Origin of the sequence: Thermus oshimai DSM 12092 (assembly GCF_000373145.1) — a bacterium.
Lineage (GTDB): Bacteria > Deinococcota > Deinococci > Deinococcales > Thermaceae > Thermus > Thermus oshimai.
Genome location: NZ_KB890602.1, coordinates 49333 through 104713 on the forward strand (window position 1 = coordinate 49333; position 55381 = coordinate 104713).

The 55381-nt window shown below is 69.7% G+C and carries 56 protein-coding genes (2 of these 56 running past the window's edge); 36 read left to right on the forward strand and 20 right to left on the reverse strand.

Annotation, left to right across the window (positions count from 1 at the left end; all coding sequences use genetic code 11):
• Positions 1–137 carry the 5' end (the start) of a hypothetical protein gene (locus B043_RS0100370; RefSeq protein WP_018460515.1) on the reverse strand. 1567 nt of this gene lie to the left of the window's left edge, so the window shows 137 of its 1704 coding nt (coding positions 1–137); the start codon lies at positions 135–137; its stop codon lies beyond the left edge, outside the window.
• Between the two features lie 23 nt (positions 138–160).
• Here B043_RS0100370 and B043_RS0100375 point away from each other — a divergent pair, with 23 nt between their 5' ends.
• Genes B043_RS0100375 through B043_RS0100420 form a run of 10 tightly spaced genes read left to right on the forward strand, consistent with a single transcriptional unit; the run spans position 161 to position 11799 of the window.
• Positions 161–916, forward strand: coding sequence for a PP2C family protein-serine/threonine phosphatase (locus tag B043_RS0100375; RefSeq protein ID WP_018460516.1), 756 nt, complete (start codon positions 161–163; stop codon positions 914–916).
• On the forward strand, positions 916–2883 hold the full coding sequence (locus B043_RS0100380) for a protein kinase domain-containing protein (RefSeq protein WP_018460517.1): 1968 nt from the start codon (positions 916–918) through the stop codon (positions 2881–2883). Before B043_RS0100375 ends, B043_RS0100380 begins: the two co-directional genes overlap by 1 nt.
• Positions 2880–3530, forward strand: a complete 651-nt coding sequence (locus tag B043_RS0100385; RefSeq protein WP_026234052.1) for a response regulator transcription factor — start codon at positions 2880–2882, stop codon at positions 3528–3530. Before B043_RS0100380 ends, B043_RS0100385 begins: the two co-directional genes overlap by 4 nt.
• Positions 3499–4803 carry a sensor histidine kinase gene (locus tag B043_RS0100390; protein ID WP_018460519.1) on the forward strand — a complete coding sequence of 435 codons (1305 nt, stop codon included), beginning with the start codon at positions 3499–3501 and terminating at the stop codon, positions 4801–4803. Before B043_RS0100385 ends, B043_RS0100390 begins: the two co-directional genes overlap by 32 nt.
• A 23-nt stretch (positions 4804–4826) precedes the next feature.
• A complete protein-coding gene (locus B043_RS0100395) occupies positions 4827–5399 on the forward strand; it encodes a hypothetical protein (protein ID WP_018460520.1) in 573 nt (190 codons plus the stop codon).
• Positions 5400–5423: 24 nt separating this feature from the next.
• Positions 5424–5831 carry a hypothetical protein gene (locus tag B043_RS0100400; RefSeq protein ID WP_018460521.1) on the forward strand — a complete coding sequence of 136 codons (408 nt, stop codon included), beginning with the start codon at positions 5424–5426 and terminating at the stop codon, positions 5829–5831.
• Positions 5832–5843: 12 nt separating this feature from the next.
• A complete protein-coding gene (locus B043_RS0100405; protein WP_018460522.1) occupies positions 5844–8060 on the forward strand; it encodes a PD-(D/E)XK nuclease family protein in 2217 nt (738 codons plus the stop codon).
• Entirely contained in the window at positions 8057–10621 is a 2565-nt protein-coding gene (locus tag B043_RS0100410) for a UvrD-helicase domain-containing protein (protein ID WP_018460523.1), read from the forward strand. Before B043_RS0100405 ends, B043_RS0100410 begins: the two co-directional genes overlap by 4 nt.
• On the forward strand, positions 10621–11178 hold the full coding sequence (locus B043_RS0100415; RefSeq protein WP_018460524.1) for a 5-formyltetrahydrofolate cyclo-ligase: 558 nt from the start codon (positions 10621–10623) through the stop codon (positions 11176–11178). The genes B043_RS0100410 and B043_RS0100415 overlap by 1 nt, the downstream gene beginning before the upstream one ends.
• Positions 11179–11187: 9 nt before the next feature.
• On the forward strand, positions 11188–11799 hold the full coding sequence (locus B043_RS0100420) for an HAD family hydrolase (protein ID WP_018460525.1): 612 nt from the start codon (positions 11188–11190) through the stop codon (positions 11797–11799).
• Here B043_RS0100420 and B043_RS0100425 read toward each other — a convergent pair.
• Positions 11796–12323, reverse strand: coding sequence for a type I phosphoribosyltransferase (locus B043_RS0100425; protein WP_016328631.1), 528 nt, complete (start codon positions 12321–12323; stop codon positions 11796–11798). The two genes, B043_RS0100420 and B043_RS0100425, sit on opposite strands and share 4 nt — an antisense overlap.
• Before the next feature lie 10 nt (positions 12324–12333).
• The gene (locus B043_RS0100430) at positions 12334–12870 is read right to left on the reverse strand and encodes a phosphoribosyltransferase family protein (RefSeq protein WP_026234053.1); all 537 of its coding nucleotides are present in this window, start codon (positions 12868–12870) and stop codon (positions 12334–12336) included.
• A 23-nt stretch (positions 12871–12893) separates the two neighbouring features.
• Here B043_RS0100430 and B043_RS0100435 point away from each other — a divergent pair, with 23 nt between their 5' ends.
• Both B043_RS0100435 and B043_RS0100440 read left to right on the forward strand, forming a co-directional pair.
• The gene (locus B043_RS0100435; RefSeq protein ID WP_016328633.1) at positions 12894–13322 is read left to right on the forward strand and encodes a bifunctional nuclease family protein; all 429 of its coding nucleotides are present in this window, start codon (positions 12894–12896) and stop codon (positions 13320–13322) included.
• Between the two features lie 3 nt (positions 13323–13325).
• Complete coding sequence (locus B043_RS0100440; RefSeq protein ID WP_018460526.1) at positions 13326–14084, forward strand: metallophosphoesterase family protein; 759 nt, start codon at positions 13326–13328, stop codon at positions 14082–14084.
• Here B043_RS0100440 and B043_RS0100445 read toward each other — a convergent pair.
• A complete protein-coding gene (locus B043_RS0100445) occupies positions 14065–14388 on the reverse strand; it encodes a histidine triad nucleotide-binding protein (protein WP_016328635.1) in 324 nt (107 codons plus the stop codon). The two genes, B043_RS0100440 and B043_RS0100445, sit on opposite strands and share 20 nt — an antisense overlap.
• Positions 14389–14407: 19 nt before the next feature.
• Positions 14408–15712: a MiaB/RimO family radical SAM methylthiotransferase gene (locus B043_RS0100450; protein ID WP_018460527.1), complete on the reverse strand. Its 1305-nt coding sequence runs from the start codon at positions 15710–15712 to the stop codon at positions 14408–14410.
• A 159-nt stretch (positions 15713–15871) separates the two neighbouring features.
• Between B043_RS0100450 and B043_RS0100455 the strand changes: the two genes are divergently transcribed.
• From B043_RS0100455 to B043_RS0100465, 3 genes are read left to right on the forward strand one after another with little or no spacing between them, the layout of a single operon-like run.
• The gene (locus B043_RS0100455) at positions 15872–18790 is read left to right on the forward strand and encodes an adenosylcobalamin-dependent ribonucleoside-diphosphate reductase (RefSeq protein WP_018460528.1); all 2919 of its coding nucleotides are present in this window, start codon (positions 15872–15874) and stop codon (positions 18788–18790) included.
• Between the two features lie 49 nt (positions 18791–18839).
• Positions 18840–19442 carry a phosphoribosylanthranilate isomerase gene (locus tag B043_RS0100460; RefSeq protein WP_016328638.1) on the forward strand — a complete coding sequence of 201 codons (603 nt, stop codon included), beginning with the start codon at positions 18840–18842 and terminating at the stop codon, positions 19440–19442.
• Entirely contained in the window at positions 19439–20236 is a 798-nt protein-coding gene (locus B043_RS0100465) for an inositol monophosphatase family protein (protein WP_018460529.1), read from the forward strand. The genes B043_RS0100460 and B043_RS0100465 overlap by 4 nt, the downstream gene beginning before the upstream one ends.
• Here B043_RS0100465 and B043_RS0100470 read toward each other — a convergent pair.
• A complete protein-coding gene (locus B043_RS0100470) occupies positions 20213–20605 on the reverse strand; it encodes a M67 family metallopeptidase (protein ID WP_016328640.1) in 393 nt (130 codons plus the stop codon). The two genes, B043_RS0100465 and B043_RS0100470, sit on opposite strands and share 24 nt — an antisense overlap.
• A 47-nt stretch (positions 20606–20652) precedes the next feature.
• On the opposite strand from B043_RS0100470, the gene B043_RS0100475 reads away from it, so the two are divergent.
• The 6 genes from B043_RS0100475 to B043_RS0100500 are packed head-to-tail and all read left to right on the forward strand — an operon-like array spanning position 20653 to position 28674.
• Entirely contained in the window at positions 20653–22626 is a 1974-nt protein-coding gene (locus B043_RS0100475) for an elongation factor G (RefSeq protein WP_018460530.1), read from the forward strand.
• The gene (locus B043_RS0100480) at positions 22627–23511 is read left to right on the forward strand and encodes an AAA family ATPase (RefSeq protein WP_018460531.1); all 885 of its coding nucleotides are present in this window, start codon (positions 22627–22629) and stop codon (positions 23509–23511) included. It abuts the gene before it with no gap.
• On the forward strand, positions 23508–25901 hold the full coding sequence (ppsA, locus tag B043_RS0100485) for a phosphoenolpyruvate synthase (RefSeq protein ID WP_018460532.1): 2394 nt from the start codon (positions 23508–23510) through the stop codon (positions 25899–25901). Before B043_RS0100480 ends, ppsA begins: the two co-directional genes overlap by 4 nt.
• A 3-nt stretch (positions 25902–25904) precedes the next feature.
• Positions 25905–26522 (forward strand): PAQR family membrane homeostasis protein TrhA, encoded by a 618-nt coding sequence (gene trhA, locus B043_RS0100490; protein ID WP_018460533.1) that lies wholly within the window; start codon positions 25905–25907, stop codon positions 26520–26522.
• Positions 26523–26565: 43 nt separating this feature from the next.
• Positions 26566–27240 (forward strand): response regulator transcription factor, encoded by a 675-nt coding sequence (locus tag B043_RS0100495; protein ID WP_016328645.1) that lies wholly within the window; start codon positions 26566–26568, stop codon positions 27238–27240.
• A gap of 6 nt (positions 27241–27246) precedes the next feature.
• Positions 27247–28674 carry a sensor histidine kinase gene (locus B043_RS0100500; RefSeq protein ID WP_018460534.1) on the forward strand — a complete coding sequence of 476 codons (1428 nt, stop codon included), beginning with the start codon at positions 27247–27249 and terminating at the stop codon, positions 28672–28674.
• Here the strand turns inward: B043_RS0100500 and B043_RS0100505 are convergent.
• The 9 genes from B043_RS0100505 to B043_RS0100545 all read right to left on the reverse strand — a co-directional run bounded on the left by B043_RS0100505 (position 28634) and on the right by B043_RS0100545 (position 33587).
• Complete coding sequence (locus tag B043_RS0100505; RefSeq protein ID WP_018460535.1) at positions 28634–28987, reverse strand: DUF2089 domain-containing protein; 354 nt, start codon at positions 28985–28987, stop codon at positions 28634–28636. The genes B043_RS0100500 and B043_RS0100505 overlap by 41 nt on opposite strands.
• A gap of 4 nt (positions 28988–28991) precedes the next feature.
• Complete coding sequence (locus B043_RS0100510; protein ID WP_018460536.1) at positions 28992–29258, reverse strand: hypothetical protein; 267 nt, start codon at positions 29256–29258, stop codon at positions 28992–28994.
• A gap of 5 nt (positions 29259–29263) precedes the next feature.
• Entirely contained in the window at positions 29264–29626 is a 363-nt protein-coding gene (locus tag B043_RS0100515) for an SHOCT-like domain-containing protein (protein ID WP_016328649.1), read from the reverse strand.
• A 2-nt stretch (positions 29627–29628) separates the two neighbouring features.
• Positions 29629–29859, reverse strand: coding sequence for a hypothetical protein (locus B043_RS0100520; protein ID WP_018460538.1), 231 nt, complete (start codon positions 29857–29859; stop codon positions 29629–29631).
• A 65-nt stretch (positions 29860–29924) separates the two neighbouring features.
• Positions 29925–30677, reverse strand: coding sequence for a cytochrome c biogenesis protein CcsA (gene ccsA / locus B043_RS0100525; protein ID WP_018460539.1), 753 nt, complete (start codon positions 30675–30677; stop codon positions 29925–29927).
• Positions 30674–31840 (reverse strand): glutamyl-tRNA reductase, encoded by a 1167-nt coding sequence (gene hemA, locus B043_RS0100530; RefSeq protein ID WP_018460540.1) that lies wholly within the window; start codon positions 31838–31840, stop codon positions 30674–30676. The genes ccsA and hemA overlap by 4 nt, the downstream gene beginning before the upstream one ends.
• Positions 31841–31913: 73 nt before the next feature.
• Positions 31914–32591: a uroporphyrinogen-III synthase gene (locus B043_RS0100535; protein WP_018460541.1), complete on the reverse strand. Its 678-nt coding sequence runs from the start codon at positions 32589–32591 to the stop codon at positions 31914–31916.
• Complete coding sequence (locus B043_RS0100540) at positions 32563–32928, reverse strand: carboxymuconolactone decarboxylase family protein (protein WP_016328654.1); 366 nt, start codon at positions 32926–32928, stop codon at positions 32563–32565. Before B043_RS0100540 ends, B043_RS0100535 begins: the two co-directional genes overlap by 29 nt.
• The gene (locus B043_RS0100545) at positions 32925–33587 is read right to left on the reverse strand and encodes an HAD-IA family hydrolase (protein ID WP_018460542.1); all 663 of its coding nucleotides are present in this window, start codon (positions 33585–33587) and stop codon (positions 32925–32927) included. Before B043_RS0100545 ends, B043_RS0100540 begins: the two co-directional genes overlap by 4 nt.
• Before the next feature lie 89 nt (positions 33588–33676).
• Here B043_RS0100545 and B043_RS0100550 point away from each other — a divergent pair, with 89 nt between their 5' ends.
• The 3 genes from B043_RS0100550 to B043_RS0100560 are packed head-to-tail and all read left to right on the forward strand — an operon-like array spanning position 33677 to position 35914.
• Positions 33677–34237 (forward strand): YceI family protein, encoded by a 561-nt coding sequence (locus B043_RS0100550; RefSeq protein ID WP_018460543.1) that lies wholly within the window; start codon positions 33677–33679, stop codon positions 34235–34237.
• Positions 34234–34818: a dioxygenase family protein gene (locus B043_RS0100555; protein ID WP_018460544.1), complete on the forward strand. Its 585-nt coding sequence runs from the start codon at positions 34234–34236 to the stop codon at positions 34816–34818. The genes B043_RS0100550 and B043_RS0100555 overlap by 4 nt, the downstream gene beginning before the upstream one ends.
• A gap of 58 nt (positions 34819–34876) precedes the next feature.
• Positions 34877–35914: a GGDEF domain-containing protein gene (locus B043_RS0100560; protein ID WP_018460545.1), complete on the forward strand. Its 1038-nt coding sequence runs from the start codon at positions 34877–34879 to the stop codon at positions 35912–35914.
• Positions 35915–35960: 46 nt separating this feature from the next.
• Here B043_RS0100560 and metK read toward each other — a convergent pair whose 3' ends face one another.
• Entirely contained in the window at positions 35961–37139 is a 1179-nt protein-coding gene (metK, locus tag B043_RS0100565) for a methionine adenosyltransferase (RefSeq protein ID WP_038036726.1), read from the reverse strand.
• Positions 37140–37214: 75 nt separating this feature from the next.
• Between metK and murI the strand changes: the two genes are divergently transcribed.
• The 12 genes from murI to B043_RS0100625 all read left to right on the forward strand — a co-directional run bounded on the left by murI (position 37215) and on the right by B043_RS0100625 (position 50339).
• Positions 37215–37988: a glutamate racemase gene (gene murI / locus B043_RS0100570; protein ID WP_016328660.1), complete on the forward strand. Its 774-nt coding sequence runs from the start codon at positions 37215–37217 to the stop codon at positions 37986–37988.
• Between the two features lie 6 nt (positions 37989–37994).
• Entirely contained in the window at positions 37995–38636 is a 642-nt protein-coding gene (locus B043_RS0100575) for an LOG family protein (RefSeq protein ID WP_018460546.1), read from the forward strand.
• 39 nt (positions 38637–38675) lie between these two features.
• Entirely contained in the window at positions 38676–40061 is a 1386-nt protein-coding gene (locus tag B043_RS0100580) for a PucR family transcriptional regulator (protein ID WP_018460547.1), read from the forward strand.
• A gap of 71 nt (positions 40062–40132) precedes the next feature.
• The gene (gabT, locus tag B043_RS0100585) at positions 40133–41422 is read left to right on the forward strand and encodes a 4-aminobutyrate--2-oxoglutarate transaminase (RefSeq protein WP_026234054.1); all 1290 of its coding nucleotides are present in this window, start codon (positions 40133–40135) and stop codon (positions 41420–41422) included.
• Between the two features lie 32 nt (positions 41423–41454).
• Positions 41455–42483, forward strand: a complete 1029-nt coding sequence (locus B043_RS0100590) for an ABC transporter ATP-binding protein (protein ID WP_018460549.1) — start codon at positions 41455–41457, stop codon at positions 42481–42483.
• Entirely contained in the window at positions 42476–43381 is a 906-nt protein-coding gene (locus B043_RS0100595) for an ABC transporter permease (protein WP_018460550.1), read from the forward strand. The genes B043_RS0100590 and B043_RS0100595 overlap by 8 nt, the downstream gene beginning before the upstream one ends.
• 59 nt (positions 43382–43440) lie before the next feature.
• Positions 43441–44169: an ABC transporter permease gene (locus tag B043_RS0100600; protein WP_211207609.1), complete on the forward strand. Its 729-nt coding sequence runs from the start codon at positions 43441–43443 to the stop codon at positions 44167–44169.
• Positions 44166–45188, forward strand: coding sequence for a polyamine ABC transporter substrate-binding protein (locus B043_RS0100605; RefSeq protein ID WP_018460552.1), 1023 nt, complete (start codon positions 44166–44168; stop codon positions 45186–45188). Before B043_RS0100600 ends, B043_RS0100605 begins: the two co-directional genes overlap by 4 nt.
• A 5-nt stretch (positions 45189–45193) precedes the next feature.
• On the forward strand, positions 45194–46537 hold the full coding sequence (locus tag B043_RS0100610) for an aspartate aminotransferase family protein (RefSeq protein ID WP_018460553.1): 1344 nt from the start codon (positions 45194–45196) through the stop codon (positions 46535–46537).
• Positions 46521–47189, forward strand: a complete 669-nt coding sequence (locus tag B043_RS0100615; RefSeq protein WP_018460554.1) for a GNAT family N-acetyltransferase — start codon at positions 46521–46523, stop codon at positions 47187–47189. Before B043_RS0100610 ends, B043_RS0100615 begins: the two co-directional genes overlap by 17 nt.
• On the forward strand, positions 47186–48652 hold the full coding sequence (locus tag B043_RS0100620; RefSeq protein ID WP_018460555.1) for an amidohydrolase: 1467 nt from the start codon (positions 47186–47188) through the stop codon (positions 48650–48652). Before B043_RS0100615 ends, B043_RS0100620 begins: the two co-directional genes overlap by 4 nt.
• Complete coding sequence (locus B043_RS0100625) at positions 48630–50339, forward strand: aldehyde ferredoxin oxidoreductase C-terminal domain-containing protein (RefSeq protein WP_018460556.1); 1710 nt, start codon at positions 48630–48632, stop codon at positions 50337–50339. Before B043_RS0100620 ends, B043_RS0100625 begins: the two co-directional genes overlap by 23 nt.
• Here the strand turns inward: B043_RS0100625 and B043_RS0100630 are convergent.
• From B043_RS0100630 to B043_RS0100645, 4 genes are all read right to left on the reverse strand, one after another.
• Entirely contained in the window at positions 50336–52567 is a 2232-nt protein-coding gene (locus tag B043_RS0100630; RefSeq protein ID WP_026234055.1) for an endonuclease MutS2, read from the reverse strand. The genes B043_RS0100625 and B043_RS0100630 overlap by 4 nt on opposite strands.
• Before the next feature lie 83 nt (positions 52568–52650).
• A complete protein-coding gene (gene speA / locus B043_RS0100635; protein ID WP_016328664.1) occupies positions 52651–54543 on the reverse strand; it encodes a biosynthetic arginine decarboxylase in 1893 nt (630 codons plus the stop codon).
• Entirely contained in the window at positions 54540–55091 is a 552-nt protein-coding gene (locus B043_RS0100640; RefSeq protein WP_018460558.1) for a DUF72 domain-containing protein, read from the reverse strand. Before B043_RS0100640 ends, speA begins: the two co-directional genes overlap by 4 nt.
• Positions 55091–55381, reverse strand: partial view of an alpha/beta hydrolase gene (locus tag B043_RS0100645; protein WP_018460559.1) — the final stretch only. Its footprint extends 420 nt past the window's final position; 291 of the gene's 711 nt are visible here — the last part of the coding sequence; its start codon lies beyond the right edge, outside the window; its stop codon occupies positions 55091–55093. The genes B043_RS0100640 and B043_RS0100645 overlap by 1 nt, the downstream gene beginning before the upstream one ends.

The window sequence follows — 55381 nt, forward strand, 5'->3', positions numbered from 1 at the left end:
GGCCCTGGAAGGCGGGCCTGGGCCAGGAAGGCGCGGAGCTTCAACAAGGCCCCCTTCCCCCCCTTGGGGGTGCGGCCTGAGAGGAGGTCCTCCACCCGGTACTCGTAGAGGTCCACCAGGTCGGCGAGGTGCTCCACCCTTTCATCCTATAATGGGCCTGATGCGCCTTGCGCCCCGCCTGGTCCTGGCCGCGGTGTCCCACGTGGGCCGTCGGCAGAACAACGAGGACTTCCACCGCATCCTGCGCTACGAGGTGCCCCCGGGGAACCTCCTCCTCCTGGCGGTGGCCGACGGGATGGGGGGCCTCGAGGCCGGGGAGTGGGCCAGCAAGGTGGCCATAGAGGCCCTAAGCGAGGCGGTGAAGGCCTACGCGGAGCACCTGAAAAGCGGCCGGCCTGCGGTGGGCCTGGACCGGGTGATGGAGAAGGCCTTCCTCCTGGCCCAGCGCCGGGTGGAGAAGGAGGCCGCGGCCAAGGGGCGGGGGGGGATGGGCACCACCCTCACCGCCTTCCTCTACGCGGACTGGCTGAAGGAAGGGGTGGTGGGCCACATCGGGGATTCCCGGGCCTACCTCTTCACCCCAAAGGGGCTGAAGCGCCTCACGGAGGACCACTCCTGGGTGGCGGAGCGGCTTAAGGAAGGGGTCCTGACCCCCACGGAGGCGGAGCGCCACCCCTACCGCCACGTCCTCACCCGGGCCCTGGGGCTTCCCGAGGCCCGGTTTGACCTCATCCCCGTGCGCCTCATGCCGGGGGAGGGGGTGGTGCTGGCCACGGACGGCCTTTACGGTCTGGTGCCCGAGGCGGAGTGGCGGCTGGGCCGGGACCTGCAGGCGGGCCTCGAGGCCCTCCTCTCGGAGGCCCTGCGCCGCGGCGGCGACGACAACATCACCGCCGTGGCCCTGAGGGTGGAGTGATGCACCTCCTTTTGGCCTTTCTCCTCGTCCTCCTCACCGCCGCCTTGGCGGTGCGCCTCCCCCCCTTCCCCCTCTTCCTCCTCCTCTCCCTCCTTTCCGGGGGGGCCTGGGTCCTGGGGGCGAGGCTCGAGGCCCTCCTCCCCGCCCTGGCCCTTCCTTTGGGCTTCCTCCTCGCCCCCCGCCTTCTCCTCCCCCGGAGGAGGCGGACCAAGGCCAAGGCCAAATCCCCCCGCCGGGAAAAGCGGCCCACGGGCGCGTCCGAGGAGACCCAGCCCCTTTCGGAGCGCTACGAGATCCTGGAGAAGGTGGGGATCGGGGGGATGGCCACGGTCTACAAGGCCAAGGACAGGAAGACCGGCCGCCTGGTGGCCCTCAAGGTTCCCCAGGAGCGCTTCGTGGGCGATCCCCGCTTCGTGCGCCGCTTCCACCGGGAGGCGGAGGTTCTGGCCCGCATGGACCACCCCAACATCGTCAAGGTCTACGACCACGGCCAGCTGGACGGGGTGCACTACATCGCCATGGAGTTCCTGGAGGGGGAGGGGCTGGACAAGCTCATTGAGGAACGGCGCCTCACCCTCCGCCAGGCCGCGGCCATCCTGGCCCGGGTGGCGGACGCCCTAAAGCACATCCACGCCCAGGGCATCGTCCACCGGGACATCAAGCCGGGAAACATCATGGTCCTGAAGGGGGCCCTCAAGGAGGACGGGGTGGACCCCCGGGGGGTCCGGCTCATGGACTTCGGCATCGCCGCGGGCAAGGTCCTGACCCGGCTCACCATCACCGGGGCCCGCATCGGCACCCCCGTCTACATGAGCCCGGAGCAGGCCAAGGGGCAGAAGCTGGACCACCGTTCGGACATCTACTCCCTGGGCATCGTCCTCTACGAGGCCCTCACCGGCCAGCCCCCCTTCACCGGGGGGTACGAGACGGTGATCCACCAGCAGATCTTCCAGATGCCCACCCCCCCCAAGCAGCTCCGCCCGGAGATCCCCCAGGGCCTTTCCGACCTGGTCCTCAGGATGCTGGAGAAAGACCCCGCCAAAAGGCCCCCTCTGGAGGAGGTCATCGCCCTCCTGGAGGGCCCCTGGGAGGAGGAGAAGGGCCTGCCCCAGCCCCACTACCTCCTGGTGGCCGTGGAGGCCAAGAAGGGCACGGTGCGCCTCCTGAGCCTCGAGGGCACCCCGGCCCGGATGCTCTCCGGCATCGGCTCCGCCCCCGGCCACTTCTCCGCCCCGCCCCTGGCGGTGGCCGCGGACGGGGAGGGCGGGATCTGGGTGGCGGTCTTTGAGCACGGCTCCAAGCTCCTCCACCGCTTCTCCCCCGAGGGGAAGCTCCTCCTCTCCGCGGGGCCCTACGGGATGAAGCCCGGGGAGCTCCTCTTCCCCGTGGGGCTGGCCTTTGCCGGAGGGAGCCTTTTCGTGCTGGACGGGGAGACGGCCACCATCACCCGCTTCGCCCAGGACGGCACCTACCTGGCCCGCTTCGGGGGGCAGGGGCCGGGGCGGGGCACCTTCCAAGACCCCAAGGCCCTGGTGGCCACCCGGGAGCACCTCTTCGTCCTGGACTACGGCAACCGGCAGGTGCAGCGCCTCACCTTAGAGGGCCAGTACCTCTCCCGCTACGCCTTCCGCAAGGGCCGGGAGAGCCAGGAGCTGAGGCTCCTCGGGGGGGTGGGGGCGGAGGGGGAGAGGCTCTACCTCGCGGACCTCGAGGCCCAGAAGATCCGCGTTCTAGACCTCTCGGGCACGCTCCTCTTCTCCTACGACCTCCCCCGGGAGGAAGGGGAGGACCCCATGGCCCTGGTGGACCTCCTCCCCTGGCAGGGGGTGCTCTACCTGGCCCGCAGGGGGGGGCAGAGGATCCACCGCCTGGCCCTGCCCAAAGGGGAGCCCCTGCCCCCCCTTCCCGTCTACGCCCCCCTTAGGGGCCTCGCCCTCTTCCAGACGGGGGTTTTGGCCAAGGCATGAGGGTGCTGGTGGTGGAGGACGACCCTGGGGTGCGGGAGGCCCTCCTCCTGGGCCTCGGCCTGGAGGGCCACGAGGTGCGGGCCACGGAACACCCCCAGGAGGCCCTGGACCTCCTCCCCTGGGCGGAGGTGGTGGTTTTGGACATCCTCCTCCCGGAAGGGGACGGGTTTGGCCTCCTGAAGGAGATCCGCTCCCGCTCCTCCGTGCCCGTGCTCATGCTCACCGCCCTGGACGCGGTGGAGTGGCGGGTGAAGGGCCTGAAGGAGGGGGCGGACGACTACCTGGTGAAGCCCTACAGCCTGGCGGAGCTCCTCGCCCGCCTCGAGGCCCTCCACCGCCGCGCGGGGCGGAGGGAGGAGGTCTTGGCCTACGCCGACCTCCGCCTCTACCCCAAGCGGATGGAGGCCTACCGGGGGGAGAGGCGCCTCGCCCTTTCCCCCAAGGCCTTCCTCCTTCTGAAGGCCTTCCTGGAGGCCCCGGGGGAGGTCCTCTCCAAGGAGGCCCTCATGCTCAAGGTCTGGGGGGAGGAGGTGGAGCCCGCCACCCTCGAGGTCCACCTCTCCCAGCTCCGGAAGGCCCTGGGGGAACCGAACCCCATCCAGACGGTGCGCGGCTATGGCTACCGGCTTCAGGACCCTACGGGCTAGGCTCCTCCTTCTCCTCCTCCTCTCCCTCCTCCTCCTGGCCTTTCCCCTGGCCCTCCTCACCGCCAAGGAGGCGGAAAAGGCGGCCAGCGAGGACCTGAGGCGGGCCCTTCTCGCCCGCCTTTTCCTCCTCAAGGAGGAGGGCCCCGGGGAGGAGGAGGCCCTTCTCGCGGAGCTCCTCCGCCTGGCCCAGACCTTTGGGGGCGGGGTGGGGTTCGTGGTGGGGGAGGGGGTGCGCTACACCGACCTAAGCCCCCCGCCCCTCCCCGAGGCCCTGTTCCAAGCCTTGGGGGAAGGGCGGCCCTACCAGGGGGTGCACGCGGGGGGCGTGGCCGTGGCCCTGCCCCGGGGGGAGGGGGGGTTCGGCCTCTGGGTGCCCCTGGAGGGGGTGGCGGGGCTTGGGCGGAGGCTCCTCCTCCTTTGGGCCACCTGGGGGGGCGGGGTGCTCCTCCTGGTCTTCCTCCTCGGGGTTTTGGGCCTGCGCCTGGCCCTAAGGCCCCTGGAGGGGCTGGCCCGGGAGCTTGCCCGCCGCTCCCCTCAGGACCTAAGCCCCCTCCCGCCTCCAGGGATAGAGGAGCTCCGCCCCGTGGTGGAGGCCCTAAACCGCCTCTTCCGGGAGGCGGACCGGCTCCTAAAGGAGCTTTCCGAGAAGGAGGCCCTTTCCCGGCGCTTCGCCCAGCACGCCTCCCACGAGCTCCGCACCCCCTTAGCCGCCCTCAAGGGGCACCTGGAGATCCTGAGGCGCCACCCCGGCGAGCCCCGGGCCCTGGAGGGGGCCTTAAGGGCGCTGGAGCGGATGGAAGGGGTGCTGGGGGGCCTTTTGCGCCTGGTGCGCCTCGAGGCCACCCCCCCCAGGCGGGTGCCCCTGGACCTCCGGGCCTTCCTGGAGGGCTTCGGCCTGGAGGTGGAGGGGGAGGGGCGGGCCTTCGCGGACCCCGACCTCCTGGCCCTGGCGGTGGAGAACGTCCTGGAAAACGCCCGCCGCCACGGGGCCCTGCCGGTGCGGGCCTTTTTGGAGGAGGACGAGGGAGGGGTTTGGATCCGCCTCCTAGACTCCGGCCCGGGGTTTCCCGAACCCCTTCTCCCCCAGGCCTTCCAGCCCTTCGCCCACGGGGGGCGGGGGACGGGGCTCGGCCTCGCCCTGGTGGCCGCGGTGGCCCGGGCCCACGGGGGGCGGGCGGTGGCGGAGAACCGGGGTGGGGCCCTGGTGGGCCTCCACCTGCCTTTAGGTTCGCTTAAGGAGGCCCCCGGTGCGCCCTTTGGGGAGGTGGGCTAGCCTGGGGCCTGGAGGTGATGGGAATGCGGAACGCGTTAGCCGCGCTTCTCCTACTGGCGGGCCTGGCCGTGGCCCAAGGGACGGGCGTGGACTACCGGCAGGCGGCCCTTGCGGCGGGGCTCCTCGCCCGGCTCCAGACCGTGGAAAAGAGCGTCCAAGGGGAGGAGAAGCTCCTCACCTGGGCCAAGACGCTAAAGGGGCGGGCGGAGCAGGCCTACGCCCAGGGGGCCCACTTCAAGGCGGCCCGGGAGGCCCAGGCGGCCCTCCTCCTCTTCCGGGCGGCTTCCGCTCCTACGGAGGCCCAGAAGGCTCAGGTGGGCCGGGGCCCCAAGGGCCGGTGGGACCACCGGGGCCTGGGCTTTAGGGATGGGCGCTTCCGGATGCACCGCTTCCCCCAGGCCCCCGCGCCGGGGATGAGGGGCGGGCCCGCCCTGGTGGACCGGGCGGAGAAGGAGCTGGCCTACTACCGGGGCCAAGACCCCCTGGTGAAGGACCTCATCGCCGAGGCCAAGGCTAGGCTGGAGAAGGAGCCCGTGAAAGCGGCCCTCCTGGCCCGGGCGGCCTTGGCCCTCATCTCCGCCGAGCGCGGGTTCTAGGAGGGTAGGGGAGGGGGAAGGGTCATGCGCGCTTGGGCCTTCCTCCTCCCCTTCCTCCTCTTGGCCCCCCCGGCCTTCGGCCAGGGGCCTGGCGAGGTCCTCGCCCGCTGCGCCCTGCTCCTTAAGGGCCTCGAGGTCCAGGCCCTCTACCGGGAGGAGGGAGTAACCCTGGCCCTCCTGGGCCGGGGGCGGCCCTACCTCCTCCTGGCCCTGGAGGGGGGCCGGCCCCTGCCCTACGCGGGCCCCTTGCGGGGGCGGCCCCTGGGCCGGAGGCCCCTCCCCTTCCTCCCCGAGCTCACCCTGGCCCGGCGGGTCCTCCTCCTGGAGGGGGAGTACCGCTGTTTGGTCCTCCACCGGGGCCGGGTGGTGGGGGTGTTGCGCCTGGACCCCTCCCTGGAGCCCATTCCCTTAGAGCCCCCTCCTGGCCCTTAAGATGGGGCCTATATGGAGCCCGGGCTCTATGCGGTGGAGGGCCCCCCTGCCTCGGGGAAGACGGAGCTGGCCCTGGCCTGGGCCAGGGAGGTCCTCAAGGCCCGGGGCCGGGTCTACTGGGTGGGCCTGCCCCACCAGCGCGCCCATGTGTTCGGGAGGCTGGGGAGGGAAGCCCTCCTCGGCCTGGAGTTCCTCTCCTTTCAGGCCCTGTACTACCGCCTCCTGGCGGAAGGGGTGGGGCTGAGGCCCCTCCTCCCGGGGGCGGGCCGGGTGGCCCTGGTGGGGGAGGCCCTGAAGGAGGTCCATGGGGCCGCCCCCGCCCCCGGGGAGGCCCGGCTCTTCGCCCGGGCCATCGCCGAGCTCAAGCGCTTCGGCCTTGGGCCCTTGGGCCTCCCCAAGGAGGGGGAGGCGGGGCGGCTTAGGCGGGTCTTCCTCCGCTACGAAGGGCTCAAGCGGGGCCTTTGGGACTACGACGACTTCCGCCACCGGGCCCTAAGGGCCCCCTTGCGCCTTTTCCCCAAGCCCCACCTGGTGGTGGTGGACGGCTTCCGGGAGGTGGGGCCTTTGGACCTCCTCTTCCTGAAGCGCTTGAGCCGGAAGTTCCCCGTCCTCCTCACCGCGGTGCGCCTGCCCGAGGACCTGCCCCGCTACCAGGTCCTCCCCAAAAGGGAGGTGAGGGCCGAGGTCTGGGCCCTGCCCAACCCCGTGGAGGAGACCCGCCACCTCCTAAGGGCCCTCAAGCGGGCCCTGGCCCCCCGGGAACTTGGAGGGGAGGGGCTTGACCCCTTTGAGGTCCTGGTGGTGGCCCCCGAGGAGCGCATCCCCGGCCTTCTCCTCCTCAAGGAGGAGTACGGCCTTCCCCTCTTTGACGGGCGCGAAGCGGCCCTTTCCGCCCTGGAGGGAGGGGAAAGGCTCCTCGCCCTCTTAAACCCCCACCCCACGGGGGCCGACCTCCTCCTCCTGGGGTTTGAGGCCCTGGGAAGGAAGGCCCTTAGGCTCGGCCTGGTGGGCCTTCCCGCCCTGGAGAAGCTCGCCGGGGAGGAGGGGCTTGAGGGGGAGTTCCGGGCCTTTCTGGATCTTTTGCCCAAAGGCAGGCTGGGGTGGGCGGGCTATTTGGAGTGGGCGGAAGGGGTTTTGGACCGGCTCGGGGTGGCCCATAAGCCCCTCTTTCTGGAAAGGCTCCGCATGGCCCTCCGGGTGAGCCCGGAAGATCCCCTTCCCTGGTGGCGGAGCCTCCTCCTGGACGAGACCCTGCCCCCCTCCCCCGTCCGGGGGGTGGCGGTGGTGCCCCCTCTAAGGGCCCTGGGGGTGCGGGCCCGGCGGGCCTACCTCCTGGAGTGGGTGGAGGGGCGCTACACCCTGGGGGAGCGGGAGGACTACTTCTTTCTGGAAGAGCTCCGGGCGGAGGGGTTTGACCCCTACCGCCTCCCCAAGCGCCTAAGGGGCCTGGACCCCCTTTTCCGGGAGGAGATGGCGGGCCGGGGGGAGGAGGTCTACCTCCTCTACCCGGAAGCGGGGCTTGGGGGCGGGTACCTCCCCATCCTTCAAGGGGAAAGGCCCGAGCCCCTGCCCCCCGCAAGCCGCCTCGAGGCCCTCCCCGAGGTCCCTTTCACCCCCCCTCCCCCTAGGGCCAAGGGCCCGCCCCGGCACCTGGAGCTCCTTAAGGGCCTCAAGGACTGCCCCTTCCGGGCCTACCTCCTCCACCTGGGCCTGGGGCAAAGAGACGGCGCCTTGGGCTGGCACCTCCTGCCCCGTGAGCTGGAGCCCCTCCTCGCCCACCCGGAGGTGGGCCCCTGGCTGGAGCGGCACCGGGGTTTGTGGGAGGCCTTGCGCTTCTGGGAGTATTGGAGGGTGCAGGATGGCCTCATCCTGCGCCTGGATGCGGTTCGGCGGGAGGGGAAGAGGGTGCGCCTCTACCGCCTCCTGCCCCCGGGGGAGGCCAGGCTGGAGCCGGACCGCTGGACGGAGTGGTACGCCGTGGGGAGCCTCCTGGCCTCGGGCGTGGAGGAGGTGGAGGTCTGGCTTTGGCCCTGGCTGGGGGAGCCTAGGCTCTACGCCAAGCCTTTCCGCAAAGGCCCGGACGGTAGGGTTCCAAACCAAGCCCGGGAGGCCCGCCAGGAGGCCCTTAAGGCGTACCAGGAATGGCTCGCGCAGCCCCTCCTCCCCCGGCCGGGTTCGGCCTGCTTCGGCTGCGCCTTCGGCGACGTCTGCCGGAAGGAGGCGGGATGAGGCTTTACGTGGCTTCCGCGGGCACGGGCAAGACGGAAACCCTCATGGGGGAGCTCAAGGCCCTCCTGGAAGGGGGGGTGCCCTTAAGGCGGGTGGCCGCGGTCTCCTTCACCCGCAAAAGCGCGGAGGAGCTCCGCTTGAGGGTGCGGAGGCTTTTGGAGGCGCACCGGGAGGCTTTCTGGGCTAGGGAGGCCTTGAGGGAGGTGCACGGGGCCCTCTTCACCACCCTCCACGGGTTCATGGCCGAGGCCCTGCGCCACACCGCCCCCTTCCTGGGCCTGGACCCGGACTTCAGGGTGATGGACGGCTTCCTGGCCCAGGCCCTCTTCCTGGAGGAGGCCCGAAGCCTCCTCTTCCTGGAGGGCCACCCGGAGGCCCCGGAGCTCCTGGAGCTTCTAGAGGCGCTTTACGAGAAGCGCTCCCTGGCGGAGGCCTTCACCCCCCTTCCGGGGGCGGAGGGCCTCCTCGCCCTTTACGAACGGGTCCTGGCCCGCTACCGCGCCCGCACCCAGGAGGTCTTGGGGCCGGGGGACCTCGAGGCCAAGGCCCTCCTCCTCCTGCGCCACCCGGAGGCCCTTGGGCGGGTGGCGGAGCGCTTTTCCCACCTCCTGGTGGACGAGTTCCAAGACGTAAACCCCCTTCAGGGCCGCTTCCTCCGCGCCCTGGAGGAGGCGGGGGTGCGGGTGGTGGCCGTGGGGGACCCCAAGCAGTCCATCTACCTCTTCCGGAACGCCCGGGTGGAGGTCTTCCTAAGGGCCAGGGCGGCCGCGGAGGAGGTGCGCGCCCTAAGCCGCACCCACCGCCACGCAAAGCAGGTGGTAGAGCTCCTCAACCGCTTCACCGCTCGCTTTTTCCGGGCCGAGGAGGGGAACCGGGTGGAGGGGGTGCGGGAGGCGGAGGGCCGGGTGGAGGTGCACTGGGTTTTGGGGAAGCTGGAGGAGGCCCGAAGGGCAGAGGCCCGGCTCCTGGCCCAGCGGCTTCTCGCCCTGAGGGCGGAGGGGATCCCCTTCGGGGAGATGGCGGTGCTGGTGAGGGCCCGCACCAGCCTCCCCCCCCTGGAAAAGGCCCTTAGGGCGGCGGGGGTCCCCTTCGTGCGGGGGCGGGGGCAGAGCTTCTTCGCCCGGCCCGAGGTGCGGGACCTCTACCACGCCCTCCGCCTGGCCCTGGCGGAAAGGCCCTACGCCCTGGAGGACCGGCTTTCCCTCCTGGCTTTCCTCAGAAGCCCCTTCCTGGGCCTGGACCTTTCCGAGCTGGAAGAGGCCCTCCGGGCGGAAGACCCCTGGCCCCTCCTGCCCAAGGGGGTGCAGGAGGCCCTGGAGGGGCTAAGGGCCCTGGCCCCCCTTCCCCCTTTGGAGGCCCTAAGGCGCCTGGCCCGGGACGAGGGCTTTTTGCGGCGGATCTCCAGACGGGCCCGGGCCAACCTGGACACCCTGCTCCTCCTGGCCGCGGGGGCGCGCTTCCCCACCCTGGAGGACCTCCTCCTGTGGCTCGCGCTTCGGGCCAAGGACCCGGAGTCCGTGGAGCTCCCCGAGGGCGGAGGGGGGGTGACCCTCCTCACGGTCCACGGGGCCAAGGGCCTGGAGTGGCCGGTGGTGGCCCTGTACGACGTGAGCCGGGGCCCTTCCGAAAGGCCGCCCCCCCTCCTGGTGGACGAAGAGGGCCGGGTGGCCCTGAAGGGCACCGAGGCCTACCGGGCCCTCCTGAAGGAGGCGGAAAGGGCGGAAAGGGAGGAGGCCCTGAGGCTCCTCTACGTGGCCCTCTCCCGGGCCCGGGACCTCCTCCTCATCACGGGGAGCACCAGCCAGCGGCCAGGCCCTTGGGCAGAGGCCTTGCAGGCGCTCGGCCTGGGCCCGGACGCCCAAGACCCCTGGGTGGAGACCCACCCCCTGGAGGCCATCCCCCCCCTGCCCCCCATCCCCCAAGCCCCCCAGGACCCCCGCCCCGCCCCCTACACCCCCTGGCGGGGGGAGCCCAGGGCCCGCCCCCTGGTCTACTCCCCTTCCGCCCACCTCAAGGCGGGGGCCGAGCCCCTGGAGGTCTTAGGCGAGGGCGAGGCCCTTCCCGAATGGGCCCGGGCGGTGGGCACCCTGGTGCACTACGCCATCGCCCGCCACCTGGACCCCGAGGACGAAGGGGCCATGGGGGGCCTCCTCCGCCAGGAGGTGGCCTTGGCCTTTGGGGAAGGGGAGCGGGAGGCCCTTCTGGAGGAGGTGCGGGCCCTCCTCCGGGCCTACCGGAGCCTTCTTTCTGGGGCCCTTCCCCCTTTGGAGGCGCGGGCGGAGGACCACGCGGAGCTTCCCCTCCTCCTCCCCCATAAGGGCACGGTCTGGTACGGGGTGCTGGACCGGCTCTACCGGGTGGGGGACCGCTGGTACCTGGACGACTACAAGACGGACCAAAAGGTGCGCCCCGAGGCCTACCGCTTCCAGCTGGCCCTGTACCGGAAGGCGGTCCTCGAGGCCTGGGGGGTGGAGGCGGAGGCCCGGCTGGTCTACCTCCGGCACCGCCAGGTGGTCCCCCTAAGCCCGGCGGAACTGGAGGCCGCCCTGGAGGGGCTCTGATGGATAAGGCCGCCCTGCGCAAGGAGGCCCGGGCCCGCTGGCGCACCCTGGACCGGAAGGCCCTTTCGGAAGGGGTGCTGGAAGGCCTCCTCCCCTGGCTTCGGGAGAGGGGCTTTAGGGACATCCTCCTCTACCACCCCTTGCCCCACGAGCTCGACCTCCTCCCCCTCCTGGAGCGCTACCCCGCCCGCTACTACCTGCCCAAGGTGGCGGGGAAGGGCCTCACCGTGCACCCTTTTGGCCCCCTGGCCCCGGGGCCCTTTGGCCTCCTGGAGCCCACCACCCCTCCGGTGGACCCAAGGGTCCTGGACCTGGTGGTGGTGCCGGGCCTGGCCTTTGACCGCCGGGGGTACCGGCTGGGCCACGGCCAGGGCTACTACGACCGCTTCCTGAAAGAGGTCCAGGCCCCTACCCTGGGGGTGATCCCCGAGGCCCTCCTCTTCCCCCGGCTTACCCAAGACCCCTGGGACCAGCGGGTGGACTTCCTGGCCACGGAGAAGGGGGTGTTCCCCACCCTGGGGTCGGATGACGGGGGAGGGGAGGGCGGGGGCTGGTAGACTTGGGCCATGCGGGGAGCCCTTTTGGACCGGGACGGGGTCCTCCTCCTTTTGGACGAGGAGGCCCTGTACCGGAAAGCCCTGGAGCTTGGGGCCTACGGGGCGGGGAAGGAGCGGGCCCTGGCCCTCCTGGCCCGGGTGGTGCGGCGGGTAAACGAGGCGGTGCGCACCCTTTCCGTGCGCACCCTGGAGGAGGAAGAGGCCCTCTTCCAAACGCTGGCCGAGGAGGTGGCCCGGGAGCTCCGCGCCCCCCTTTCCAAGCTCAGGGGGCTCCGCTACTACCATTTCATGCGCCCTGCCCCGGGGGCTTTGGACCTCCTACAGTCCCTGAAGGCCCGGGGCCTTAAGGTGGGCGTGCTCTCCAACACCCTGCCGAGCCTGAAGGAAAGCCTGGTCCACCACGGCCTGGGGGAGTACGTGGACCGCTTCTACGCCTCCTGCGCCCTGGGGCTGGCCAAGCCCGACCCCAAGGCCTTCCTCCTGGCCCTTCAGGACCTGGCCCTGCCTCCCCCGGAAGTCCTTTACCTGGACGACGATCCGGAGAACGTGCGGGTGGCCCGGACCCTGGGCCTGAGGGCCGAGGTCTACGTCCCCGGCCAGCCCATGTCGCTGGGAGGCTAGAGCACGGGGAGGTCGGCCACCGCGGCCACCTCGAGGCCCGGCGTCCCCTGCCGGAAGGCGGCCAGCCGCCCCACCACCCGGCCCCCCGCCCTCAGGACCATCTTCTCCATGGCCCGCATGGTTTCCCCGCTGGAGACCACGTCGGAGACCAGGGTCACCCTCTGGTTGAGGAGCTTCTCCGCGAAGCGGCGGTCCAGCCACAGCACCTCCCCCACGCCCAGGGTGAGGGTTTCCACCTCCTGGATGATGGGGTCTTCCATGTAGGGCCGCCGCCGCCTCCGGGCCACCACGTAGGGGAGGCCCAGGCTCTCCGCCAGCACGTGGGTGAGGGGGATGGGGCTGGTCTCGGTGGTGAAGAGGACCTCCGTCTCCTTGGGCACCAGGGGCTTCAGGGCCTCCGCGGCCGCCCGCACGAGCTCGGGATCCCCCAAGAATTCCACCAGGGGGATCCGCCGCCCCGGCAGGGGCTCGATGAGGGGCACGTGCCGGGTCACGCCGCCGATGCTGATGGGGTAGGTTTCCATAAAGGACCTCCTATTCCGGCTTGAAAAGGGGCAGGTGGCCCAGGGCGATCACGTCCTGGCGGGGCGTCCCCTCGGTGAAGACGGCCAGCACCGCCACCACCTCCCCCCCCACGCTCTCAATGAGCTCCCTGAGGCCCGCCAGGGTGGAGCCGGTGGAGACCACATCGTCCACGATGGCCACCTTCCTCCCCCGGATGAGGGGCACGTCGGCCCCGTCCAGCACCAAAAGCTGGGGTTTGCCCGTGGTGATGGAGAGGACCTGGCGGCTTACGGGGTTGATCATGTAGGGCTTTTCCGTCTTGCGGGCCACCACGTAGGGCTTGCCCGTGATGCGGGAAAGGGCGTGGGCCAGGGGGACGGCCTTGACCTCGGGGGTGACCAGGACGTCCACCTCTTGGGGCAGGCGCTGGGCCAGGGCCTCGGCCGCGGCCTCGGTGAGCTCGGTGTCGCCCAGGAGGTTGAGGAGGGCCACGGCCACGTCCGGCCCCACCTGGACGATGGGAAGTTCGCGCCGAACCCCGGCGATCTCCACAGGGTAAGTCCTCACGCCGCCCAGTCTATACTGAGGGTATGCTGAACGCCAAGATTGAAACCCTGGGCGTGGACCCCCAGAACGGTAGCGTGGTGGTCCTGCTCAGGACAGAGACCGACAAGCTTCTGCCCATCGTGATCGGTCCTTTGGAGGCCCACCACATCGTGGTGGCCCTCCAGGGTGAAAAACCTCCCCGCCCCCTCACCCCCGACCTCCTGCTTTCGGTGATGGACATGCTCCAGGCCCGGCTGAAGCGGGTGGAGATCGTGGACCTCCGCGAGGGCACCTTCTACGCCCGGCTCATCCTCGAGCACCGGGGGATTGAGCTGGAGGTGGACGCCCGGCCCTCGGACGCCATGGCCCTGGCCCTGCGGGCGAACGCCCCCATCCTGGTGGCGGAGGAGGTGGTGGAGAAGGCGGGGGTGGAGGAGGCCAGCCTCAAGCCCCACGGGGCCGCGGAAGCCTAGGCCTTGCGGTTTTTCCTCCTCGCCCTTTTCCTCCTACCCCAGGCCTTGGCCTTCCGCCTGGCCTTCCTGGGGGATTTCGGCGCCCCTACCCCCGGAAGGGCCCAGGTGGCGGCGGCCCTCAGGGCCTACCACGCCGCCCATCCCCTGGCGGCCCTCTTCACTCTGGGGGACAACTTCTACCCCCGGGGAGAGGTGGTGGAGGCCTACCTGAAGGACCTCCCCCCGGTGCCCCTCCACCCCGCCTTCGGCAACCACGACGCGCCCCACCTAAAGGACCAGCTCCGCCGCTTTCAACGGGAACGGCCCTACTACCGGGTGGGCTTTCCCGGCCTTGCGGTCTACGTCCTGTACAGCGAAGGGACGCTCGTCCAGCAGAGGGCCTGGCTGGAGGCCGAGCTTTCCCGGGAGAAGGCCCCCTTGCGCCTTCTCCTCCTCCACCGCCCCCTTTACTCCTCCGGCCTCCACGGGGGGAGCCCCACCCTGCGGGCCCTCTTTGAGCCCCTCCTCCTGGCCCATGGGGTGCCCCTGGTCCTTGCGGGCCACGACCACCACTACGAGCGCCTCGAGGCCAAAGGGGTGACCCACGTGGTCTCCGGCGGGGGCGGGGCCTGGCTCCGGGCGCCCCTGCGGCCCTTGGCCTACAGCCGGGTCCGGGCCACGGCCCACCACTTCCTGGTCCTGGAGGTGGTGGGCGGGGGCTTCCGCCTCACGGCGTGGGGGGCGGACCTAAAGCCCCTGGATGTCAGCGGGGCCAGCCCATGACGTGCACGTGCACGTGGAAGACCTCCTGCCCGCCCTCTTCCCCCACGTGCACCGTGAGCTTGTAGCCCGGCAAGCCCAGGCTCCGGGCCACCCGGTTGGCGGTGCGGAAAAGGGCCCCTAGGGCCTTTTCCCCCTCTTCCGTGTCCGGGTAGTCCGAGAGCTTTTCCACGTGGGCCTTGGGCACCACCAGCACGTGGACCGGGGCCTTGGGGCGGATGTCGTGGAAGGCCACGAAGGCCTCGTCCTCGTAGACCATCCGCGCCGGGGCCTCCTTCCTCACGATGCGGCAGAAGATGCAGTCCATGGTCCCATTCTAAGCGCCCCTACAGGACCGGGAGGGCCAGGGGGGCCTCCTCCTTCACCCCCACCACCGCGCCCAGGAGGGTGTACCCCTCCACCCCCTCCACCCGGGCCAGGACCGTGGCCCCGGGGCGGGCGGGCCCCGTCAGGCGGGCCTCGTAGTAGTCCGGGGTGTGCCCCAGGGCCACCCCCCCTTGCACCCGCTCCACCAGGACCTCCACCTCCCCCCCCAGCTTGGGCCGGACCCTCTCTTCCGCCAGGCGCTGGGCCAGGGCGATGAGCTCCTTGGTGCGGCGCTTCCGGATCTCCACGGGCACCTGGGGCATGGAGGCGGCCCGGGTCTTGGGGCGGGGGGTGTAGGTGAAGGCGTGGACCCGGCTTGGGCGGAGCTCTTCCAGGAAGGCCAGGGTTTCCCGGTGCTCCTCCTCCGTTTCCGTGGGCAGGCCCGCGATGACGTCCGTGGTGAGGGCGAAGCCGGGGATGAGGGCGTAGGCCCTCTCCACCAGGGCCCGGTAGTAGGCCTTGTCGTACCGGCGGCCCATGAGCCTAAGGAGCCGGTCCGAGCCCGTCTGCAGGGAGAGGTGGAGGTGGGGGCGGACGGCGGGGGCGTACTTGGCCATGACCCTTAGGAGGTCCTCCCCGGTGTCCTCGGGCTCAATGGAGGAAAGCCTGACCTTGGCCCCCAGGTGGTGGAGGTCCTCCACCAGGCCCGCAAGGCCTCTCGGGTGGCCCCGGTAGCTCCCAAGCCGCACCCCCGTGAGGACGATCTCCCGGATGCCCATCCGGAGGAGGGCTTCCGCCTCGGCCAGGGCCTCCCTATAGTCCCGGTGCCGCTCCTTGCCCCTAAGCCTGGGGATGATGCAGTAAGCGCAGCCCGCCTGGCAGCCGTCTTGGACCTTGAGGAAGGCCCGCACCCGGCTATTCAAAAGGCCCCGTTCCCCGGCACCCCAGAACTCGTTGGGGGGGGTGGTGATGGGGTCCGAGGGGAGGCCGAAGCGCTCCAGGATCACCTTGGGCAGCTCCGCCTTGCGGGCGTTGGGCACCACCGCATCGGCCCCGAGCTCCGCCAGGGCCTCTCCGGAAAGCTCCGCGTAGCACCCCGTGACCACGATGAAGGCCTCCGGGTTCAGGCGCCGGGCCCTGCGGATCTCCTTGCGGGCGTCGGCCTCCGCGGTGGTGGTCACCGCGCAGGTGTTGATGACCACGAGGTCGGCCCCGCCGGCCTCGAGGGGCACCACCTCGGGCTCTAGGGCCTTCAGGAAGCCCAAAAGGGCCTCGGTCTCCACTTGGTTGACCTTGCACCCTAGGGTGCGGAAGGCGGCGCGCATCCTTCCTATTCTTCAGGGAAGGCGGGGGCTCGTCAATCGCAAGGGGCGCATTGTAAGGCCCCCCACTTGCCATTCCCCACCAAGAAGTTGTAGTATCCGGTGCGTTAGCCCCAAGATGTGGGGTAAGGCCCCAAGGGGCGGGGAGCCTTTGGAGGATTTATGGAAAGGTATTTCTTTGACGAGCACGCCCAGGCTATCGCCAAGCGCCAGTACCTGCAAGAGGGGGATGGGGATATCCTCGGGATGTTCCGCCGGGTGGCCCGGGAGATGGCTAAGGTGGAGGCCCCCGAGGTGCGGGCCTACTGGGAGGAGAAGTTCTACGAGCTGATGGCCTCCAAGCGCTTCTCCCCTGGTGGGCGGATCCTGGCCGGGGCGGGCACGGCCCACGGCAACCTCCTGAACTGCTTCGTCCAGGGGGCCACCGACCACAGGCCGGAGACCTTTGAGGGCATCATGGAGGTGGCCAAAAAGCTCGCCCTGGTCACCAAGGTGGGCGGGGGAAATGGGGTCAACCTGGACCCCTACGTGGCCCGGCGGGAGCGGAAGGCCTTGCGCCGCTTCGTCCAGGGGGTGGCCTACCTGAGGGCGGACCACAAGGATGCCCGGGACTTCGTCCTAGGCCTTATGCGCCCCCCCACGAACCCCGAGGGGGAGAAGGAGAAGGTAACCCTCAAGAACTTCGTGCGGGTCCTCTACGGCGAGCCCGATCCCGAACTCCTCCGCCTCGCTAAGGAGAACGGGGTGAGGGTGGTGGAGGCCCCGCCGGAGGGGGCCCTTTCGGTTCCCGACGACATGGGGGGGATCGTGGAAAAGGCTGCGGAGGCCGCGCGCCTGGCCCGGGAGGGCCTCACCCCCCACGTGGACTTCTCCCTCCTCCGGCCCGAAGGGGCCCCCATCAAGGGCTCGGGGGGCACCAGCTCCGGCCCGGTGAGCTTCCTGGTGGAGCTCTTTGACAACTTCCTGGAATGGGCCTCCTTGGGGGCAGAGGAGGCGGGGCCGGTGGCCACGCTGCGCTACGTCTACGCGCCCGTGCTCCGCGTGGTGAGGCAAGGGGGTACCCGCCGGGGGGCTGGGATGGCCACGCTCTCCGTGGACCACCAGGATGTCCTGGACTTCCTCACCGCCAAGGACCTGGACCGGGAGAAGGCGGAAGGGGACATCTCCACCTTCAACATCTCCATCCTGGCCACGGACCGCTTCATGGAGGCGGTGGAGCGGGATGAGCTCTGGCCGGTCCACCCCAAGGAGATCCCCGGCAAGTACTACCCCTACCCCCTGGAAGGCCCCTACACGGGGGCCTTGCCGGAGCTTCCCGAACGGGAGGACGGGGCCAAGGCGGTGCCGGTCTACGAAGGGGGGGTTCCCGCCCGCTGGCTCTTCCGGGAGATCGCCTGGCACGCCTGGGCCACGGGGGAGCCGGGGCTCATCTTCATCGACCGGGTGAACGCCCTCTCGGCGGTGAATGGGCTTGGGCCGGATTTCCAGATCCGTTCCACAAACCCCTGTGGGGAGATCCCCTTGACGGTGGGCGAGCCCTGCGACCTGGGGGCCCTGAACCTGGCGGCCTACGTGGAGGGTGGGCGGTTCAACGTGGAGGAGTTCAGGAAGGACGTGCGCACCGCGGTGCGCTTCCTGGATAACGTCCTGGACGTGAACCGCTTCGCCCTCCCCGACAACGAGGCCAAGGCCAAGGCCCTCCGCCGCCTGGGCCTGGGGGTGATGGGCCTGGCGGATGCCCTCATCAAGATGGGCCTGCCCTACGATTCCGAGGAGGCCAGGGAAAAGGTCTACGAGATCATCTCCGTCATGCGGGACGAGGCTCTGGCCGCCTCCGAGGAGCTGGCAGAGGAGAGGGGCCCCTTCCCCGTCTACCTGGAGAACGAGGCCTTCTTCCGGGCAAAGGGCATCCCGCCCCGGCGCAACGTGGCCCTCCTCACCGTGGCCCCCACCGGCACCACCAGCATGCTCATGGGGGTGTCCTCGGGGGTGGAGCCCGTGTTCAGCCCCTTCATCTGGCGGAGGATCGGGGCGGAGTACAAGCCCCTTCTCCACCCCCTCTTCGTGGAGCTCATGGAGGCCTACCCCCCCGCGCCGGGCTTCGGAAAGGACGGGGGTTGGGACTGGGAGAGGGTGATCGAGGAGATCCAAAAGGACGGGCACGGCTCCGTGCAGAACCTCCCCTTCGTTCCCGAGCCCATCCGAAAGGTCTTCCGGTGCGCCCACGACATCTCCCCCCTGGACCACGTGCGCATGCAGGGGGTGGTCCAGCGGGCCTTTGACGAGCGGGGCTTTGCGGGGAACTCCATCTCCAAGACCATCAACCTGCCCAACCAGGCCACGGTGGACGACGTGCTTTCGGCCTACCTCGAGGCCTACCGCACGGGGTGCAAGGGCATCACCGTCTACCGGGACGGGAGCCGGGAGTTCCAGGTGCTCACGGTGAAGAAGGCGGAGAGGGCCGAAGAGCCGGAAGGCTACCTTGCAGAGCCTAAGGAAGAGGTGGTCCAAGCCCAGGCCACCCCTCCCCGCGACCCCTCGAGGCCCCTCTACGAGCGGCCGGGGCGTCTCCTCGGCTTCACGGACATGGTCAAGCTCCTCACCCCGGAGGGGACCAAGCGGAGCTTCCTCATCACGGTGAACGTCCTGGAGGGTAAGCCCATTGAGGTCATCCTCACCTCGGGCAAGGCGGGGGACGAGGCCAACGCCGACAGCGAGGCCCTGGGCCGGGTGGTGTCCATCGCCCTCCAGTACGGGGTGCCCCCGGAGGCCCTGGTGCGCACCCTGAGGGGCATCAACGGGGGGCTTTACGGCACCTACCAGGGGCGGCTCGTCTCCAGCAAGGCGGACCTCATCGCCGTGGCCCTGGAGACCCTGCCCAAGGATCTGAAAGGGGCTTCCTTGGGCCAGCCCGTGGAAGGCCCGGCCCTCTCGGGTGGGGGCCTGGTGACGGGCGAACCCTTTGCGCCAACCCTCCTTCTGGAGGGGGCTTCTTCCTGCCCCGTTTGCGGGGAAAAGGCCCTGGTGCGGGAAGAGGGGTGCTGGACCTGTAAGGCCTGCGGGTACTCCAAGTGCGGCTAGCCCTTAGGGGTCCTTGACGGCCAAAGGGGGCGTCCTCCAGGCTGGACCTATGCGGGTCAAGATCTGCGGCCTCACCCGCCTGGAGGACGCCCTCTTGGCGGAGGAGCTCGGGGCCTGGGCCTTGGGCTTCGTCTTCGCCCCCCGGTCCAAGAGGCGGGTGGAGCCGGAGGCGGCCCTGGCCATGGGGCGCGCCCTAGGGCCTTTCGTGGTGCGGGTGGGGGTCTTCCAGGACCAGCCTCCAGAGGAGGTCCTGCGGATCATGGACCGGGCCCGGCTCCAGGTGGCCCAGCTCCACGGGGACGAGCCCCCGGAGTGGGCGGAGGCGGTGGGGCGGTTTTACCCGGTCATCAAGGCCTTTCGTCTAGAAGGCCCCGCGCACCCCGAGTGGGCCCACTACCCCGCCCAGGCCCTCCTCCTGGACGGCCGCACCCCCGGGAGCGGGGCGGCCTACCCCCGGGACTGGGCCCGGCCCCTCCTTGGGCGGGGCCTCAGGGTCATCCTGGCAGGGGGGATCAGCCCGGAGAACCTGGAGGAGGCCCTGGCCCTGGCTCCCTACGCCCTGGACCTCTCCAGCGGGGTGGAGGAGGCCCCCGGGGTGAAGAGCCCCGAGAGGCTAAAGGCCCTCTTTGCCCGGCTTAAGATGAAGGGGTGAACCGGCGCCACCCCTACTACCCCCATCTGGAGGCGGCTTTGGAGGCCGCCCACCTGGCCATGGGGATCCACCGCTACTACCTGGAAAAGGGCTTCACCCAGGGCACCAAGTCCGGCCCCACCGACCTCGTCACCCAGGCGGATAAGGAGGCGGAGGAGGCCATCAAAGACCTCCTCCTCGCTCGCTTCCCCGAGGCGGGCTTTTTCGGGGAGGAGGGGGGGAGCGAGGGGAGCGGCACCTTCCGCTTCATCGTGGACCCTTTGGACGGCACGGTGAACTATGCCCACGGCTTCCCCTTCTACGGGGTTTCCATCGCCCTCGAGGCTGAAGGGGCCATCCAGATGGGCCTGGTCATGGACACCGCCCGGGAGGAGGCCTTCTTCGCCCTAAGGGGGGAGGGGGCCTACCTGAACGGCCGCCCCATCCGGGTCACGGAGCGGGGGGAGCTTTTGGGTAGCCTCCTGGCCACGGGCTTCCCCTACGACGTGGCCCAGGACCCCGAGAACCTCACCTACTTCCACAGGGCCCTGAAAAGGGGCCTCCTGGTGCGCCGCCCCGGGGCGGCGGCCCTGGACCTGGCCTACGTGGCCGCGGGAAGGCTGGAGGGCTTTTGGGAAGTCAAGCTCAATCCCTGGGACGTGGCCGCGGGGTGGCTCCTGGTGGAGGAGGCGGGGGGACGGGTGACGGACCTGGAGGGCAGGCCCTACCGCCTGGGCCACCGCTACATCGTGGCCACCAACGGGCGCATCCATGAGGCCCTGCTCCGCACCCTAAGGGGCCTCGAGGAGGTATAGGGGCACCTCCCGCCCCTCCGGGAGGAGGAAGGCCCGCACCCCGTCCGTGCCGAAGATCACGTAGGGCACCCGCCAGCGGGCCTCCCGGAAGTCCGTGGGGCTGGGGAGGGCGGGGCCCTTGGGGTGGGAGTGGTAGATGGCGAGAAGCTCCATCCCCTCGGCTTCCAAGGCCTTTAGGGCCTTGAGGAGGGCCCTGGGCTCCGCCAGGTAGCCCGTGAGGGGGCTCGGGTGGACGTTGGGGAGGGGGAGGACCCGCTCCACCACCCGCCTGCCCCCCCAAAGCCCCACCCCCTCCCGGGGGGCTTCCTTGAGGAGGTGGGTCCGGGTTTCCTCCAGAAGGGGTCTTGGGATGTAGATGGCCTGGGACAAAACGCCCTCCTTCCGTCCTATACTATGGGCACCAAGAAGGAGGGACCATGATCCGAACCGTCGCCCTGGTGGGCCATGCGGGAAGCGGCAAAACCACCCTCACGGAAGCCCTGCTCGTCGCAACCGGGGCCAAGGACAAGATGGGCCGGGTGGAGGAGGGCACCACCACCACGGATTACACCCCGGAGGCCAAGCTCCACCGCACCACGGTGCGCACGGGGGTGGTCCCCTTGCGGCACCGGGGGCACCAGGTCTTCCTCCTGGACGCCCCGGGCTACGGGGACTTCGTGGGGGAGATCCGGGGGGCCCTCGAGGCCGCGGACGCCGCCCTTGTGGCGGTCTCCGCGGAAAGCGGCGTCCAGGTGGGCACGGAAAGGGCCTGGACCGTGGCCGAACGCCTGGGCCTGCCCCGCATGGTGGTGGTGACCAAGCTGGACAAGGGCGGGGACTACTACGCCCTTCTGGAGGACCTGAAGGCCACCCTGGGCCCCATCCTGCCCATAGACCTCCCCCTTTACGAAGGGGGGCGCTGGGTGGGGGTTATAGACGTCTTCCACGGGAAGGCCTACCGCTACGAGGGGGGCAAGGAGGTGGAGGCCGAGGTCCCCGAGGGCGAGCGGGCGCGGGCTCAGGCCTACCGGCAGGAGGTCCTCGAGGCCATCGTGGAGACGGACGAGGGCCTTTTGGAGAAGTACCTAGAAGGGGAGGAGGTCACGGGGGAGGCCTTGGAAAAGGCCTTCCACGAGGCGGTGCGCCGGGGCCTCCTCTACCCCGTGGCCCTGGCGGGGGCCTTAGCCGGCATCGGCATCCTGCCCCTTTTGGACCTCATCCTGGAGGCCCTGCCCTCCCCGGAGGAGCGCTTCGGGGAGGGGCCGCCCCTCGCCAAGGTCTTCAAGGTCCAGGTGGACCCCTTCATGGGCCAGGTGGCCTACGCCCGCCTCTACCGGGGCCAGCTCCTCCCCGGGGATGCCCTGGAGAGCGAGGCCGGAGCGGTGCGCCTCCCCCACCTCTACGTGCCCATGGGCAAGGACCTCCTGGAGGTGGAACGGGCGGAGGCGGGCTACATCCTGGCCCTGCCCAAGGCCGAAAGCCTCCACCGGGGGATGGTCCTCTGGAAGGGGGAGAAGCCGGAAAGCGAGGCCGTGCCCTTCGCCCGCCTCCCCGAGCCCAATGTGCCCGTGGCCCTAAGGCCCAAGGGGCGCACGGACGAGGCCAAGCTGGGGGAGGCCTTGAGGAAGCTTTTGGAGGAGGACCCGAGCCTCAAGCTGGAGCGCCAGGAGGAGACCGGGGAGTTCCTCCTCTGGGGGCATGGGGAGCTTCACCTCACCACCGCCAGGGAGCGCCTCTTGGACTACGGGGTGGAGGTGGAGTTTTCCGTGCCCAAGGTGCCCTACCGGGAGACCATCAAGAAGGTGGCCGAGGGGCAGGGGAAGTACAAGAAGCAGACCGGGGGGCACGGCCAGTACGGGGACGTGTGGCTCCGCCTGGAGCCTGCTCCCGAGTACAGCTTTGAGTGGCGCATCACCGGCGGGGTCATCCCCAGCAAGTACCAGGAGGCCATCGAGCAGGGCATCCTGGAGGCGGCCAAGAAGGGGGTGTTGGCGGGCTACCCGGTGATGGGCTTCAAGGCCATCGTCTTTAACGGCTCCTACCACGAGGTGGACTCCTCCGATCTGGCCTTCCAGATCGCCGCCAGCATGGCCTTCAAGAAGGTGATGGAGATGGCAAGCCCCACCCTCCTAGAGCCCATCTACCGCCTCAAGGTGGTGGCCCCCCAGGAGCGGGTGGGGGACATCCTCTCCGACCTCCAGTCCAGGCGGGGGCGCATCCTGGGCATGGAGCAGGATGGGGCCCTAAGCGTGGTCCAGGCGGAGGTGCCCCTGGCGGAGGTCTTAGAGTACTACAAGGCCCTTCCCGGCCTCACCGGGGGGGCGGGGGCCTACACCCTGGAGTTCAGCCACTACCAGGAGGTCCCCCCCCACCTGGCCCAAAGGATCGTCCAGGAGAGGCGGGAGGCCTAGGTGGAGGCCCTAAAGGAGGCCCTTTCCCGGGTGCTTTTCGGCCAGGAGGAGGCCATCGAGGCCCTCCTCGCCACCTTCCTCGCCGGGGGGCACGCCCTTTTGGAGGGCATGCCCGGCCTGGGGAAGACCCTCTTGGCGGAGAGCTTTGCCCGGGCGAGCGGCCTCACGTATAGGCGCATCCAGTTCACCCCCGACCTCCTCCCCCAGGACCTCACGGGGAGCGAGGTCTTCCGGGAAGGGCGCTTTGAGTTTATCCGGGGTCCCCTCTTCGCCCAGGTGGTCCTGGCGGACGAGGTGAACCGCGCCCCCCCCAAGGTCCAGTCCGCCCTCCTGGAGGCCATGCAGGAGGGGGCGGTCACCGTGGGGGGGGTGCGCCACCCCCTCCCCCAGCCCTTCTTCGTGGTGGCCACGCAGAACCCCCTGGAGCTGGAGGGCACCTACCCCCTCCCTGAGGCCCAGCTGGACCGCTTCATGGCCAAGATCCCCTTCCGCCCCCCCCGGCGCGAGGTCTGGCTCCGGATCCTCACCGAGCCCCCCACCCCCCCGGAGCCCCAGGGGGTGGACCTTCTTGGGGTGCGGGGGGAGGTCCAGGGGGTGCGGGTGGCCAAGGAGGCCCTGGAGGCCATCGTGAACGTGGCCTTCCTCCTCTCGGAGGACCGGAGGCTGCGCATGGGCCTCTCCCCCCGGGGGGCCAAGGCCTGGCTGGCCCTGGCCCAGGCCCTGGCCTACCTGCGGGGCAAGCCCTTTCTGGACTGGAAGGAGCTCAAGGACGCGGCCTTCCTGGCCCTGCCCCACCGGCTTTTCCTCACCGAGGAGGCCCAGTACGAGGGGGAGAAGGAGGAGGCCGTCCTTAAGGAAGCCCTGAGGAAAGGAGGCGTGCCGTGAGGTGGGTCCGGTTTTTTGAAGAGGTGGGCCTCGAGGACGTCCCCCTGGTGGGGGGGAAGAACGCTTCCTTGGGGGAGATGATCCGTACCCTCACCCCCCTGGGGGTCAGGGTGCCCGAGGGCTTCGCCACCACCAGCGAGGCCTACCGCTATTTCCTTAGGGAAAACCGCCTGGAAGAGGCCATCGCCCGGGAGCTTTCCGCCTTGGACCCCTTGGACCCCAAGGCCCTCCAAGGCGCAAGCCGCCGCCTGAGGAACCTCATCCTGAAAGGGGCCTACCCCGAGGACCTCAAGGAGGAGATCCTCCTTGCCTACCGCACCCTAAGCGAGCGGGCGGGGGAGGAGGCCCTGCCCGTGGCGGTGCGCTCCAGCGCCACCTTGGAGGACCTCCCCACCGCCAGCTTCGCCGGCCAGCAGGAGAGCTACCTCTACGTCCAGGGGGAGGAGGACCTCCTCCTCCACGTGAAGCGGGCCATGGCCAGCCTCTTCACCGCCCGGGCCATCAGCTACCGGGCCCACATGGGCTTTGACCACCTGAAGGTGGCGCTTTCCGTGGGGGTCCAGCGCATGGTGCGGGCGGACCGGGGGGCCAGCGGGGTCATCTTCACCCTGGACCCGGACACCGGCCACCGGGGTTTCGTCTACCTCACCGCCATCTTTGGCCTGGGGGAGAACATCGTCCAGGGGCGGGTGGGGCCCGACCAGTACTACGTGCACAAGGACACCCTGCGCCAGGGCTACAAGGCCCTGGTGGCCAAGCGCCTGGGGGCCAAGGAGCTCACCCTGGTCTACGACCCAGAGGAGGGCCGCCTGAAAAACCGGCCCACCCCGCCCTACCTGCGGAGCACCTTCGCCCTGAAGGACGAGGAGGCCCTCCTCCTTGCGGACTGGGCCCTGCGCATCGAGGAGCACTACTCCGGGAAGCGGGGGGCCCCAACCCCCATGGACATCGAGTGGGCCAAGGACGGGGTCACGGGGGAGCTCTTCGTGGTCCAGGCCCGCCCCGAGACCGTCCACGCCCAACGGGCCCCGGTCCTCAAGGTCTACCGCCTCCTCGCCCGGGGGGAGGTGTTGGCGGAGGGGCTCGCCGTGGGGGAGGCCATCGCCTCGGGCCGGGCCCGGGTCCTCAAAGACCCCAAGGAGATGGACCGCTTCCAGGAGGGGGAGGTCCTGGTCACGGAGACCACCAACCCCGACTGGGAGCCCATCATGAAGAAGGCGGCGGCCATCGTCACCGAGCGGGGCGGGCGCACCTCCCACGCGGCCATCGTGGCCCGGGAGCTGGGGGTGCCCGCGGTGGTGGGGGCGGTGGGGGCCACCCGGGCCATCCCCGAAGGGGAGGAGACCACGGTCTCCTGCGCGGAAGGGGAGGTGGGCCGGGTCTACCGGGGGCGGCTTCCCTTTGAGGTGGAGGAGGTGCGCCCCGAGGCCCTGCCCAGGACCCGCACCCAGATCCTGGTGAACGTGGGCACCCCGGAGGAGGCCCTAAAGGCGAGCCTCCTCCCCACGGACGGGGTGGGCCTGGCCCGCATGGAGTTCATCTTTGCCAGCCACGTGCGCGTCCACCCCCTGGCCCTCACCCGCTACGAGACCCTGCCCAAGGAGGTGCGCCGCCAGGTGGACGAGCTCACGGAGGCCTACCGCGACAAGCGGGCCTACTTCGTGGACACCCTAAGCCAGGGCATCGCCCTCATCGCCGCGGCCTTTTACCCTAGGCCCGTCCTCCTCCGCTTTTCCGACTTCAAGACCAACGAGTACGCCCGCCTCATCGGGGGCCACCTCTTTGAGCCCAAGGAGGAGAACCCCATGCTGGGCTGGCGGGGGGCGAGCCGCTACTACCACCCGGACTACAAGGAGGGCTTCCTCCTGGAGGTGGCCGCGGTGAAGCGGGTGCGGGAGGAGATGGGGCTTAAGAACCTCATGGTCATGGTGCCCTTCTGCCGCACCCCGGAGGAGGGGATGAGGGTGCTGGAGGCCATGGCCGAGGGGGGGCTTAAGCGGGGGGAGGACGGCCTCCAGGTCTACGTGATGGCGGAGATCCCCTCCAACGTCCTCGAGGCCGAGGCCTTCGCCGAGCTCTTTGACGGCTTCTCCATCGGCTCCAACGACCTCACCCAGCTGGCCTTGGGCCTGGACCGGGACTCGGAGCGGGTGGCCCCCCTCTTTGACGAGCGCCGGGAGACGGTGAAGAGGCTCTGCGCCCTCCTCATAGAGAAGGCCCACGCCAAGGGGCGGAAGGTGGGCATCTGCGGCCAGGCCCCCTCGGACTACCCGGAGTTCGCCGCCTTCCTGGTGGAGCAGGGGATAGACTCCCTAAGCCTCAACCCCGACGCCCTCCTCCGCACCGTGCGCGTGGTGGCGGAGCTGGAGGCCCGCCTTGGGGTAAGCTAGGGTGTGCTGCGCGAGCCCTTTAACGCCCTAAGCCACGCCCTGGGGGTGCCCTTGGCCCTGGTGGGGGGGCTGGCCCTCCTCCTGATCGCCCCCCGGGAGGCCTGGCCGGCCCTCCTCGCCTTCGGCCTTTCCATGGCCCTCCTGTTTTTGGCCAGCGCCCTCTACCACGCCCTGAGGGTGGGGGAAAAGGCCCTCCTTGGGCTCCGCCGCCTGGACCACGCGGCCATCTTCCTCTTCATCGCCGGAAGCTACACCCCCTTCCTGGTGGAGGGGCTGGAGGGGGGTGGGAGGGCCTGGGCGTTGGGCCTGGTCTGGGGCCTCGCCCTCTTGGGGGTTCTCTTCCGCCTCTTCTTCCTCAAGGCCCCCCGCCTCCTCTACACCCTGGCCTATTTGGGCCTGGGGTGGCTTTCCGTCCTCTTCCTGCCCCGGCTGGACCTACCCCTTTCCACCTTCGCCCTCCTGGCCCTGGGCGGGGCCTTCTACACCCTGGGGGCCGTGGTCTACGCCAAGAAGCGCCCCAACCCCTGGCCGGACCGGGTGGGCTTCCACGGCCTTTGGCACCTTCTCGTCCTCCTGGGGAGCCTCTTCATGTACCTGGCGGTCCTCAGCCTCTACCTCTAGCCCCGCCTTTACTTTCTCATGAGAAAGCGAGTACCCTGGAGGCATGGAACCCCCTCTGATCCTGATCATTGAGGACGAGAAGGACATCGCCCGCTTCATAGAGCTGGAGCTCCAGGCGGAGGGCTACCGCACGGAGGTGGCCCACGACGGCATCACCGGGCTTTCCCGCTTCCGGGAGGTGAGCCCCAACCTGGTCATCCTGGACCTGATGCTCCCGGTGATGGACGGGATTGAGGTGGCCAAGCGCATCCGCAAGACCTCCAACGTGCCCATCCTCATCCTCACCGCCAAGGACCGGGTGGAGGACAAGGTGGAGGGCCTGGACGCGGGGGCGGACGACTACCTGGTGAAGCCCTTTTCCATTGAGGAGCTCCTGGCCCGGGTGCGGGCCCACCTGCGCCGGGTGACCCCGGCCATCAGCGGGGAGATCCGGGTGGCGGACCTCATCCTGAACCTCGAGGGCCGGGAGGTCTTCCGCCAGGGCCGCCGGATTGAGCTCACCAACAAGGAGTTTGAGCTTTTGGAGCTCCTTGCCCGGAACCCGGGCAAGGTCTTCAGCCGCTACGAGATCGAGGAGAAGGTCTGGCCCGGCTACCAGGGGGGAAGCAACGTGGTGGACGTGTACATCGGCTACCTGCGCAAGAAGCTGGAGGCGGGGGGGGAACGGCGGCTCATCCACACCATCCGGGGCGTGGGCTACGTGCTCCGGGAGGACTAAGGCCCCTTGACCCTCCGCGCCCGCATCGCCCTCCTCACCACCGGCCTCCTCTTGGTGGCCCTTCTGGTCCTGGGGGTGGTCCTCCACGGCCTCTTGGGGAACTTCCTCCTGGGGAGCCTGAAGCGGGACCTGGTGGAGGCCAGCGCCCAGGTGGTCCGCCTCCTGAACCTGGGGGGGCAGGCCCTTTTGGAGGCGGGCCTCCCCGCGGACCTCTACGCGGAGATCCAGCTGGTCTTGGAGGAGGACCCCGCCCTCCTGGCCCGGGAGGGGGGGATCAGCCTGCAGAGAAGCCCCGCCCTGGGGGCCCACCGGCTCCTTCTCTCCCAGGAGGCCTACCGGGCCCTCCTGGATAGGGGGGAGGTCTGGACGGAGGTGGCCCTGCCCCGGGAGGGGCCTCCCCTGGTCCTTTTGGTCTACGGCCGGAAGGTGGAGGTGCGGGTGGGGGGCACCCCGTGGAAGGGGCTTCTCCTGGTGGGCCGCCCGGTGGAGGGGGTGCGGGCCACCCTGGCCCAGTTCGCCCGGCTCTACGCGGCCACGGCCCTTCTGGTCCTCCTTTTGGTCTTCCTCCTCCTCCGCCCCCTCCTCGCCCGGGCCCTGGAGCCCCTGGAGTGGGTGGCGGCCAAGGCCCGCACCCTGGTGGGCCCAGAGGGCGCCCTCCCCCGGCGGATCGAGCCCTTACCCGAGCCCCTGGTCCAGGACGAGGTGGGGAGCCTGGTGCGGGCCCTAAACGGGATGCTCCTCCGCCTCCAGAAGGCCCTGGAGGCCCAGGTGCGCTTCCTCCAAGACGCCTCCCACGAGCTCCGCACCCCCCTTACGGCCATCCTGGGCCATGTGGGCTACCTCCTCCGCCGCACCCCCCTCACGGAGGCCCAGCGGGAGAGCCTGGAGGTGGTGAAGCGGGAGGCGGAGCGCATGGGCAAGCTGGTTTCGGACCTCTTGGAGCTCTCCCAGACGGGAAGCTGGCGCTTGGAGCCCGCCCCCTTGCGCCTTCTGGACCTTCTGGAAGAGGCGCAGGAGGAGTTTTCCAAGAGCTTTGAGGGGGAGATCCGGGTGGAGGCCTCCCCGGACCTGTGGGTCCTGGGGGATAGGGACCGGCTCCACCAGGTCTTCGCCAACCTCCTCTCCAACGCCCTCAAGGCCGGGGCCAAGACGGTGTGGCTTCGGGCCTTCGGGGTGGAGGGGCGGGTGGTGGTGCGGGTGGAGGACGACGGGGAAGGCATCCCGGAGGAGCACCTCCCCCACCTCTTTGAGCGCTTCTACCGGGTGGACAAGGCCCGGGACCGGGCCCGGGGGGGGTCGGGGCTGGGGCTTGCCATCGTGAAGGCCATCCTCGAGGCCCACGGGGGGGAGATCTGGGTGGAGAGCGAGGTGGGGAAGGGTACGGCCTTCAGCTTCACCCTTCCTTCAGCCGCGCCACCGCCTCCTCCACCGTGATCTCCCCCCGCCTTAGGGCCTCCAGCACCTCCAGGCGCCCGGCCCGGGTTTCCTCCTCGTCTTCATAACCCAGGGCTTTCAGGAGGGCGTCCAGCCTGGCCCGCACCGTGGGGTAGGAGACCCCCAGGGCCCGCTCCACCTCCTTGAGGTTGCCCCGGGCCTTTACGAAAAGCCTTAGGAACTCCAGGTGTTCCTTAGGAAGGAGGGCGAACTCGTTGGGGGCGAAGCGGCCCGAGACCTCGGTGCCGCAGGCGGGGCAGAGGAGGACCTTCACGGAAAGGGGCCCCTCGCAGGCGGGGCAGCGCACGGGCATGGGCCTAAAGGAGCTCAAGCCGCACCTCCTTGCCTTCCACGCGGACCTGGAAAAGAAGGGTGGGGGGCAGGGCGCGCAGGGCAAAGACCGCTTCCCAAGGCACCCCAAACCGGGTTCCCTTCAGGAGGGCCCGGGTTTTGAGGGCGAAGAGGAGGAGGAGAAGCCCCCACTCCAGAAGGCTCAAGGGGCAGGGGAGCCTCAGGCCCCCCACCCCCAGGACCAGGAAGCGGGGCCGTAGGGGGTAGGGCCTTCGGACGCCAGGGTGGGCCATGGGTTCTACACCACCTCCACCAGGATCTCCACCGGCTCCCCGTCCTCCTCCGCCGCCACCTCCAGGAGCTTCCCCTCTGGGATCCCGGTCCGCACCTCCTGGAGGAGGGCGGAAAGGTCCACCCCCTTTTCCCTTAGCTTGGCCTTGGCCTCCTGGGGCAGAAAGGTTTCCACCATCTGGGCCAGGGCCAGGGGCAGGTTCAGCTGGATGCGCACGGGCTTGCCCTTATCCGTGGCCTGGACCCGCACCCTAAGGAGGCGGGCCTCCCCCTTGGGCCTCTCCTCCAAGGCCTTGAGGAGGGCCTCGGCCTCCTCGAGGCCGATCGCCCCCGCCTGCAGCATCTCCAACACGCGCCTTTTCTCTTCCATCCTCATCCCTCCCGTCCCATGTTCCCCAAAGACGGCCAGGTATGGGCCGCCTCTTTGCGCTCCAGGCGCTCCGCCAGGCGCAAAAGCTCCTTGGCCGCGGCCTTTAGGAGGCGGGCGAGCACCCCGTTCCAGGGCCTCCGGAAGGGCTTTAGCCCCCGTTCCCGTTCCGCCTCCTCCAGAAGGGCCTGGTGGTGGGCCTTCCCCGCTTCTAGGTACCCCCAAGGGCCGAGCATCCCGCCTCCTTTCAAGGAGGATTGTAAACCCAAAGTTTATATTTTGTCAACCCCAACTTGACACTTTAAAAACCCAGCCCCGAGGGGTGGCGGGAGCCCAGGAAGGGCGCCCCCAGGAAGGCGAAAAGGAGCGCGGCGTAGGCCAAAAGGAGAAGCCACGCCCGAACCCTCTCCCCAAGCCCCTCCTCCAGGGCCAGGTAGAGGGCGAGGAGCGCCCAGCCAAAGAGGACGGAAAGCTCCTTGGGGTCCAGGCTTAAGGGCGTGCCGAAGTACCCGAAGGCCCAGGCCATGCCGCTTCCCAGCCCCAAGGTGACGGCCAAGAACCCCGCGCGCGCGTAGGCCCGCTCCAGCCGCCTCAGGCTCCAAAGGGGGGGGGCGCTTAAGGCCTTCTCGGGGGCGGTGCGCAGGTAGCGGTCCTGCAGGGCGCAAAGCACCCCCGCCCCCACCCCCACCGCCAGGGCCAGGTACCCCACCAGGAAGGCCCCCGCGTGGAACAGGGTGAGGCCCAGGGGCAGGGGCCCCCCGGGGTGGGGGAGGGCCTTTAGGGCGAAGAGGCCCAGGAGAAGGGCGAGAAGGAGGAGGTAGCGGCGGAGAAGGGCCAGGCGGGGCCGTAGGAAGAGGGTCCCCGCCCGCAGGGCGAGAAGCCCTCCTAGCAGGAGGGCCAGCTGGGCGGGGCTGGTGAGGGGGCCCTTGGCCAGGGCCTCCAGGAGGGCGGTGAGGAGGTAAACCGCACCCCCCAGCCACGCCCCCCAGGGCCAGAAGAGCCCAAGCCCCAAAAGGCCGAGCCCCAGGAAGGCCAGGAGGCTTAGGAGGGTCATTTCAGGGCCAGGAGGGGGCAGGCCGCGGGGCAGGGGGGCCCCTCCAGGCGGCGGATGGCCTGCCGCTTCAGGTTCAGGATAAGGGGGTGGGCCCGCCGGCCCGCCTCCTTGTGCAGGGTGAGGGGGTCGGCCTCCGGCATCTCCGCCTCCACCCACCGGCGCATGCGCAGGCGGACCTCCTCTATGGCGGTGCGCACCCGGTGGCCCGCGTACCACTCCAGGTAGTCCCCCACGGCCTTCTCAATGAGGGCCTCCACCTTGGGGATCTCGCCCTTGCGGGCCTCGAGGTTCTTCTGCACCACCCGTTCCAGGTCGTCCAGGTTGTAGAGGTAGGCGTGGGGCAGGCGGGCCACCTCGGGGTGGATGTTCCGGGGAAGGGCGATGTCAATCAGGAAAAGGGGCTTCCGCCTCCTGGGCAGGTCCTCGGGGTGGATCAGGTAGTGGGGGGCGGCCGCGGAGGCCACCACCAGGTCCGCCTCCTTCAGCACCTCCTTGAGGGCCTCCAGGCCGAAGGCCCGCCCCCCCACCCGCTCCGCCAGGGCTAGGGCCTTTTGGGGGGTGCGGTTCACCACCAGGACCTCCCCCACCCCCTGGGCCTTTAGGTGGGTGAGGAAAAGCTCCGCCATCTCCCCCGCGCCCAATACGGCCACCTTGAGCCCGGAAAGGTCCCCGTAGACCGCCAGGGCCAGGTCCAAGGCGGCGTAGGCCACGCTCACCGCCCCCTGGCCGATGGCGGTTTCGCTCCGGGCCCGTTTGCCCAGGGCCAGGGCGGACTGGAAGGCCTTTTCCAGCAGGCCCTCCGTGGCCCCGTGCTTCCGGGAGAGGAAAAGGGCCTCCCGCACCTGGCCCAGGATCTGGGCCTCCCCCATCACCAAGGAGTCCAGGCCCGCGGCCACCCGGAAGAGGTGGCGCAGGGCCTCCACCCCCCGCTTCTCGTAGAGGTGGGCCGGGCCCACCCCCCGCTCCAGGAGGAGGGCGCGGGCGGCCTCGAGGCTTCCCACCCCGTAGATCTCCGTGCGGTTGCAGGTGGAAAGCACCACCCCCACGCCGAGCCGCCTTAAGGCCGCAGGCAGGGCCACCAGGGGATCCAAAGCCGCCCGCTCCCGCACCGCTAGGGGAGCGGTCTTGTGGGAGAGGCCCACCAGGTACAAGGAGAGCGGCATACGCCTCCTACAGTCTAGCCCTAAGGGGCCGGGACATCTATCCCGGGGAAGGGGGGTAAAGGGGGCCTTTTCCTTATCCCCCCCAGGCCTTCAGGATGGCCCGGTAAAGCCCCTCGAGGCCCGGCCTGTCCGCCTCCACCACGGGAAAGCCGAGGCTTAGGGCCTCCTGGGCCGTGCTGGGGCCGATGCAGGCCGCCCTTGGGCGCCTTTTCGTCCAGCGGGCGTAGGCCCGGGCCCCGCTGGGGCTGAAGAGGGCCACCACCTCCGCCCGCTCCAGAAGGGCGATCTCTTCCGGGCTTAGGGGTCTTTCCCGGGTGGCGTAGACCTCTAAGCGCTCCACCTCCACCCCCCGCGCCCGCAGGCCTTCCTCCAGCGCCCCCCCCGCCAGGTCCCCCGCCACGAAGAGCACCCTTTTGGCCTCGGGAAAGCTCTGGGCCAGGTCCCTCGCGGTGGCCCTGGGGGGGAGGAAGGCGGGGGAGAGCCCCCCGGCCCCTAGGGCTTCCCCCGTCCCCTCCCCCACCGCGGCCACCCGTAAGGGGGGGCGTCCCGCCCCCTTCCAGGCCCAAAGGAGGCGCCTTGCCCCTTCCTTGGAGGTCACCGCCACCCAGTCCGCCCCCCTAAGCTTTTGGGGGAGGAGATGGAGGCCGGGGAGGTCCACCTGCTCCAAAAGGGCCACCTCCTCCGTGGGGATCCCCTGGGCGCGGAGCTTTTCCAGTAGGGCCTTATCCTTCCCGCGGGTGAGGAGCACCATGGGCCTTTAAGACCTTCTCCAGCATGCGCATGGCCGCGAGGGCCCGGGGGAAGCCCAGGAAGAGGGCGGACTGGAGGATGGTCTCCCGCACCTCCCGTTCCGTGGCCCCTGCCCGAAAGGCCCCTTCCAGGTGGGTGGCGAGCTCCTTGGGGCTCCCCAGGGCGATGAGGGCGGTGATGGCCAGGAGCTCCCGCGTTTTCAGGTCCAGCCCCGGGCGGGCCAGGACCTCCTCGTAGGCGAAGTCGCGGATGTAGCGGAAAAGATCCTCGTCCGCCGCTTTGAGGCTTTCCTCTATGGCCTCCTGCTTCTCCCCCCAGAGGGCCTTGCGGACGCTCATGGGAGGTAGTCTAGCACCTGGGGAAGGGCGTGGAGGGCCCTCGGGTTCTCCCCCAAGGGGTCAAAGAGGAGGGCCCTCACCCCGGCGGCCTCCGCTCCCCTTAGGTCCGCCTCCGAGTCCCCCACGTGCACCGCCTCCTCCGGGGCCACCTCCAGGGCGGAAAGGGCCTCCTGGAAAAGGGCGGGGTCGGGCTTGGCCACCCCGGAGAGGGCGCTCACCGCCAGGTGGTGGAAGTAGGGCCTAAGGCCCACCACCTCCAGGATCTCGGGCAGGGTGGCGTCCCAGTTGGACACCACCGCCAGGCGGTACCCCTTGGCCCGGAGGGTCCGCAGGGTGGCCTCCGCCCCGGGGGTGAGGGGCCAGAAGCGGGGGTTCCTCCAGTTCGCCACCAGCTCCCGGCTTAGGGCCTCCGCCTTTTCCTCCTCTAGCCCAAGCCCCAGGAGGAGCCTCCGGTGGAAAGCCCGCCAGAGGAGAAGGGCCCCTTCCAGGTCCCGGGCCTTCAGGTGGTGCTCCTCGTAGAAGCGGAAGGCCTCGAGGGCCGCCTTCCGGAAATCCCCCTTGGGCTTCAGGCCCCGTTCCGCGAGGAGGGGAAGGAGCCAGAAGCGGGGGCTCGCGAGGATGAGGGTGTTCCCCACGTCAAAGAGCACCGCCCGGACCATGGCCTAAGTCTACCCTCCTTTCCCCTTGGGGGTTCCCTAACCCGTTTCTAACCTACGTGGGCTATGGTTTTCATAGCAAGGGGGACAGTATGCGAGCGCTTTGGGTATGGACGGCGGTCTTTTCCACCTTAGCCCTGGCCCAGACCTTTGAGGTGGCCTCAGGGGAGGCCCGCTACCGGGTGCGGGAGGAGCTTTTGGGCGTGGGCGTGGCCGACGCGGTGGGGGCCACCAAGGCGGTGACGGGCCGGGTGGTCCTAAAGGGCCCTGAGGCCCAGGGGGAGTTCGTGGTGGACCTAAGGGAGCTTAGGAGCGACCAGGCTCGGCGGGACAACTACCTCCGCCAGAACACCCTCCAGACGGACCGCTTCCCCACCGCCACCTTCCGCCCCAAGCGGGTGGAGGGCCTGCCCAACCCCCTTCCCCGCCAGGGCCGCCACCCCGTACGGGTGGTGGGGGATCTTACCCTCCGGGACGTGACCCAGGAGGTGGTTTGGGAGGGGGAGGCGGTCTTCGGGGAGGAGGTGCGGGTTTCCTTGAAGACGGAGTTCCCCTTTGAACGCTTCCGCCTGGTCCAGCCCCGGGTGCCGGTGGTGTTGGGGGTGGAGAACCGCATCCGGCTGGAAGTAGAGCTCACCTTGAGGCGGTTATGAACCGGCGCGCCCTTCTGAAGGCCCTGGCCCTAGCCCTTTCCGGGCCCGTTCTGGCCCAAGGGGCCTGCACCCCCACCCCGGCCCTGGCCCAGGGCCCCTACTACCTGGCCGGGGTGCCGAGGAGGCGGGACTTAAGGGAGGGGGAGGGGGTTCCCTTCCGCCTCCGCCTCCTGGTGCAGGACGCCCTCTGCCGCCCCCTTAGGGGGGCCCGGGTGGACCTCTGGCACGCGGACCCCTTGGGGCGGTACTCGGGCTTCCAAATGCCGGGGGTGGCCTTCCGGGGGTACGAGCTTGCGGACGAGGGGGGCGGGGTGGAGTTCCTCACCCATTTCCCCGGCTGGTACCCGGGGCGCACCCCCCACTTCCACCTGCGGGTGGAGGCGGGGGGGAGGGTTCTCGTGACCCAACTCTTTTTTCCCGAGGAGGTCATCGAGGCCGTCTACGCCCGGCCGCCCTACCGCACCCGGGGCCTCCCTAACGTGCGCAACCGTCAGGACGGGATCTTTAGGGCCGACCTTCTCCTCTCCCCCAAGGTGGAAGGGGAGGGGTTCGGGGCGGGCTTCACCCTGGTCCTGCGCTGAGGCCCTTTAACGGCGGTTAACGCCCCGCCCCTTCCGCCCTCCGGATTAAGCTGAAAAGGTGCACCCCACCCTGGAGCTCCTGGACCCCCTGAACCCCCTGCGGCGGAGGGTGGCCCTGGTGCTCCTGCCCCTGGGGGGGGTTCTGGCCCTGGTGGCCCTCTTGACCTCGGGCCAGGGGGTGGACCCGGTGGACCGCCTCTTCCTCCCCCTCTTGGCCCTGGGGTTCAGCGCGCTGGCCCTGGTCCTCCTCTTCCGGCCCCAGGCGGCCGCCTGGGTCCTGCCCTCGGCCCACGCCGTGGTGGCCCTTTACCTCCTTGCCACCCTGGGCTACCAGCTCCTCCTGGCCCCCAACCCCTTGGGCCTCTCCCCCGCGGCCTTTTGGTTTCCCTTCGTTTACTTTTCCAGCTTCCTCTTCTTCCCAAGCGGGAGGGCGGTGCGCCTGGCGGTGATCTACCTCCTTTCCGCCTTCCTTCTGGCCCTCTTTGGGGGGGTGCGGGGGCATTTCCACCCCGTCCACCTGAACGCCCTGGCCCAGTTCTTCGGCTCCAACCTGGCCTACGTCCTCCTCCTCTACATGCTGGTGCGCATCAAGGAGGGGTACCTCGAGGCCCAGCTGGACGCCCACAAGGACTTCCTCACGGGCCTGCGCAACCGCCGCTACGCGGAGCTCATCCTGGAAAGGGAGCTCGCCCGGGTCCAGCGTTACGGAAGGCCGCTCTCCCTCATGGTCCTGGACCTGGACGATTTCAAGAAGGTGAACGACACCTTCGGGCACGACGTGGGGGACCAGGTCCTAAAGGCCCTGGCCCGGGTGTTGGAAGGGGGCATCCGGGTGAGCGACCGGGCGGTGCGCCTTGGGGGGGAGGAGTTTGCCGTCCTCCTCCCGGAGACGGAGCTGGCCCAGGCCCTCCCCCTGGCGGAGCGCCTGAGGCAGGCGGTGCGGGCCCTATCGGTGCCCCCCGTGCCTGGGCTTTCCGTGAGCATCGGGGTAGCCCAGGCCGCCCCCACGGACTCCCCCCTCTCCCTCCTCAAGCGGGCGGACGAGGCCCTCTACCGGGCCAAGCGCAAGGGCAAGAACCGGGTGGAGGTGGGCTAAAAACGCCCCACCGGAGCAGAGGCTCCGGTGGGGATCCAAAGAAGGCTTAGAGCCCGGCCTCCTGCCTCAGGGCCTCCACCCGGTCCGTCTCCTCCCAGGGGAAGCCCGCCCGGCCGAAGTGGCCGTAGGCGGAGGTGGGGGTGTAGATGGGCCTCAGGAGGTCCAGCTCCTCAATGATGGCCTGGGGCCTGGGGTCAAAGACCTTGGCCACGATCTGGGTGAGCTTCTCGTCGGGGAGGATGCCGGTGCCGAAGGTCTCCACCCGCATGGACACGGGCCGGGCCTTGCCGATGGCGTAGGCCAGCTCCACCAGGGCCCTCCTGGCAAGCCCCGCCGCCACCAGGTTCTTGGCCATGTAGCGGGCGTAGTAGCTGGCGGAACGGTCCACCTTGGTGGGGTCCTTGCCGCTGAAGGCCCCGCCCCCGTGGGGCACCGCCCCCCCGTAGGTGTCCACGATGATCTTCCGCCCCGTCAGGCCGGTGTCCGCGTGGGGGCCCCCCAGGATGAACCGGCCCGAGGGGTTGATGAGGTACTCCGTCTCCCCCTCCTTTAGGTACTCGGGGGGGATGGCCTGGCGCACCACCTCGCGGATGAGGTCCTCGCGGAGCTGGTCCTGCTCCACCTCGGGGGAGTGCTGGGCCGAGACCACCACGGTCTTCACGTAAAGGGGCCGGTCCCCCTCGTAGACCACGGTGACCTGGGCCTTGCCGTCGGGGCGGAGGTAGGGGAGGAGGCCCGTCTTGCGCACCTCCGCCAGGCGCATGGTGAGGCGGTGGGCCAGGGTGATGGGGAGGGGCATGAGCTCGGGGGTTTCGTCGGTGGCGTAGCCGAACATGAGGCCCTGGTCCCCCGCGCCCACCCGGTCCAGGGGGTCGGTGGACTTCAGGACCCGCCACTCGTAGGAGAGGTTGACCCCGCCCGCGATGTCCGGGGACTGCTCGTCTATGGCGGTGAGCACGGCGCAGGTGTCCGCGTCAAACCCGTACTTGGCCCGGGTGTAGCCCACCTCCCGCACCGTCTTGCGCACCAGCCCGGGGATGTCCACGTACCCTTCCGTGGTGATCTCCCCCGCCACGAAGACCAGACCCGTGGTGACCAGGGTCTCGGCCGCCACCCGGGCCTTCTTGTCCTGGGCGATGAGGGCGTCCAGGATGGCGTCGGAGACCCGGTCCGCCAGCTTGTCCGGGTGCCCTTCGGTAACGGATTCAGACGTGACCAGCCTCAACTTGCGCACCTCCCAAGCGCCCCCTCGGGGCAACTCCGCTAGTATAGCACGCCCCCTAAAGTATGATGCCCCCTCGTGAGGGACGTACGGAGGCCCATCGGGGTTTTTGATTCCGGGGTGGGGGGGCTTACGGTGCTTAGGGCCCTGAGGGAGCGCCTTCCCCGGGAGGACTTCCTCTACTTCGGGGACACCGCCCGCGTGCCCTATGGGGGCAAGCCCCTTCCCATGGTGCGCCGCTTTGCCTGGGAGATCGCGGGCTTTCTCCTCCGGGAGGGGGTAAAGGCCATCGTGGTGGCCTGCAACACCGCCTCGTCCGCTGCCCTTCCGGACCTGGCCGAGGACCTTTCCGTGCCCGTCTTTGGGGTGTTGGAGCCCGCGGCGGAGGAGGCCCGCGCCCACGCCAAGGTGGGCCTCATCGGCACCCAGGCCACGGTGGGAAGCGGGGCCTACGAGCGCCACCTGGACATCGCCTGGAAGAAGGCCTGCCCCCTCTTCGTCCCCCTGGTGGAGGAGGGGCTTTGGGAGGACCCCGTGGCCCTGTTGGTGGCCCGGCACTACCTGGAGGAGGCCCCCAAGGACCTCGAGGCCCTCATCCTGGGCTGCACCCACTACCCCTTCCTGAAGCCCGTGATCGGGCAGGTCCTCCCAGGGGTGCGGCTCATTGACTCCGCGGAGGCCACCGCCAAGAAGGTGGCCCGGGTTCTTGAGGCGGAGGGGCTTTTGAACCCGGAAGGCAGGGGGCGGGTGGTCCACTACGTCACCGGGGACCCCGAGGCCTACCGCGCCCTGGCCCAAAGGCTCGGGGAGGAGGTCTTGGAGGTGCGGCGGGTGGGCCTGGAGGAGTTATAAAGGGGCATGCCCAAGAAGCCCCTCATTGACCAGCTCCACCACGGGGACGCCTGGCGGCTTTTCCGCATCATGGCGGAGTTCGTGGAGGGGTTTGAGGTCCTTTCCGAGATAGAGGTCCCCCTGGTTTCCGTCTTCGGCTCCGCCCGCTTTTCCGAGGGCCACCCCGCCTACGAGCTGGGCTACCGCCTGGGCCGAGCCCTGGCCCAGGCGGGCTACGGGGTGGTCACGGGGGGCGGCCCCGGGGTCATGGAGGCGGTGAACCGGGGGGCTTATGAGGCCGGAGGGGTGAGCGTGGGGCTCAACATCGAGCTCCCCCAGGAGCAGAAGCCCAACCCCTACCAGACCCACGCCCTGCACCTGCGCTACTTCTTCGTGCGCAAGGTCCTCTTCGTGCGCTACGCCCAGGGGTTTGTCTTCCTTCCCGGGGGTTTCGGCACCCTGGACGAGCTTTCCGAGGTCCTGGTCCTCATCCAGACGGAGAAGGTCCACCCCTTTCCCGTCTTCGCCCTGGACCGGGCCTACTGGGAGGGGCTTCTCCGCTGGATGGCCTTTTTGGCGGAGGAGGGGGCCATCGCCCCGGAGGACCTTAGCCTCCTCACCCCCCTGGACACCCCGGAGGAGGTGGTGGCGGCCCTGAAAGGCCGTTAACCCCGCCTTGGAACAGGGTAGGATGGAACCGCCACGCCCATGCCGGGTCTGCCCCTAAGCCAGCTTTTGCAGCTTCCCTCCCTCTCCCGGGCCCGCCTGCTGGCGGGGGATGGGGGGCGGGCCGTGACCTGGGTGCACGTGGTGGACCTGCCGGAGCCCGCGCCCTGGGTGCGCAAGGGGCAGCTTCTCCTCTCCACAGGGTACGCCTGGCCCCGGGAGGTGGCGGCCCTGAGGCGCTTCGCCGGGGAGCTGGCGGCGGCGGAGCCCGCGGGGGTGGTTCTGGCGGTGCCCCAGTTCTTTGACCGGTTTCCCGAAGCGGCCCTGGAGGTCCTGGCCGAGGCGGGGGTGGCGGTTCTGGAGCTCCCTTGGGAGGTGCCCTTTGCCCAGGTCACGGAGGAGGTGCTGAGGCGGCTTTTGGCCCGCCAGCTGGAGGTGCAGGAGCGGGTCCAGGCCCTGCACCGGGCCCTCATGGCCGCCCTTTTGGAGCGGGAAGACCTGGCCTCCTTTCTCGCCTACCTTTCCCGTCTCCTAGGCCAGGAGGTGCGCTGGGCCGAGGCGCCCGAGGGGGGGGTGGCGGTGCCTGTGCCCCTGGGCCGGGACCGGGTGGGGTATCTGGTCCTGGAGGGGCCCCTGGAGGAGGCCGAGGCCCGGGCCCTGGAGAACGCCGCCCTGATGGCCGGGCTCATCCTGGCCCACCAGCGGGCCTTGGCCGAGCGGGAAGCCCGCCTGGGCTACGCCTTCTTGGATGCCCTTTTGGAGGGGAAGCGGGAGGCCCTTACCCCGGAGCGGGCCCGGGCCTTTGGCTTGGACCTTAAGCGGCGGTACCGGCTGGGGGTGGCCCTCCTGCCCCTCAGCCTGCCCCTTTCGGAGCGGGCTTTCCAGGAGCGGGAGCGGGCCTTGGGGGAGGTGCGGGGCCTGCTTAGGGGCATGGGCGTGGGGGCGGTGCTCTCTGTGAACCTCAACCAGGTGCGCTTCCTCCTGCCCGAGGGGCTGGACCCCGAGGCCTTCGCCCGCGCCTTGGACCGGCCCTGGCCCCTGTACTTTTCCCGGGCCTACGCCCCTTTGGATCTGGCCCGGGCCTTGGAGGAGGTGGAGCGGCTTTCGGCCTTCACCGCCCCAGGGGTGTACCGGTACGAGGCCCACCTGGTCCCCCGCTTCCTCCTCGGGGACCTCGAGGCCCGGCAGGAGCTTTTAGCCCTCCTGAAGCCCCTCCGCCCCCGGGAGCGGGAAGCGCTTCTCGCCTGGGTGCGGGCGGGGTTTGCCTACCAGGGGGCCGCCCAGGCCTTGGGGGTCCACCTGAACACCCTCCGCTACCGCTTGAGGCGGCTGGAGGAGCGGCTTGGGGTATCGCTGGACAGCCCCGAGGACCGGTTCCTTCTGGAGCTTGCCGCCCGGGTTTGGGAGCTAGAGGACAAAAAGACTTGAGGATTTTTGTGCGAGCCATACATTGAAGGGCCGGGTTCCCCGGCGTATCCTTGGGCCTCAAAGGAGGCAAGGTGGCCCTCATGGAGTCGCGGAACCAGGCGCTTTGGCAGGCAAGGGAGCGGTTCGTGCCCCGGGGGGTGGCCCAGGCCCACCCCGTCTTCGTGGCCCGGGCCCAGGGGGTTCGTCTTTGGGACGTGGACGGCCGGGAGTACCTGGACTTCGCTGGGGGCATCGGGGTCATGAACGTGGGCCACGGGCACCCCCGGGTCCTGCAGGCGGTGAGGGCCCAGCTGGAGCGCTTCACCCACGTGTGCTTCCAGGTGACCCCTTACGAACCCTATGTCCGCCTGGCGGAGCGGCTGGCCCTCATGACCCCGGGAGATTTTCCCAAGAAGACCCTTTTTCTCACCACGGGGGCGGAGGCGGTGGAGAACGCGGTGAAGATCGCCCGGGCCTACACGAACCGGCCGGCGGTGGTGGCCCTCACCCACAGCTTTCACGGCCGTACCCTCCTGGGGATGTCCCTCACGGGCAAGGCCTCCTACTACAAGCAGAACTTCGGCCCCTTCGCCCCCGAGGTCTACCACGCCCCCGCCCCTTACCCCTACCGGGGGGTTTCCGAGGCCCAGGCCCTGGAGGGCCTGGAGGAGCTTTTCCGCACCCAGGTGGACCCGGAGCGGGTGGCGGCCGTGATCCTCGAGCCCGTTCTGGGCGAAGGGGGGTTTATTCCCCTTTCCCCGGAGTATCTGCGGGCGGTGCGCCGGCTCACCGCGGCCCATGGCATCCTCCTGGTGGCCGACGAGATCCAGTCCGGGTTTGGCCGCACGGGAAGGATGTGGGCCATAGAGCACAGCGGGGTGGTCCCCGACCTCCTCACCTTTGCCAAAAGCGTGGCCGCGGGGCTCCCCTTGTCGGGGGTGGTGGGGCGGAGCGAGGTCATGGATGCCCCCCAGCCCGGGGGCCTGGGGGGCACCTACGCGGGCAACCCCTTGGCCTGCGCCGCGGGGCTTGCGGTGCTGGAGGTCTTCGCGGAGGAGCGCCTGCTGGAGAAGGCCGAGGCCCTGGGCCGGCGCCTTTGGGAAGGGTTAGAGCGGCTGAAGGCCCGTTTCCCTCAGGTGGGGGAGGTGCGGGGGCTTGGGCCCATGGTGGCCCTGGAACTGGTGCGGGACCCCGTGGGCAAAGAGCCCGCCCCCGAGCTGGCCCAGCGGGTCCTGGAAGCGGCCCGGGCGCGGGGCCTCATCCTCCTGAAGGCGGGGATGTTCGGCAACGTCCTGAGGGTGCTGGTCCCCCTGGTGGCCTCCCTTGAGGAGGTGGAGGAGGGGCTTGGGCGCCTGGAGGGGGCCCTGGAGGTGAGCGTGTGACCTGGGGAAGGCCCGCGCTCAAGGATGCTAGGATGGCGGCCAAGGTGGAGGAAGGGACGGGGCTGGTCCTTCAGGACCTGCGCAAGCGCTTCGGGGAGGTGGAGGTCCTGAAGGGGATCTCCCTGGCGGTGCGGCCCGGGGAGTTTTTCACCCTCCTTGGGCCCTCGGGGTGCGGCAAGACCACCTTGCTCCGCCTCGTGGGGGGGTTTGAGATCCCCGACGAGGGCAGGGTGCTCCTGAACGGGCGGGACCTCACCCCTCTGCCCGCCCACAAGCGGCCGGTGAACACCGTCTTCCAGAACTACGCCCTTTTCCCCCACCTCACGGTGTACGAGAACGTGGCCTTCGGCCTGCGCAGCCGCCGCTTCCCTGAAGCGGAGGTGCGGGCCCGGGTGGGGTACGCCCTGGGGCTTTTGCGCTTGGAGACCCTTTTGCACCGTTACCCCCACCAGCTCTCGGGGGGGCAGAAGCAGCGGGTGGCCCTGGCCCGGGCCCTGGTGAACGAACCCCAGGTGCTCCTTTTGGACGAGCCTTTGAGCGCCCTGGACGCCAAGCTCCGGGCCGAGGTGCAGGTGGAGCTCCGCAACCTGCAACGGCGTCTGGGCACCACCTTCATCCTGGTCACCCACGATCAGGAGGAGGCCATGGCCGTTTCCGACCGCATCGGGGTTATGGAGGCCGGGGCCCTCCTCCAGGTGGGCACCCCGGAGGAGGTGTACGAGCGCCCCAAGACCCGCTTCGTGGCGGAGTTTTTGGGGGTGGCCAACCTCATCCCTGCCCGCCGGGTGGGGGAGGGGGTGGAGACCCCCTTTGGGGTTTTCCCCCTACGGGTTCCCTGGGCGGAGGGGCTCCTTGCCCTCCGGCCCGAGCGGGTGGAGGTCTTTAAGGAGGCGGTCCCGGGGAGCTTCCCTGCCCGGGTGCGGGAGGTGGTCTACCGGGGGGCTTACCTGGAGGCTTTCCTGGAGCCTGCCCTTCGGGTGCGCACCGCTTTGAGGCTGGCCCCCGGGGAAGGGGTTTTCGTGCGCCTGCCTGAAGAGGGGCTGGTGGTGCTGGATGCCTAGGGTTTTGGTCTGGTACGGGGAGCTCACCGCGGCCTCGAGCCTGGCCCGCCGGGGGCTTTTCCTCCTCCTCCCCGGGCTTCTTTGGCTTCTCGCCTTTCTCCTCCTGCCAAGCCTCCTCCTCATCCCCCTCTCCTTCGCCCAGCGGGGGGCCTTCGGCGAGGTGGTCTGGGACTTCAGCCTGGAGAACTACCGCCGGCTTTTGGGCTTCGGGATCCTGGGCTTCAGCCTGGATAACCTCTTGGCCCTGGGGCGCACCCTTTGGGTGGCCTTCTGGACCACCTTGATCTGCGTGCTCCTGGCCTACCCCATCGCCTTCTTCATCCGGGCCCAGGAGGGGCGCCGCCGTTACCTTTTCCTGGCCCTGGTCCTCGTCCCCTTCTGGACCAACCTGGTGATCCGCACCTACGCCTGGCAGCTCCTCCTGGCCCCCGAGATGCCCCTGGCCCGCTTCCTGGTGGGTCTTGGCCTTTGGGAGCCCGGCATGGCCCTTTTCCCCAGCGCCTTCGCGGTGTACGTGGGGATGGTGAGCGCCTTTTTGCCCTTCATGGTCCTTCCCCTCTACTCCAGCGTGGAGCGCCTGGACCCGAGCCTGGTGGAGGCGGCGCAGGACCTTTACGGCGGGCCCTGGCGCACCTTTGTGCACGGGGTTTTGCCCCAGACCCTGCCTGGGCTCACCGTGGGGGTGATCCTCACCTTTATTCCCGCCATGGGCATGTTCGTGGTCCCCGACCTCCTGGGCGGGGCCAAGCACCTTCTGGTGGGGAACCTCGTCCAGCAGGCCTTCTACACCATGCGGGACTGGCCCTACGGGGCCGCCTTGAGCCTGGTCCTCATCCTCCTTACCCTGGTGGCCTTGCGCCTTTACCGCCGCTATGGAAAGGAGGTGGACCTGGCGTGAGGCTCTCCCTTTGGGTGCGGGCGGTGGCCTTGGCTTCTTTGGCCTTCCTTTACCTTCCCATGCTGGCGGTGGCCCTGTTCTCCTTCAACCGGACCCGCCACGGCCTCTCCTGGGGGGGGTTCACCCTGGACTGGTACCTGCGCCTCTTTTCCAACGAGGCCATCCTCGAGGCCGCCCGCAACACCTTCCTCCTGGCCCTCCTCTCCACCCTCCTCTCCACCCTTTTGGGCACCCTCTTCGCCCTGGGCCTGGAGCGCCACCCCTGGGGCCGGGGGTTCCGGGCCTTTTTGGAAAACGTCCTCTACCTCCCCGTGGTGACCCCCGACCTCATCCTGGCCGCGGCCTTGGTGGTGGCCTTCGGCTTCCTGAGAGCGGTTTCCAGTCTCTTTGAGCCGGGCCTCCTCACCATGGTGATCGGACACGTCACCTTCCAGGTGGCCTTTGTGGCCCTGGTGGTGGCCAGCCGCCTGCGGAGCCTTCCCCGGGACCTGGACGAGGCCGCCCGGGACCTCTACGCCACCTACCCCGTTTACCTAAGGCGGGTCCTCCTCCCCCTCCTGGCCCCCGGCATCGTGGCCGGGGCCATGCTGGCCTTTACCCTTTCCCTGGACGATTTCGTCATCAGCTTCTTCACCGCGGGGCCCGCCAGCCAGACCCTGCCCCTCATCATCTACGCCTCCACCCGGAGGGGCCTTACCCCAGAGATCCACGCGGTGTCCACCTTGATCTTCCTCGTGACCGTGGTCTTGGTCCTGAGCGCGGAGCGCTTGACAAGGAGGGCGGCATGAAAAGGATTCTGGCGGTGCTGGCGGTTTTATTGGCCCTGGGCCTGGCCCAGAAGGAGCTTCGGCTTTTCATCTGGTCGGAGTACATAGACCCCGCCATCCTCGAGGCCTTCAGCAAGCAGACCGGCCTCAAGGTGCGCGTGGACCTCTACGAGTCCAACGAGGAGCTCATCGCCAAGCTCCAGGCGGGCGGGGTGGGGCAGTACGACGTCATCTTTCCTTCGGACTTCTACGTGCCCTCCCTGATCCACCTGAAGCTGGTCCAGCCCCTGGACCAGGGCAAGATCCCCAACCTGAGAAACCTGGACGACAAGTTCAAGAACCCGCCCTTTGACCCCGGCAACCGCTACTCCGCCGCCTACCAGTGGGGCACCACCGGCCTCATCTACCGCAAGGACCGGACGGCGGAGCCTAAGACCTGGGGGGTGCTCTTCAAGGAGCCCAAGGCCCCCTTCATCCTCATGGACTCCCCCCGGGAGATGCTGGGGATTGCCCTTAGGTACCTGGGCTATTCGGTGAACACCAAGAACCCCAAGGAGGTCCAGCGGGCGGGCCAGGTGCTCCTCGAGGCCAAGAAGAGCCGCTACTTCCTGGGGTTTGAAGGGGGGGTGGGGGGCAAGAACCGGGTGGTGGCTGGGGCCGCCGCCTACGCCGTGGTCTACAACGGGGACGCGGTGCGGGCCGCCGACGAGAACCCCGGCAAGGTGGCCTTCGCCATCCCACAAGAAGGGGCCACCTTGTGGGTGGATTCCATGATGATCCCCGCCAAGGCCCCGAACCCTGAAGGGGCCCACCGCTTCATCAACTTCATCCTGGACCCCAAGGTGGGGGCCCAGCTTTCCAACTTCAACCGCTACGCCACCCCCAACAAGGCGGCCCTGCCCTACATCAACCCCCAGGACCGCAAGAACCCCGCCATTTATCCTCCCGCCGAGATGATGAAGCGCATGGAGTTCATCCTGGACCTGGGCAAGGACAACCGCATCTACGACGAGGTCTGGACCGCGGTCAAGAGCCGGTAGGAACCATGGGATACATCCAGCTGAAAACCCCCATTCCCGGCCCTAAGAGCCGGGCGCTCCAGGAGAGGCGGGCCCAGGCGGTCACCCGGGCCCTGGCCCAGGCCAACCCCATCGCCGTGGCCCGGGCCCACGGGGCCCTGGTGGAGGACGTGGACGGGAACGTCCTCATTGACCTGGCCGGGGGGATCGGGGCCTTGGCCGTGGGCCACACCCCGGAGGGCGTGGTGGAGGCCTTAAAGGCCCAGGCGGAGCGCCTCATCCACATGTGCGCCATTGTGGCCAACTACGAGCCCTACGTGGCCCTGGCCGAGGCTTTAAACCGCCTCTTTCCCGGCCCCGGCCCCGCCAAGACCCTCCTGGCCAACGGGGGGGCGGAGGCGGTGGAGAACGCGGTGAAGATCGCCCGGGCCTATACGGGTAGGCCTGCGGTGATGGTGTTTGAAGGGGCCTACCACGGGCGCACCAACCTCACCATGGCCATGACCTCCAAGTACGCCCTTTTCAAAAAGGGCTTCGGCCCCTTCGCCCCTGAGGTCTACCGCCTGCCCGTGCCCAACCTCTACCGCACCCCCAAGGGGATGACGGAGGAGGCGTACCTGGACTGGTCCTTGTGGAACCTGGAAAACGCCCTCATCGCCCACGTGGACGGCAGCGCCCTGGCGGCCATTGTCATTGAGCCCGTCCTGGGGGAGGGGGGGTTCATCCCCGTGCCCCACCCCTTTTTGCGTAAGCTCCGGGAGATCGCCGACCGCACCGGGGCCCTTTTGGTGGTGGACGAGGTCCAGTCGGGCTCGGGGCGCACGGGCAAGATGTGGGCCATTGAGCACGCGGGGGTGGCCCCGGACCTTCTGGTCTCCGCCAAGAGCCTGGGGGCGGGGATGCCCATCAGCGCCGTTACCGGGCGGGCGGAGGTCATGGACGCCCCCCACGTGGGCGGGGTAGGGAGCACCTACGGGGGGAACCCCCTGGCGGCGGCGGCGGCCTTGGAGGCCCTGAGGATCCTTGAGACCCCCGGCTTCCTGGAGCGGGCCCAGGCCATTGAGGCCAAGGTGCGGGAGGTTTTTGAGCCCCTAAAGGCCGAGGTCCCGGCCCTGGGGGATGTGCGGGGCGTGGGGGCCATGATGGCCCTGGAGTTTGTGAAGGACCCAAAGGGCAAGGAGCCTTGGCCCGAGTTCGTCCTGGAGCTGGTGCGCCGCAACGCGGAAAAGGGGGTCATCACCATCCGGGCCGGCCTCTACTCCAACGCCCTCCGCTTCCTGCCCCCTTTGGACATCCCCCTGGACATGCTGGAAGAGGCCTTAGAGGTGGTTCGGGAGAACATCCGGGAGGTGTATGCCGCCCTTGCCTGAGCCCCTTTTGCTTTCCGAGGATGGGCGCTTCGCCGTGGTGCGCTCGGAACCCTGGATGGCGGAGGCTTTGGAGGAGATCCAGGAGAAGAGCTTTCCCACCCTTTCCCGGGAGGAGCGCATGACCCGGGAGCACTACCTCTCCCACCTGCGCATCTTCCCCGAGGGGCAGCACGCGGTGGTGGAGGTGGCCACGGGAAAGGTGGTGGCCTGCTCCACGGATTTCCGCACCCGGGTGGACTTCCACCATTACCAGCACCGCTACATCGAGGCGGTGGCGGGCAACTGGCTCACCAACCACGACCCGGAAGGGGACTGGCTTTACGGGGCGGACATCGGCGTCCTCCCCGAGTACCGGGGTCTGGGGCTTTCCCGGCTTTTGTACCAGGCCCGGCAGGACCTGGTGCGCCGCCTTGGGCTTAAGGGCCATGTGGCGGGGAGCATGCCCAAGGGCTACCACCTCCACGCCCGGGAGATGCCCATAGAGGAGTACGTGCACCGGGTGGTGCGGGGGGAGCTCACCGATCCTGTCCTCTCCGTGCAGCTCAGGCGGGGGTACCGGGTTTACGGCATCATCCCCGACTACCTGGAGGACCCCTCCTGCCTCAACTACGGGGTCTTCGTGGTCTGGCGGAACCCGGAGGTGGGCTGGTGAGGCGGGTGGCGGGCCGGGTCTATGTCCCCGACGCCCAGGGCCGGTACCGCCCCTACCGGGCCCTTTGGGTGAAGGAGGGGCGGGTGGCGGGCCTCGAGCCCGGGCAGGGGGAGGGGGAGGTGGTCCTGCCTGGCTTCCACGATGCCCACGTGCACATCTGGAAGATCGGCCAGCTCCTCACGGACCTCCTGGACCTCCGGGGGGTGGGGTCCCTCGAGGCGCTGAAGCGGCTCCTGCAAGAGCGGGACCGCCTCCTCCCCCCGGGGGCTTGGGTGCTCGGGCGGGGGTGGAACGAGGCCCTGCTGGGGGCCTGGCCCACCCGGGCCTTCCTGGACGGGATTCTTCCCCGCCGCCCGGTGCTCCTCACCCGCACCTGCGCCCACATCCACGTGGCCAACACCCAAGCCCTCCGCGCCGCGGGCATCGGTCCCGACACCCCAAGCCCCCCGGGGGGCGAGGTGCGCTATGAGGAGGGGCTCCTTCTGGAACGGGCCTATGGCCTTCTGGAACGGGCCATGCCCCGGCGCACGGTGGAGGATTACCAGCGCTATGTCCTGGCGGGGGCCCATCACCTCCTCAGCCGGGGGATCACCTCCGCCCTGGAAGCGGGGGCCGACCCCCTTCTCCTGGAGGCCTACCGCCGCCTGGACCGGGAGGGCCGCCTGCCCCTACGGGTGAGCGTCCTGGCCGTGGTGCGGCCCGATGGGGAGGAGACCACCTACCCTCTGCCCGAGCCCTACCGTTCCGAGCGCCTGGTGGTGGCCGGGGTGAAGTTCTTCGCGGACGGGGGCCTTTCCGGCGCTTCCGCGGCGGTGAGCCGGCCCTACCGGGAGGTGGGGGGAAAGGGGGTGCTAAGGCTTTCCGCGGGGGAGCTCTTCGAGCTGGCCCTGCCCGCCCACGAGAGGGGCTTCTTCGTGGCCACCCACGCCATCGGGGACGTGGCCATCCTGGAGGTCCTGGAGGCCTACCGCCGGCTTTACCAGGCCCGGCCCCTTCCCGTCCGCCACCGCCTGGAGCACTTCGGCCTGCCGGGGCCCAAGGCTTTAAGCCTGGCCCGGGCCTTGGGAGTCTGGGCCGTCCCCCAACCTATCTTTTTGGAGGAGCTGAGGGAGAACTTCCTCCGCTACCTTCCCCAGGAATTCCTCCCCCGGTGCTACCCCCTGGCCCGCATGGCCCGGGCGGGGCTTTCCCTGGCCTTCTCCTCCGATGCCCCGGTGGTGCGGGAGGTAAGCCCTCTGAAGGGGGCCCTGGCCGCGGGGCGGCCCTTGATGGGGAGGGGCATCCCCTTGGCCCGGGCCCTTTTCTACTACACTCAGCCTGAGGCCAGCGGTCTGCCCCCCGCCTGGCTTTGGCCAGGGCATAAGGCGGACCTGGCGGTGTGGGACCGGGACCCCTTCCGGCATCCGGAGGAGGCCCGGGTGGTGCGCGTGGAGGTGGACGGTGCGGCGGTCTTTACGGCTTGACCTGAAGGAGAGGAAGGCCTTTTGGCAGGAGGTCCCCTTGGAGGAGGCCGCCTTCGGGGGGCGGTACCGGACGGCTAAGCTCCTCATGGAACGGGAGGCCTACCGCTTTGACCCCCTTTCCCCGGAGAACCCCCTGGTGTTCGCCGTGGGGCCCCTGGCGGGCACCAGCTTTTCCAACGCCAACCGCACCAGCGTGGGCACCCGGAGCCCCCTCACCCTAGGGATCAAGGAGGCCAACGGCGGGGGCACCTTCGGCTACGCCCTGGGGCAGCTGGGCCTTTCCTACCTGGTCCTGGAAGGCCAGGCCCCGGAGTGGACCGTCCTCCGCCTCACCCGGGAGGGGGAGGTCTTCTTTGAGCCCGCGGAAGGGCTTTTGGGACTGGGGAACTACGAGGCGGCGAGGAGGCTCTTTTCCGCCTACGGCCAGAAGATCGCCTTCGCCCTTTTGGGCCCCGTGGGGGAGTACGGGGGGCTCCTATCCGGCATCGCCTTCAGCGACGTGGACGGGCGCCCTTCCCGCCTGGCCGCCCGGGGCGGGGTGGGGGCGGTGATGGCCTCCAAGCGGGTGAAGGCCATCGTGGTGGAGGTGGCGGGCCGCCCCCTGGTGCAGGACAAGCCCAAGGCCACGGAGGCCCTGAGGCGCTACGCCGCCCTCCTCCGCCAGGACCCCCTGGTCATGCAGTTTTACAACGCCATCGGCACCATGGGGATGGCGGACTTCCAGAACGCCTTCGGGGGGCTGCCCGTGCGCAACTTCCGCGAAGGCCGCCTGGCCCCGCCGGAGGCCTTCCGCATGGGGGGCCAGTACATCGCCCCCCTCAACAAGGCCCGGGGGGGCAAGCACACCCACGCCTGCATGCCCGGGTGCGTGATCCAGTGCTCCAACGTCATCGTGGACGAAAGGGGAGAGGAGATCGTCTCCCCCCTGGAGTACGAGACCATCGGGCTCCTTGGCACCAACTGCGGCCTCAACGACCCCGACCAGGTGGCCCACCTGAACCGCCTGGCCAACGACCTGGGGATTGACACCATCGAGGCGGGGGCCACCCTGGCCCTCCTCCTGGAGAAGGGGGAGGCCCCTTGGGGGGACTACGCCTTCTTGCGGAAAAAGCTGGAAGCCCTCTACACCCCTACGGAGGAGGCCCGTTTCCTGGCCCAGGGGACGGCCCGGGTGGGGGAGGCCTTGGGGCTTAAGCGGGTGCCGGTGATCAAGCGGCAGGCCATCTCCGCCTACGACCCCCGGGTGGTGGAGGCCACAGGGGTGACCATGATGGTCACCGCCCAAGGGGCGGACCACACCGCGGGGAACGCCCCCCGCCTCGAGACCCGGGCCATGCCGGTGGAGGAGATCCTTTTGGCGAGCCACCAGGCCCAGGTGAACGCCGCGGCCAACGACAGCCTGGGGCTTTGCGTGTTCGGGGGCAGCGTGACCAACAAGAACCAGGACCTGGTGCGGGAGGCCATCTTTGGGGTCTTGGGGGTGGAGCTTCCCGGGGAGTACTGGACCCGGCTCGGGGAGGAGGTGCTCCGGCTGGAGCACCGCTTCAACCACTTGGCGGGCTTCACCCACGAGGACGACCGCCTGCCCGCCTTCTTCTACGAGGAGCCCCTTCCCCCCAAGGGCTACACCGCCCGCTTCCGTCCGGAGGACCTGGCGCCCCTTTACGCCAAGCTCCACGGGGACTAGGCCTTCAGGACCACCACCGTGACCCCGTGCCCCCCTTCGTTAGGGGGGGCATCGGCGAAGCTCTCCACCCGCTTGTCCCGCCTTAGGGCCTCGCGGATGGCGTTCCTAAGGGCCCCCGTCCCCTTGCCGTGGAGGAGGCGGAGGGTGGAAAGGCCCAGGGCCCTGGCCTCCTCCAGGGCGTGGTCCACCTCCAAAAGGGCCTCCTCCACCGTGAGCCCCCTGAGGTCCACCTCCTTGACCTCCCGCTTGGGCCTAAGGGTGACGGCCTTGGGCGGGGCCTCCTCTTTGAGGGGTTTCAGCTCCGCTGTCTTGAGCCGGAGCTTGAGGGGGCCCACCTGCACCAGGGCCTCCTCCCCCAAAAGCTCCACCACCCGCCCCTTCTGCCCCAGGGAGGGGACCTCCACCGGGCTTCCCGGGGCCAGGCCGGGCGGGGGAGGGGGGGCTTCCCGCTTGGGGAGGTAGCGGGCCCTTAGGGCCATGACCTCCTTCAGGGCGTCCCGTTTGCCTTCGGTGCGCGCCCGCTCCCGAAGGGCCTTGAGCTCGGCCTCGAGGCGCTTAAGCCGCTCGGAGGCCTCCCTTTCCAGGGCCTTTAGCCTCTCCGCCCGCTCCTCCTCCCAAAGGGCCTCCTTCCTGGCGAGCTCCGCCCTTAGGCGCTCCGCCTCGGCCTTTAGGGCCTCCAGGGCCTTCCGCTCCCCTTCCAGGGCAAGCCGTTCCCTCTCCAAGAGCTCCAGGAGGCCCTCCAGCCGCCCCGCCTCGGGGAGGAGGGCCTCGGCCCGGGCCAGGACCCCCTCGGGGAGGCCCAGCCTCCTTGCGATGGCGAAGGCGTAGCTCCGCCCCGGCACCCCCAGGAGCAGGCGGTAGGTGGGGCGGAGGGTCTTCAGGTCAAACTGCATGGAGGCGTTCAGGATCCCCTCCCGCCCTTGGGCGAAGGCCTTGAGGGGGGAGAGGTGGGTGGTGACGGCCCCCTTCACCCCAAGCTCCAGGAGGCGCTCCAGGATGGCCTGGGCGAGGGCGGCCCCCTCCTCGGGGTCGGTGCCGCTTCCGAGCTCGTCTATGAGGACGAGGCTTTTCTCCGTGGCCCCCTCCAGGGCCTCCTTGATGCGCACCAGGTGCCCCGCGAAGGTGGAGAGGCTTTCCTGCAGGGACTGCTCGTCCCCGATGTCGGCGAAGATGCGGTCCGGCCACTCCAGGGTGGCTTCCCGGGCGGCCACGAAGAGGCCGGCCTGGGCCATGAGCACCGCAAGGCCCAGGGTTTTGAGGAGGGCGGTCTTCCCCCCCATGTTGGGCCCGGAGATGAGGAGGAGGCGCCTGGCGCCATCCAGGCGGAGGTCGTTGGGGACGGGGTTTTGGATGAGGGGGTGGAAGGCCTCCTTGAGCGCGTACCCCTCGCCGAAGCGGGGGGGCCTAAGCCCCAGGTCCCGGGCCAGGGCGGCCTGGGCCTGGAGGAGGTCCAAAAGGCCCAGGGCCTCGAGGGTTTCCGAAAGCCCCTCGTCCTCCGCCAGGAGGGCGGTGAGCTCGGAGAGGATGCGGGCCACCTCCTCTTCCTCCTGCAACCTTAGGCTTTGCAGGCGGTTGTTGAGCCGCACCACGGAGAAGGGCTCCACGAAGAGGGTGGCCCCGGACTCGGACTCGTCCAGGAGGATGCCGGGCACCTTGTGGGCCATTCCGGCCCGCACGGGGATGCAGTAGCGCTCCCGCCTCAGGGTGATGAACCTTTCCCCGATGGCCTCCTTGTGGGCATCCATGAGGGCATAGAGCCGGTCCAGGATCTGCTGGCGAAGGGGCCCAAGCTCCCGGCGGATGGCCTTGAGGCGGGGGCTCGCCTCGTCCTTCACCCGGCCCTCCTCGTCGATGGCCCCCCGCACCCGCTTGGTGAAGCGGCCGTGGTCCCCGATGCCCTGGGCCACCGCCCCCAGGCCCTCCAGCCCCTTCAGCTCCTCCCTCAGGGCCTCGGCCTCCTCCAGGGCCTCGGCCGCCAGGAGGAGTTCTTGGCCGGAAAGCCTTCCCCCCCCGAGGGCCTTCTCGTAGGCCGCCCTCAGGCCCCCCGCGTCGGGGAGGCGGTAGGGGTAGGTCAGGGCCTCCTGCGTGAGGCGGTGGCGGCGCTCGGCCTCCTCCCGGGAAAGGGGGAGGAGGGCCAAGGCCCTTTCTTGGCCCAAAGGGGTCTGGGCCCTTTCCGCCAGGAGGGCTAGGACCTTGGGGAACTCCAGGACCTCGAGGACGTCCCGCACAAAGGGCAAGTATAGCTCAAGGCCACCCCGCCCAAGCGAAGGCTTCGGCGGGGGCTTAGGGATTCTGGGAAAGGGCGGGCGCCTTAGTCTTCAAGGTAGGTGTAGCCCTGAAGCTCCCGGGCGTACCGCTCCAGGAAGGCCCCCTTGGCCGCGGGGGAAAGCCGGCTTTGCCGCACCAGCTTCTCCACCCCTAGGGCGAGCTCCCTTGCGGTGAAGCCCATCTTCTCAATGACCTTCTCCGCCGTTTCCCCGGGGACGAAGCGCTCAATGGCGAAGCCCTCCTCCCCCACGGTCACGTGGGCCTCCCCCACCTGGCCGAAGAGGTTGTGGTTGGAGCCCAGCACGTCCTGGTAGGCCCCCACCAGGAAGACCCCCAGGTAGTAGGGCTCCCCCGGGCGCACGGGGTGCACGGGGAGGGTGTGGCGCACGTCGTGCAGGTCAATGAAGCGGTCGATTTTCCCGTCGGAGTCGCAGGAGATGTCCACCAGGGTGGCCCTCCGGGTGGGGCGCTCGTCCAGGCGGGAGAGGGGCACGATGGGGAAGAGCTGGTGGATGGCCCAGGCGTCGGGGAGGCTTTGGAAAATGGAGAAGTTGCAGACCAGCTTGTCGGCCAGGAGCTTTTCCAGATCCTCCAGCTCGTCCGGGGTGTAGGGGAGCTCCTGGGCCAGGGCGTAGACCCGGCGGGCGATGTGGTAGAAGATCTCCTCCGCCAGCGCCCGGTCCCTCAAGGACACCAGGCCCAGGTCGTAGAGGGTCTGGAGGGTTTCCTTGTCGGAGAAGGCGTCGTGGTAGACCTCGCGGAAGTTCTTGGCGGAAAGGCCCTGAAGCCCCTCCCAAAGCTCCTGGACCAGGGGGTGGGCGTCCTCCGGGGGCGGGCTTGGGCGCGCCTCCCCCGGCGGGGTGATGACGTCCGTGACCTCCAGGACCAAGACGCTGTGGTAGGCGGTGAGGGCCCGGCCGGACTCCGTGACCAGGGTGGGGTGGGGCTCCCCCGCGGCCTCCACCACCTCCTTGGTCACGTACACCAGGTCCTCCGCGTACTCGGGCAGGGTGTAGTTGGCCGAGGCGTAGAAGTTGGTCTTGGAGCCGTCGTAGTCCACCGCCAGCCCCCCGCCCAGGTTCAGGTAGCGCACGGGGGCCCCGAGCTTCCGCAGTTGGACGTAGGTCTGGGCCGCCTCCCGCACCGCGGCCTTGATCTTGCGGATGTCCGTCACCTGGCTGCCGATGTGGGCGTGGACCATGACCAGGCTCTGGAGGAGGCCCTCCGCCTTCAGGATCTCCACCGCCTTCAGGATCTCCGGGGTGGTGAGGCCGAACTTGGCGTGCTCCCCGCCGCTGTTCTCCCACTGCCCGGCCCCCTTGGCCTTGAGCTTGTAGCGGATCCCGATCTGGGGCTCCACCCCAAGCTCCCGGGAAAGCCGCACCACCCGGGAAAGCTCCGCAAACTTTTCCAGGGTGACCACCACGTTCCGGCCCAGCTTCCTGCCCATGAGGGCCAGGCGGATGAAGTCGTCGTCCTTGAAGCCGTTGGTGGTGATGAGGGCCTCTTCGGAAAGGTCCTGGGCCAGGATGAGGGCCAGCTCGGCCTTGCTCCCCGCCTCGAGGCCGTGGTGGTAGGGCCTCCCCGCGCGGGCCACGGTTTCTAGGACCAGCCGGCGCTGGTTCACCTTCACCGGGTAGACCCCCCGGTAGCCCCCCCCGTAGCCGTACTTCTCCATGGCGCTCCGGAAGGCCTCGTTCAGTTCCCGCACCCGGGCCTCCAGGATCTGGGGGAAGCGGAGGAGCATGGGGAGGGGCCGCCCCTCGTCCCTAAGGGCCTCCACGATCTCCAGCATGCTCGCCGCGGGGCCCTTGGGGCCTAGGGGGGTCACCTCCAGCTCCCCCTCCTCGCCCACCCGGAAAAACCCCGCCCCCCAGTGGGGGACCAGGTAGATCTCCTCAGCCTCTTTGGGGGAAAAGCGCTTGGCCGCCTTCAATCCGGGTCAACCTCCGCTATGAGTGTAGGTCCAGGGGGCGGGTTTGTGAAGTAGGCGAACCCCTCCCCCTCCTCCGGCACCCGTTCGGGGTCCAGGAGGTAGAGGAAAGGTCCCCCTTCCTCGTTCACCAGGGCGTACCCCCGCTTTCGGATGGGCCCCCGGAGGGCTTCCGGGGCCTGGAAGGCGATGGGAGCGCGTCCGAGCTCCCCCTCCACCTCCTCCAAGAGGTCCAGCCAGGCCCCGAAGGCCTCGGGCTCTACCTCGGGCACCAAAAGGCGCACCGCCCCCCTCTTCTCCCCGAAAGCCCGAAAGCGGCGGAGGAAGCGCCTTAAGACCCGCCTTTCCTCCCCCGAGGGGCGGAAGGTGAGGTGCTTGTGGCCAAAGACGCTGAAGCGGAAGCCGGGGGGGGCCAGGGCCCTAAGCCGGGCGATGGTCTTGGGGTCCCCCGCCCGGTGCCACCAGGAGAGCTCCACCGTGGGGAAGGCCTTCCGGTAGGCCCTGAACCCCCCGGGGTAGCCCCGGTAGCCCTTCAGGCCCACCAGGACCATCAGGCCCCTTCCCCCCAGGCCTCGAGGAAGGCCAGGCCCACCCGGGCCATGAGGGGGGTGATGGTGTGCCCCGCCCCCTCCTCCACGAAGCGGGCCAGGCGGCCTTCGGGGTAGTGGGGCCTTAGGGCCTCCACCGTCTTCTCCATGCGCTCCAGGGGGACGATGAGGTCTTTGGTGCCGTGGAGGTGGAGAAGGGGCACCCCCCCGTAGCCCGCGCCCCTTAGGGCCGGGGGGGCTTCGTAGAGGGCCTGCACCCTGGGGTCTTCCAGGACCTGCCCCTTTGGGAGCTT

Bases quoted from the DNA above. Each gene is read 5' to 3' on its own strand.
- B043_RS0100550 (WP_018460543.1), top strand. From the start codon at position 33,677: ATGCGAGCGCTTTGGGTATGGACGGCGGTCTTTTCCACCTTAGCCCTG.
- B043_RS0100640 (WP_018460558.1), bottom strand. From the start codon at position 55,091: ATGGTCCTGGTGGGCCTGAAGGGCTACCGGGGCTACCCCGGGGGGTTC.
- B043_RS0100410 (WP_018460523.1), top strand. From the start codon at position 8,057: ATGAGGCTTTACGTGGCTTCCGCGGGCACGGGCAAGACGGAAACCCTC.
- B043_RS0100395 (WP_018460520.1), top strand. From the start codon at position 4,827: ATGCGGAACGCGTTAGCCGCGCTTCTCCTACTGGCGGGCCTGGCCGTG.
- B043_RS0100595 (WP_018460550.1), top strand. From the start codon at position 42,476: ATGCCTAGGGTTTTGGTCTGGTACGGGGAGCTCACCGCGGCCTCGAGC.
- B043_RS0100580 (WP_018460547.1), top strand. From the start codon at position 38,676: ATGCCGGGTCTGCCCCTAAGCCAGCTTTTGCAGCTTCCCTCCCTCTCC.
- B043_RS0100600 (WP_211207609.1), top strand. From the start codon at position 43,441: ATGCTGGCGGTGGCCCTGTTCTCCTTCAACCGGACCCGCCACGGCCTC.
- B043_RS0100475 (WP_018460530.1), top strand. From the start codon at position 20,653: ATGATCCGAACCGTCGCCCTGGTGGGCCATGCGGGAAGCGGCAAAACC.
- hemA (WP_018460540.1), bottom strand. From the start codon at position 31,840: ATGCCGCTCTCCTTGTACCTGGTGGGCCTCTCCCACAAGACCGCTCCC.
- B043_RS0100400 (WP_018460521.1), top strand. From the start codon at position 5,424: ATGCGCGCTTGGGCCTTCCTCCTCCCCTTCCTCCTCTTGGCCCCCCCG.
- B043_RS0100610 (WP_018460553.1), top strand. From the start codon at position 45,194: ATGGGATACATCCAGCTGAAAACCCCCATTCCCGGCCCTAAGAGCCGG.
- B043_RS0100380 (WP_018460517.1), top strand. From the start codon at position 916: ATGCACCTCCTTTTGGCCTTTCTCCTCGTCCTCCTCACCGCCGCCTTG.
- B043_RS0100575 (WP_018460546.1), top strand. From the start codon at position 37,995: ATGCCCAAGAAGCCCCTCATTGACCAGCTCCACCACGGGGACGCCTGG.
- B043_RS0100390 (WP_018460519.1), top strand. From the start codon at position 3,499: ATGGCTACCGGCTTCAGGACCCTACGGGCTAGGCTCCTCCTTCTCCTC.
- B043_RS0100415 (WP_018460524.1), top strand. From the start codon at position 10,621: ATGGATAAGGCCGCCCTGCGCAAGGAGGCCCGGGCCCGCTGGCGCACC.
- B043_RS0100605 (WP_018460552.1), top strand. From the start codon at position 44,166: ATGAAAAGGATTCTGGCGGTGCTGGCGGTTTTATTGGCCCTGGGCCTG.
- B043_RS0100420 (WP_018460525.1), top strand. From the start codon at position 11,188: ATGCGGGGAGCCCTTTTGGACCGGGACGGGGTCCTCCTCCTTTTGGAC.
- B043_RS0100505 (WP_018460535.1), bottom strand. From the start codon at position 28,987: ATGCCCGTGCGCTGCCCCGCCTGCGAGGGGCCCCTTTCCGTGAAGGTC.
- B043_RS0100615 (WP_018460554.1), top strand. From the start codon at position 46,521: ATGCCGCCCTTGCCTGAGCCCCTTTTGCTTTCCGAGGATGGGCGCTTC.
- B043_RS0100450 (WP_018460527.1), bottom strand. From the start codon at position 15,712: ATGCGCGCCGCCTTCCGCACCCTAGGGTGCAAGGTCAACCAAGTGGAG.
- ccsA (WP_018460539.1), bottom strand. From the start codon at position 30,677: ATGACCCTCCTAAGCCTCCTGGCCTTCCTGGGGCTCGGCCTTTTGGGG.
- B043_RS0100435 (WP_016328633.1), top strand. From the start codon at position 12,894: ATGCTGAACGCCAAGATTGAAACCCTGGGCGTGGACCCCCAGAACGGT.
- B043_RS0100445 (WP_016328635.1), bottom strand. From the start codon at position 14,388: ATGGACTGCATCTTCTGCCGCATCGTGAGGAAGGAGGCCCCGGCGCGG.
- B043_RS0100510 (WP_018460536.1), bottom strand. From the start codon at position 29,258: ATGGCCCACCCTGGCGTCCGAAGGCCCTACCCCCTACGGCCCCGCTTC.
- B043_RS0100455 (WP_018460528.1), top strand. From the start codon at position 15,872: ATGGAAAGGTATTTCTTTGACGAGCACGCCCAGGCTATCGCCAAGCGC.
- B043_RS0100515 (WP_016328649.1), bottom strand. From the start codon at position 29,626: ATGGAAGAGAAAAGGCGCGTGTTGGAGATGCTGCAGGCGGGGGCGATC.
- B043_RS0100405 (WP_018460522.1), top strand. From the start codon at position 5,844: ATGGAGCCCGGGCTCTATGCGGTGGAGGGCCCCCCTGCCTCGGGGAAG.
- B043_RS0100495 (WP_016328645.1), top strand. From the start codon at position 26,566: ATGGAACCCCCTCTGATCCTGATCATTGAGGACGAGAAGGACATCGCC.
- B043_RS0100375 (WP_018460516.1), top strand. From the start codon at position 161: ATGCGCCTTGCGCCCCGCCTGGTCCTGGCCGCGGTGTCCCACGTGGGC.
- B043_RS0100590 (WP_018460549.1), top strand. From the start codon at position 41,455: ATGGCGGCCAAGGTGGAGGAAGGGACGGGGCTGGTCCTTCAGGACCTG.
- B043_RS0100545 (WP_018460542.1), bottom strand. From the start codon at position 33,587: ATGGTCCGGGCGGTGCTCTTTGACGTGGGGAACACCCTCATCCTCGCG.
- B043_RS0100385 (WP_026234052.1), top strand. From the start codon at position 2,880: ATGAGGGTGCTGGTGGTGGAGGACGACCCTGGGGTGCGGGAGGCCCTC.
- B043_RS0100425 (WP_016328631.1), bottom strand. From the start codon at position 12,323: ATGGAAACCTACCCCATCAGCATCGGCGGCGTGACCCGGCACGTGCCC.
- B043_RS0100460 (WP_016328638.1), top strand. From the start codon at position 18,840: ATGCGGGTCAAGATCTGCGGCCTCACCCGCCTGGAGGACGCCCTCTTG.
- B043_RS0100520 (WP_018460538.1), bottom strand. From the start codon at position 29,859: ATGCTCGGCCCTTGGGGGTACCTAGAAGCGGGGAAGGCCCACCACCAG.
- B043_RS0100555 (WP_018460544.1), top strand. From the start codon at position 34,234: ATGAACCGGCGCGCCCTTCTGAAGGCCCTGGCCCTAGCCCTTTCCGGG.
- B043_RS0100535 (WP_018460541.1), bottom strand. From the start codon at position 32,591: ATGGTGCTCCTCACCCGCGGGAAGGATAAGGCCCTACTGGAAAAGCTC.
- B043_RS0100540 (WP_016328654.1), bottom strand. From the start codon at position 32,928: ATGAGCGTCCGCAAGGCCCTCTGGGGGGAGAAGCAGGAGGCCATAGAG.